Here is a 50,310-nt window from a genome sequence, read left to right as displayed (position 1 = left end):
CAGGATCGGCATACAAGAAGCCATCGGGTTGGTCCCGTGGTTCTTGTAGAGCTCCATCGTCTCGCGGCCCATAGCCTCGCGGGACGCAGGGTCCTTCTTGTTCTTGTACTTCTTCTGCAGCGCCTGAAGTTCCGGCTGGATCATCTGCATCGCGCGCGATGCCTTGATCTGCTTGAAGAACAGCGGCATAAGCAGGATTCGCACAACGATCGTCAAACCAACGATCGATAGAATCCAAGCCCAACCCGAGCCGTCCGGGAGTCCAAGGAACACGAAGAGCTCGTGGCACAGATACATGATCCATGAAACGGCCCATTCAATGGGGTAAAGAAGATTCGGCATTAGGTCCACTCTCAGGGGCCAAGACTCGGTAGTCAGCGGACTACACGGTCATCTACTGGCGCTGTTGCTTCGTTGTTTTTTACCTTCTTAGGAGGAACGTCGTCCACGCCGCCCGGGTTCCATGGGTTACAGCGTAGTAGACGCCATCCAGCCAGAGCACTCCCCTTCAAGGCACCGTGAGTTTCCAGTGCCTCCACCGCATATCGGGAACAGCTCGGGTAGAACCTGCACCGTGGCCCTGAAAGCGGGGAGATGTACTTCTGATAGAGACGCACCAGTCCAACAAGCAGACGCTTTGGTAGTTGACGGAGGCTAGTCATCGTGTTGCCCTCTTGCCAGGACCTTGTCCACACAAGAGTTAAAGTCCTTCTCCAGGGAGCCAAAGTCGCTCGCCGCTGCTCGTGGAAGAGCGCGTACAACGAGCATTGAGCCTGCTGGTAGAGAGGTAAGTCGAGTCCGGGCAATCGCACGCAGCCTACGCTTCACGAGGTTCCGCGTGACAGCATTGCCAATTGCTTTAGATACAACAAAACCGACCAATGGTGCGTTCGTTGATCCCGCAGAACTAGCGAGGTGAACGACCATGGTCGATTTTCCTGTACGCACACCGGTGCGCACTGTCTGACCAAACTGGTCAGACCTGCGCATTCGGTGCGCCGTGTTTAGCACCGAGCTCAGGCTGAGAGCTCGGCACGACCCTTACGGCGGCGTGCTGCGAGAATCGCGCGACCAGCGCGGGTACGCATACGCAGACGGAAACCGTGGGTCTTCGCACGACGCCGGTTGTTCGGCTGGAAGGTCCGCTTGCTCACGAGGTACTCCAATATTGTTGAAACGCACCCTCTGATAGGGCACGCGATGTTGGTGGTGCATTCCAACTCAGTCGAGTACTTCTCCTGAAAGATCCGCACTGGATGGCCCTTTTTAGGGCAGGCGAATCTACTTGGAATTGCCTTAAAACGGTACGCCAGAAACAGGGTCGAGGTCAAATGATCGCAGCACTCAAACCCTGTGTTGATGGTCACCATCTCCACAGGGCGCTGGACTATACGTGTGTGTGAAGTCCGGATGACTCCGCGATCACCGCGGTCCTGGACTGACTGGTATCACTTTCGCGTTCGAAGTTACGCACAACCTTGCTGGCCGGGTGTGGATAACTATGCAACTTGTGGATACTGCGACTACGTTACCACTGGAAAACTACATGGTTGAAACTCAACACGACCAGTTGAATGGTGATTTTTCAACCGCTAGGCTTGCAGAATGCGTTTCCCACAGCCTGTGGAAAACTTTGTGGATGAACGCTAGAGTGAGAGACTCAGACACACGGATATCCGGATGTATTTCCACATCGACTACTCACGTTTATCCACAGACGCAGTAACTCAACAGGTTAGGACTACACACGGTGACGGCACCCAACGAGTCGATTGAAGTCATGTGGGAACGAGTACTAGAGGTACTCTCCAACGACTCAGCAGTGACACCCCGCGTCCTCGCTTACGTAAAGATGGCAAAGGTCCAGGGCATCATCAACGGAACTGTCGTCATTACCGTCCAAGATGACAACCAGCGCGACTTCCTCCAGTCTCGAGCAAGTGATGGCGTACTGGACGCGCTCACCCGAACCCTAGGCACTGAAGCACGGTTCGCGATCACCGTTGATCCGGACTTGGAAATCGAGCCGGAACCAGAGCCAGTAGCACCATCTGTGCACATCACTGAGCCCACTGCAGCGACAGAGGAATCGTCCGCCGCAGAACAATCCGTAAAGCAGCCGTCCACCCTGGATGACAACAGGCTCAACCCTAAGTACACCTTTGAGTCGTTCGTTATCGGGTCATCTAACCGGTTTGCGCACGCAGCAGCTGCAGCCGTCGCGGAGGCGCCCGCTAAGGCATACAACCCACTCTTCATCTACGGCGGCTCGGGTCTGGGAAAGACCCACCTCCTGCACGCGATCGGTAACTACGTTCTCAGCCTGTATCCCAACGCAAAGGTGAAGTACGTGAACTCTGAAGAGTTCACCAACGACTTCATCAACTCGATTCGTAACGAGGCAGCGGGAGCCTTCCAACGCCGCCACCGCGAAGTCGATTTCCTCCTCATTGACGACATCCAGTTCCTGCAGGGCAAGGAAGCAACGATGGAAGAGTTCTTCCACACGTTCAACACCCTGCACAACGCGAACAAGCAAGTTGTCATCACCTCTGACCTGCCTCCCAAGCAACTCAATGGATTCGAAGACCGCCTGCGATCACGCTTTGAGTGGGGTCTGATTACTGATGTTCAGCCGCCAGACCTCGAGACCCGTATCGCGATTCTGCGAAAGAAGGCGGCAAACGAGAAGCTTGCGGCTCCGGACGACGTACTTGAATACATCGCATCCAAGATCTCCTCGAACATCCGTGAGCTTGAGGGCGCGCTCATCCGCGTAACCGCTTTTGCAAACCTCAACCGCCAACCGGTTGACCTTGCACTCGCCGAGATCGTGCTCAAGGACCTCATTACGGATGACGAAGCCTCGCAAATCACCGCAAGTTCGGTGATCGCGCAGACTGCCGCCTACTTCGGACTCACCATCGAGGACCTGTGCGGTAGTTCGCGTTCCCGCGTGCTTGTGACTGCCCGACAGATCGCGATGTATCTGTGCCGTGAGCTCACGGACCTTTCATTGCCAAAGATCGGACAGCAGTTTGGTGGACGTGACCACACCACGGTCATGCACGCGAACAAGAAGATTACGGCTCAAATGGCGGAGCGTCGTTCGACCTACAACCAGGTCACTGAGTTGACGAGCCGAATCAAGCAGCAGCATCGTGGTTGAGCTGTGGCTCGCCCACGATTCACAGAGATTCGCGACACGCCAGAAAACGGCTCCTGACGAACAAATCAGCGCAAAACGCCGTGTCCACACCTGTGTATAACTCTGGGGAAAACCTTGGGACAACGGAACGACCTTTGTGCACAGGAACCCCCGAATATGTGGATAACTTTTCCAGTGATTGTCGAAATCCACGGCAGTGCAACGATATTCACAGTTCATCCCCGTCCACATGCACAGCCGTGACTGTGGAAAAATCAACGAATATTGCGACTATCCACAGAATCCACAACGGCTAATACGATGACTAACTATTACTCCTAAGGATTTCCACACACCTTCATGATGCTGAAGCTGTTCAACTCACGAACCAGCCAAGCCAGAACTTCCTCGAAGTACTCGGGGTGTGTATATCTTTGCGATTGCTTGTCTACACTTGACTTAGATTTCCTTTAGAACACGTGACCGAGCCATGCTCGAGAGGAGTACGAATGAAGTTCAGGGTTGAACGTGACGTCCTTGCAGAGGCAGTTACCTGGACCGCACGTACATTGCCAAACCGCCCGCCCGCTCCAGTACTTGCAGGTGTTCGCATCGAAGCTACTGCTGAAGGTGTGCTGAACCTCGCGACCTTCGACTACGAAGTCTCTGCTCGTTCGGAGATCCCAGCTGAGGTCCATGAGGCTGGAACAGTGCTCGTCTCGGGTCGTCTCCTTGCCGAGATCTCCCGCGCATTGCCTAACAAGCCCGTTGACTTCTCAGTTGACGGCAGCAAGGTGACAGTTGTCTGTGGCGCTTCTCGCTTTACGCTACTGACGATGCCGGTTGAGGAGTACCCGTCCCTTCCAAACATGCCAGAGCTTTCGGGCACCATCGCGGGCGATGTCCTAACCGAGGCAGTCAACCAAGTCACCGTGGCAGCATCACGTGATGACACACTTCCACTCCTCACCGGTGTTCGCGCCGAGATCGAGGGCGAGAAGATCACGCTCCTGTCCACCGACCGCTACCGCCTTGCCCTGCGCGAGCTCACCTGGAAGCCTGCTTCCCCGTCGATCTCCACCGTTGCACTGATCCGTGCTCGCACGCTGAACGATGTTGCAAAGTCGCTCGGCGCTGCCGGTGACGTCAACATTGCGCTTTCCAATGGCCCGGGAGTGGACCTTATCGGTTTCGAAGCCGGCGGACGCCACACCACCTCCCTTCTGGTGGACGGAGACTACCCACCGGTACGTCGCCTGTTCCCGGACGAGACTCCAATCCACGCGGTCGTAGCTCGCCAACCTTTGATCGATGCTGCAAAGCGCGTATCCCTGGTTGCGGAGCGCAACACTCCAATTCGCCTGAACTTCTCTGAGGGTCAGGTCGTACTGGACGCAGGTCAGGGTGACGACGCTCAAGCATCGGAGGCACTTGAAGCAGTGCTCGAGGGCGAAGAGATCTCCGTTGCATTCAACCCACAGTTCCTGCTGGATGGGCTCAACGCTATTGGAACGGACTTTGTTCGTCTGAGCTTCACTCACCCAAACAAGCCTGTGGAGTTCACCGGACAGGAGTCGCTGGACGGCGAGGACTCGAAGGTCTACCGCTACCTCCTCGTTCCAATCCGATTCGCTAACTGATATCTCGCTGGCGCACCAAGTGCCAGTAGATAACTCACAAACACCCTAGGGTTGCGATGTTTCACGTGAAACATCGCAACCCTTCCCCATTGAAAGGAGCTGAACAGGCGCGTGTATGTTTCCCATCTTTCACTCCTTGATTACCGTTCATATGAGCACGTGGACGTTGAGTTCCAGCCAGGTATCAACATCTTGGTGGGCCAGAACGGTCAGGGAAAGACCAACCTGGCCGAGGCCATCGGCTACATCGCCACGCTTGGATCACACCGCGTTGCTGCAGACATTGCGCTAATCCGAGCGGGCGCCCATCGCGCAATGATCCGCTCCAGGATTGTTCGTGGCGACCGCTCACAGACAGTCGAGATCGAAATCATCAACGGCAAGGCTAACCGGGCTAGGGTCAACCGCGGCACCCCGGGACGAGCTGCCGACGCTCTCGGAATTCTTAAAACGGTTCTCTTTGCTCCCGAGGATCTTGTCCTCGTCAAGGGTGATCCGGACGCGCGTCGTCGATTCCTTAACGAACTAACCATCTTCATTTCGCCGCGAATGTCCTCGGTGTTCTCGGACTACGATCGCGTTATCAAGCAGCGTTCCGCACTCCTCAAATCCGCGATCGCCGCCCGTAAGGCACACCGCGAACTGGACCTCTCCACGCTCGATATCTGGGACGCGAAACTTGCAAGCCTTGGTGCGCAGATCATGGCGTTCCGCCAGCGGCTTATCGTGGCACTCCGCCCCTACGTCCACAGCAGCTATGACGAGGTCTCGATGAGCCAGTCGGTCGCGCATATCGAATACGAGTCCTCGGTGGACGCGGTTCTGGCGGACGCACGGAAACTCGATGCGTTCCGCTCGGAGGAACTCCCCCGGCCTGATGTGCACCACACCGTGCAAAGCATCGAGGAGATCGAGGCGGAACTCCTAGAGTCACTCAAGATCGTTCGCCCTAGAGAGCTTGAGCGCGGGGTGTGCCTAGTGGGTCCCCACCGCGACGAGGTCGCGATGACGCTCAACAACCTTCCCGTGAAGGGTTATGCGAGCCATGGCGAGAGTTGGTCGTTTGCCCTTGCGCTGCGCCTCGCGTCCTACCGCCTCATGACGGACGGCCCCGACTCCCAGGACGCATCCGACTCTCTCTCCCAATACTGGTGGACAGACTCGGACGTGGACACCGAGCCTGTTTTGATCCTCGACGACGTATTTGCCGAACTAGATTCAAAGCGTCGCCGCCAATTGTCCAGAATTATTTCTGGTGCACGACAAGTGATTATTACTGCCGCTGTAATGGAGGACATTCCGGAGGATCTTGGTGGGAATATATTCCATGTTTCTTCCGGAACCGTAGTTCCAGAGAAGTCCCTGGATAATTCGGATACCTCCGAATCAATTAACGACGATTCCCTCGCGTCCTCGCTACCATCTTCTGTTTCGGTTAACAGTGGTATTGCGGATGGAGCGAAGCCGGACCAAGATGGTGAAGACAGTACTTCACCACTCGATGCCGAGGACGCATGATGTCAGGCGAGCTCTTTGACGACGACGTAACGGGGGTTCCCGTTGCGGAAGCGTTTGAGTTGGAGACTGCAAAGGAATACGCTCGCGCAGCGCTCAACCGGGCCAAGGCAAACGCGAGGGCCCGCGGCTTCTACCCCGGAAAGCAGGCACCATCGCGGTTTACGGAGCCACAGGTGTCGGGGGCTCGCGCCGGTGGACGAGACCCTAAGCCGCTCTCTGCGACCCTTGGCGCGCTCCTTGTGCAGCGAGGCTGGAACCAGGACGTTGCAGTGGGCGGAGTGATCGGGCGCTGGCCCGAAATTGTGGGTAAAGATATTTCTCAGCACTGCACGGCAGAATCGTTCGAAAATAGCATTCTTGTAGTGCGCGCACATTCCACAGCATGGGCCACACAATTAAAGTTTCTGTCCCCTGAGATTATGCGAACCATTTCCGCCGAGGTAGGCGATGGCGTGGTCCAGGAAATTCGCGTGCTTGGCCCGGACTCCCCCAAGTTCACGCGGGGCAAGTATTCAGTTAAGGGACGCGGGGCTCGCGATACCTGGGGGTAATTCCACGCAGCTCGTACCCCAGAGCCTCAGAGCTTAACCTGCCGCCACCCGCAGGAGGACCGGTTGACGGTCTGAGCGTAACGCACCTCGATCGTCGAAAATCAGGGTTTGAGGGGCGCCGAAGGCGGCCCGCACCAGATCGCAGCGAGGCGATTACGGCGGCTGCCGAACGAGCAATGGCAAACGGGGGTGAAGATCCCGGAGAAACGGCGAGATTTCGCCAAAAATAGATGGCACTTCACAGGTGTCAAAGCCCGGATTTGTGCCCTATTTTTGATAGAATGGCTGGGTAACTCTGGTCGAAACTCACGGCCAGATATCGAGCGGCAATACAGGCCACGCCCGCGGCACTCAGTTCAGGGGAGCTGAACCCACATGTGCCGATGAGCAGGTCCGTTCCGCAGGATGACTAGGAGCACCACTTCTCGTGGCAGAACTCAATAACGAAGCGCAAGAACCACAGGCCGCAAAGCCAGCTATGCAGCAGGGCGGCGACTATGGGGCAAGCGCAATCACGGTCCTCGAGGGCCTTGAAGCAGTCCGTAAGCGTCCAGGAATGTACATCGGTTCCACCGGTGAGCGTGGCTTGCACCACCTCGTGTATGAGGTAGTCGACAACTCTGTTGACGAGGCACTCGCCGGATACTGCGATCACATTGAAGTGACCATCCTCGAAGATGGGGCTGTCAGCGTTTCCGACAATGGTCGCGGAATCCCCGTAGACATCCACCCCACCGAAGGAAAGCCGACCGTCGAAGTCGTCATGACGATCCTGCACGCCGGTGGAAAATTCGGTGGCGGCGGATATGCGGTCTCCGGTGGTCTTCACGGTGTGGGTATTTCCGTGGTGAATGCGCTGTCGGCACGTGTTGAGACCGTGGTTAGGCGTCAGGGCTACACCTGGTACCAGTCATTCGCGAACGGTGGAATCCCACAGGGCACGCTGCGCAAGGGCGAGGCCACTGAGGAAACGGGAACTACCCAGACCTTCTGGCCAGACCCAACAATCTTCGAAACCACAGAGTTCGACTACGAGACCCTGCGTGCACGATTCCAGCAAATGGCGTTCCTGAACAAGGGACTCCAGATCACGCTCACTGACTTGCGTCCAACCTCTACCGACGAGACCGGTGAGGAAGTTGCAGGAGACGACACCCCGTCCCCAACCAACCCACGCCGAACGGTGACGTACAAGTACGACAACGGTTTGTTCGACTACGTGGCGCACCTCAACTCAACCAAGAAGTACGAGGTCGTCAACCCTGAGATCATCGACTTCGAATCGGAAGATACCGAGAAGAAGATCTCCGTTGAGATCGCCATGCAGTGGACCTCGGCCTACTCCGAGTCCGTGCACACGTACGCAAACACGATCTCCACGACCGAGGGTGGAACGCACGAGGAAGGCTTCCGCGCGGCACTAACATCGCTGGTCAACCGCTATGCGCGCGCCAAAGGCATCCTCCGCGAGAAGGAAGACAACCTCACCGGTGACGACATCCGTGAGGGTCTGACCGCTGTTGTTTCCATCAAGCTCGGCGAGCCGCAGTTCGAGGGCCAGACCAAGACCAAGCTGGGTAACACTGAGGCCAAGACATTCGTCCAGGGAGTCGTCAACGACAAGCTGGGTGACTGGCTTGACGCTCACCCGAACGAGGCCAAGGAGATCATCAAGAAGGCTCTCCAGGCTTCCGCCGCTCGCCTCGCAGCACGCAAGGCACGTGAGGCTACCCGCCGAAAGGGACTCCTAGAGTCCGGCGGTATGCCAGGAAAGCTGCGTGACTGCCAGTCCAACAAGCCCGAAGAGTGCGAGATCTACATCGTGGAGGGTGACTCCGCAGGTGGATCCGCAGTTCGTGGACGCGACCCACACACCCAGGCGATCCTGCCGCTGCGTGGAAAGATCCTCAACGTTGAGCGTGCCCGCCTCGACCGTGCGCTCTCCAACCTCGAGGTTCAGGCGCTCATCACGGCATTCGGCACGGGTATTGGCGAGGACTTTGACGCCAACAAGCTGCGCTACCACAAGATCGTGCTCATGGCCGATGCAGACGTCGACGGCCAGCACATCACCACGCTGCTACTCACGCTCCTGTTCCGCTACATGCGCCCACTCATCGAGCACGGCCACGTGTACCTCGCCCTTCCACCGCTCTACCGCATCAAGTGGACCAACGCAGAACACGACTATGTGTTCTCGGACCGTGAGCGTGACGAGACAGTTACCGCAGGTACCGCCGCGGGTCGCCGACTCCCCAAGGAGAACGGCATCCAGCGTTACAAGGGTCTTGGTGAGATGGACTACACCGAGCTGTGGGACACCACCATGGACCCTACACACCGCACACTGCGCCAAGTCACGCTCGACGATGCGGCCGCAGCAGACGAAATCTTCTCCGTGCTCATGGGCGAAGACGTCGAATCGCGCCGAAACTTTATCCAACGCAACGCCAAGGACGTGAGGTTCCTCGACATCTAGCGCTCCACCGTCCACAGACGGACCGTGAAGCGGTTCGGCGCCACGCGCCAAGCCAGCCACCACGGAAGCGACACCCCGCAACGTAACGCGAGGGAATCGTCGTGAAGCACAAGACATCAAGGAATTTCAGACTTAACCAGGCGCTTGCGCCGGAGAATTAGGAGAGGAAAATCGTGGCAGACGATCAAACTCCAGCAGACTACGAAATCAACGAGGAAGCACCTCGGCACGAGGAACTCGTTGTGCACCACGGCAACGTGGAGCAAGTTGACCTCCAAACGGAGATGCAGCGCTCGTACCTCGACTACGCAATGTCAGTCATTGTGGGACGCGCGCTTCCGGACATCCGTGACGGCCTGAAGCCCGTACACCGCCGCGTGATCTACGCGATGTACGACGGCGGATACCGCCCAGACCGCGCGTACTCGAAGTGCTCGCGTGTGGTCGGTGACGTCATGGGTAAGTTCCACCCGCACGGTGACACCGCCATCTACGACACCCTGGTTCGCCTGGTCCAGGACTGGACCCTGCGCTACCCGCTCGCCGCCGGACAGGGAAACTTTGGTTCCCCAGGTAACGACCCCGCAGCAGCACCCAGGTACACGGAAACCCGCATGGCGCCGCTTGCGCTCGAGATGGTCCGTGACATTGACAAGAACACCGTTGACTTCCAGGACAACTACGACGGACGCACCCAGGAGCCATCGGTTCTTCCTGCACGCTTCCCAAACTTGCTGGTCAACGGCTCGGCCGGTATCGCAGTGGGTATGGCGACCAACATTCCACCGCACAACCTGCGCGAGGTTGCGAACGGTGTGCAGTGGTACCTAGACAACCCGGATGCTTCTCGTGAGGAGCTCCGCGAGGCGCTCATCGAGCGCATCAAGGGCCCGGACTTCCCTACCGGCGCAACCATCCTGGGCCGCAAGGGCATCGAGGACGCATACCGCACCGGCCGTGGCTCGATCACGCAGCGTGCAGTGGTCAACATCGAGGAAATCCAGAACCGCATCTGCCTCGTGGTGACCGAGCTCCCGTACCAGGTCAACCCTGACGCACTCGCGCTCAAGATCGCGGACTACGTCAAGGACGGCAAGATCTCCGGGATCGCGGATATCCGCGATGAGACCTCGGGCCGTACCGGTCAGCGCCTGGTCATCGTGCTCAAGCGTGATGCGGTGGCCAAGGTCGTCCTGAACAACCTGTACAAGCACACACAGCTGCAGGAAAACTTCTCCGCTAACATGCTTGCTCTCATCGACGGCGTGCCACGCACCCTGTCGATCGACGCGTTCATCTTCCACTGGGTCAACCACCAGATGGACGTCATCTCGAGGCGTACGGCCTACCTCCTGAAGGAAGCCGAAGACCGCATCCACATCCTGCGCGGATACCTGCGCGCTCTGGACAACCTCGACGAGGTCATTGCCCTGATCCGCCGCTCCCCAACAGTGGATGAAGCCCGCGAAGGCCTCATGAACCTCCTGGGAATCGACGAAATCCAGGCAACCGCGATCCTGAATCTCCAGCTCCGCCGACTGGCAGCACTGGAACGCCAGAAGATCATGGACGACCACGCAGAACTCGAAGCGCAGATCAACGACTTCAACGACATCCTGGCCAAGCCAGAGCGTCAGCGCGCGATTGTCAGCGACGAACTCACCGAAATCGTGGACAAGTTCGGCGACGACCGCCGCACCACGATCCTTCCTTACGGCGGCGAGGTCTCCATGGAGGACCTTATTGCAGAGGAAGAGGTCGTAGTCACGATCACTCGCGGTGGATACGTCAAGCGCACCCGTTCTGACAGCTACCGTGCGCAAAAGCGTGGCGGCAAGGGAGTAAAGGGAGCGGCGCTGCGCGAGGACGACCTCGTGGACCACTTCTTTGTCACGACCACCCACCAGTGGCTGCTGTTCTTCACCAACTTTGGCCGTGTCTACCGCGCCAAGGCGTACGAGCTCCCTGAGGGCGGTCGCGACGCCAAGGGCCAGCACGTTGCAAACCTCCTGGCCTTCCAGCCGGGAGAGCGCATCGCGCAGGTACTTGATCTCAAGAACTACGACGACCACGAGTACCTGGTTCTCGCCACCCGCCGCGGTTTGGTCAAGAAGACCCGCCTGTCCGAGTACGACACCAACCGCACCGCCGGTCTGATCGCAATCAATCTGCGTGAGGATGACGAGGGCCGTGCTGATGAGCTCGTGTCAGCGGTTGCGGTCAACCACGATGACGACCTCATCCTGGTGTCCCGCAAGGGCCAGTCGATCCGCTTCCGTGCAGACGATGACACCCTGCGCCCAATGGGACGCGCGACCTCCGGTGTGACGGGCATGAAGTTCCGCGACAACGACGAACTGCTCTCCGCAGACGTGGTCCGCGAGAACTCCGACATGTTCGTGGTCACCGAGGGCGGCTTTGCCAAGCGCACCGACATCTCCGAGTACCGAGTCCAGGGCCGAAACGGCTACGGAATCAAGGTTGCGAACCTGGTTGAGGAACGCGGAGATCTCGTTGGCGCACTGATCACTGAGGCAGAAGATGAAGTTCTTGTGATCATGAAGAAGGGAAAGATCGTGCGTTCTGCGGTTTCGGAGGTTAACCGTACCGGCCGAAACACCCAGGGTGTAACGTTTGCTAAGCCGGACAAGAACGACAGCATCATCGCGGTTGCCCGCAACGTTGAGCGCAATCTCGGCGATTCCGAGCTCGAAGACGGCGAGTCTGACGAGGTCTCTGAAGAGACCTCAGAGGCACAGATCGTTGGCGAAACCGTGAACGACGAGGCCACCCCAAGCGAGCACGAAACAGCCGAAACTACAGCTGAAGAAGAGAACGCATGAGCACATCGAATAGCAAGTCGGTAGCAGGAGGCCAGGTCACGACCCCTCCCGCCCCAACGGCCGGCGGTGCCCCAGCAAGCTTCACTCCGAAGTCATCGGGATCGGCTCCGGCCGCTTCCGGCGCGCTGCCTGTAGGGGCTGGTAAGCCCGCAGGGCAGGGGGAATCCCCTCGCACGGCTGGCTCGGTACGCCCGGAGCTTGTGGGACCACGCCGCATCAGGCTGTCGGTGTCACGCATCGATCCATGGTCCGCCATGAAGATGTCGTTCCTACTCTCGATCGCCCTGGGAATCATGATGGTCGTGGCGGCTATCGTGTTCTGGAAGGTCCTGGACGGCATGCATGTGTTCACAGAGGTGGATGCCATGGTCAAGGAAATCCTCGGCGAGAAGACAACCGTCAACATCCTGCAGTACGTTGAGTTGTCTCGAGTGGTGTCGTTGGCCACAATTCTGGCCATCGTGGACGTCGTTCTCCTCACCGCCATTGGCACCATCGGAGCGTTCCTATACAACGTTGTTGCTGCTCTTGTGGGTGGAATCCACCTCACGCTGACCGACGACTAGGCACGAGTTTCTCGCATCATTTAGCGGTTTGCGGCGGGGGATCCTGTTCGATTTTGGATTCCCCGCTCAAATCGTGTAACTTTAAGTGTCGTTGAGGGAACGGAAACGAATCCCACGACTACGGGCCTATAGCTCAGGCGGTTAGAGCGCTTCGCTGATAACGAAGAGGTCAGAGGTTCAAGTCCTCTTAGGCCCACTACCGAACCCAACCAAAGGGGAAAGTGAAATGAAGAAGTTTTTTATTGTTCTTCTGACTGCAGTCGCAGGTTACGCCGTTTGGCGCAAGGTAACCGGTGACGACGGACAGCGCGATCTTTGGTCTGAGGTTACGGATCCGATCAACTGATCGGAAGCCACTGGGGCTATGGCGCAATTGGTAGCGCACCTGCTTTGCAAGCAGGGGGTTAGGGGTTCGAGTCCCCTTAGCTCCACAGAATGAAGAGAGGCACCGCTTATGCGGTGCCTCTCTTTTTGTGTCTGCACTGTGGTTGTGGGGCCCGTGGTTGTGTGGCCGCCTTGCGGCTCGGCGTGCGTGGAGCTTGTGGGTATGTTGGGCCTCGGGCCTGCAGCCCCTGGGTGTGGGCCCCGTAGTTTCTTACATGGTCTTTGATTTTCGACGATCAAGCGGACACCCAGCCCCCATCCACCCTGACGTCAGGTCAGGCATGTTGGGTTTGTTGCATCGACCGGTTCGGGCCTACCAGGATTCCGACGAGGAGTTGCACGCACGCCAGAATCCCCAGGAGTGTGAAGGATGCAGTCCAGGCGCCCGTTCGCTCGGCGAGGAAGCCTGCTGCTACGGGTCCAATAGCCGCAAACAAGTAACCGTAGGACTGTGCCATGCCGGAGAGTTTGGTGGTGTCCTGGGGTGTGTGCGAGCGGAAGTTGATGAGGGAGAGGGCCACCACGAATGAGGAGCCAGAGCCGAAACCGCCAATGATCGCCCACAGGATGCTGAGTGAGGGCGCTATAAGTAGCCCGCAGATTGTCACGATCATCGGGATGCTTGCGGTGATGGCTGCCACGGTTTGGCTGTGGGGCCGTCTCATGAGTGCGGGGATGAGTAGCCCGCCGCCGACACCCACGATTTGGTACACAAACAGGTTCATGCCGGCCTGTGCGGGGGTAGATCCTTCAGTGATGAGGAAGGTGGGCAGCCAGGTGGCAAGCACATAGAAGGTTGTGCTCTGCAGCCCCATGAAGGCGGTCACTAGCCATGCTGTGGGCTGCTTCCACAAAGGGACTTCAGTAGCGGGCTTGTCACCCATGTGTGCGCTCTGACCTGCTGCTGAACTTGCTGAACTGTTGTCCAGTGTGATGGAGGTAAAGCGCTGGGCAGGAGCTGATGAGCGGGCCCGCGGGAACCAGAGGAAGGCCACCACTGTGGCAGGAATCGCCCAGAAGGCCAGTGAGAACCGCCATCCAGAGGTACTTGCCACGGGAACAGCCAGGGCCGCAGCAGAGGAAGCAGCGATGTTCACTGAGGCGGAGTAGATGCCCATCGCAAGGGCACCACGGGCTGGGTAATCGCGCTTAACAATCGTGGGAGTGAGGACGTTTCCTATGGCGATTGCGCAGCCCACGATGCTCGCACCGACCCAGAGCCCGGCGCTTCCGCCGTAGGACCGGATGACAATTCCTACGGCAAGGAGAACCAAAGAGGCGAGCACCGTGCGTTCCATGCCGAATCGCCTGGCAGGGTGATGGACCAGAGGGGAGATCAACGCGAAAGCGAGAAGTGGGATCGTACCCAAGAATCCGAGGACTCCCTCGTCTAGGAAAAGATCAGATCCTATTTGTGGCAAGAGTGGCCCTACCGAGGTGAGGGCCGGACGCAGGTTGATTGCTACGAGGAAGATCAGTGCCAGGACTATTGGGGCTGGAAGCTTAACTCTTCTTCGTTCTGCGCCACCAGATTCACTCATGTCTGCTCTCATCCCCTTCACATGCAACCCTTCCCCACCCTAGTGCGTTGGCAAGTGTCCTCGCGCTGGCAGAACCATGCATGGAAATCTTTAGGGGTGACCGAATGGAGTCTCCAAGGGTCCTTGGACTCACGGATGCCCGATCCCCTGTCGTACTCTGATCGAAGGGACTGAGGAAGAGGGCGTGTAATGCGGCAGGTGCCGGTCTACTTTTATTCATCCAAATCAGGGATGGTCAAGCTGTTTGCGCAGAACCTGGCGCGGCCGGTTTTCGATCTGGGAGACCGGGATATTCGCTCGACTGTGCCCGACGGGCCGTGGGTGCTCCTGACACCTTCGTACAAGACCGGAAACGCGGACAATGACACGCTCCCCGAACCGGTGAAGCGCTTCCTGAGGAACCCTGAGGTGCGACGCAAGATGGTCGGGGTCATGGGCTCCGGGAACCGAAACTTTGGCACTCACTACCAGGCGGCGGCGCGAGAAATCGCCAAAAAATCGGGTAGACCGATGCTCTTTGAGTTTGAACTCCAAGGCACTCAGTGGGATGTTGAGGATGCCCGCAAGATCCTTGAGGAGCTGGACCTGGAGATTTACCGGGGCCATGGCGGGGACGCTGCAAACGCTAGGCCACAGGAAACGAGAACCAACCCGGTGGAGCCTTCGGCGCCCACCGAGGAATAGGTCACGCTACCCGCAAGAGGGTTAAATTCGCGACTAGAATGAGTCCGGTGTCGGGCTGATAATTCATGCACTGGCATGAATACATTCAACTGATTGTCGCGGGGAATCCTTACATGGCTGAAATCGAAGACCTGAGTAGCAGCTCCGGTCGGGCAACCGACAGGGCAACCAACCAAGCGTCCAACCACGCTGCCCAGGTCACGCCCGACCCCACGAACGGGGCCAGCGTGGCCCCACCCGAGGAACCCGCCGCCGAGAACACGCTCAAGCGCGGCCTGAGCGCCCGACACATGTCGATGATCGCCATCGGTGGGGCGATCGGCACGGGCCTGTTTGTAGCATCAGGCAACACGATCTCCCAGGCCGGTCCGGGTGGTGCCCTGCTCGCCTATGGCGTCATCGGGTTCATGGTGTTCCTGCTCATGCAGTCGCTCGGCGAGATGGCCACATACCTCCCGGTTCCGGGCGCGTTTGCAGAGTACGCCAACCGCTTTATCAGCCCTTCGTTCGGCTTTGCCACCGGCTGGAACTACTGGTTCAACTGGGCGATCACGGTGGCCGCGGAGCTCGTGGCCGCAGCGATTGTTATGTCCTATTGGGCGCCGGGAGTACCTGCGTGGATCTGGTCCGCAGCCTTCCTGACCCTCCTGATCCTCCTCAATCTGTTTGGTTCCAAGGCCTTTGGTGAGTCCGAGTTCTGGTTCGCCATGGTTAAGGTCATCGCGGTCGTGGTGTTCTTGGCGCTCGGCGTGCTGATGATCTTTGGCATTATGGGCGGCAACTCCCCCGGCTTCACCAACTGGACCGTGGACGACGCGCCATTCCCGGGTGGCATGACGGCCGTGGTCGCGGTCTTCATGATCGCCGGATTCTCGTTCCAGGGAACCGAGCTCGTGGGTGTGGCCGCCGGTGAGTCCAAGAACCCGGAACGGGACGTCCCGCGTTCGATCCGCTCGATCTTCATCCGCATCATGCTGTTCTACATTGGTGCGATTACCGTGATTGCGTTCCTGATCCCGTACACCGATTCGCGACTGCTCGACACCGACATCACCGACATCGCAGTCTCCCCCTTCACGATCGTGTTCGAAAACGCGGGCGTGCTCGGCGCCGCTACACTCATGAACGCGGTCATCCTGACCTCTATCCTGTCCGCCGGTAACTCGGGACTGTACGCGTCCACCCGCATGCTTTACGCCATGGCGATGGACGGCAAGGCACCCAAGATCTTCCGCTCGGTCAACCGCCACGGCGTCCCGATCCCCGCGCTCGCGATGACCGCCGCGATCGGCGGTTTCGCATTCCTGACCTCGCTTATTGGCAATGGTGGCGCGTACGTGTGGCTGGTTAACGTGTCCGGCCTGTCTGGCTTCATCGTGTGGATGGGTATCGCCTGGTCGCACTACAACTTCCGCCGCGCATTCGTGGCGCAGGGCCATGACCTGTCCGAACTCAAGTTCAAGGCCCGCTGGTTCCCATTGGGCCCGATCGTCGCGCTCCTCATGTGCGCCGTGGTCATCATCGGCCAGAACTACAACGCCCTGTTTGGCGGCGGAAAGCTCATTGAGATTCTGTCCTCATACATCGGAATCCCGGCGTTCCTAGCCATCTGGATCGGCCACAAGGTGGTCACCAAGTCCCGCGGCATTCGCCCTGAGGACGCCGACCTGTCCCGTCCCATGGTTGAGGCCTGACGGGCTCATAAAACCTGATTTTCGACGATCGGCCTGCGTTGCAGCACCATCCCACCCGCCCAGCGGCCTAGGTGAGATGCGGCTGGGACGCAGGTCGATCGTCGTTAATGGGGGTCTGACCATGGGAGCCGAGATCCTAGGTACAACGGTGACTTCCTAGCTGGAGGCTAGGAACTCACAGCCACAGCTAGGATCTCGGCGTGGGGTGCTGGGGCGGTGGGCATGGTGGGCTTGCGGACGGCTGCCGGAGTACCCTTGGTGGTTGGAAAGCCGCAGCGAAACAGGAGTAAACGTGGGCGCAAAGCAACAGGATTCCGGGGACGAGAGTATCCGCAGGCGGACATTTGGTGCGGCGGAATCCGTGGCGGATTTTGAGGCGAGACTCGCCGATGTGCGCGCCCTAATCGGGGCTGCGGCGGCCCGTGCGGGCCGGGATGCGAGCCAGGTGCGACTGCTGCCCGTATCCAAGACGGTCCCACAGGAGCGGCTGCGCAACGCGCACGCCGCGGGCATCACGCACATGGCCGAAAACAAGGTCCAGGAGGCCCAGCGCAAGAGCCGCGAAATGGCTGATCTGGACCTGACGTGGGCGATCATCGGACATCTGCAGACCAACAAGGCTAAGGACGTGGCGGAGTTTGCCACGGAGTTTCAGGCCCTGGATTCGCTGAAACTCGCGGAGGCACTGGAGCGCCGGCTTGAGGGATTTGACCGCTCATTGGACGTGTTGGTGCAGGTCAACACGTCAAGGGAGTCGAGCAAGACGGGTCTGGCGCCGGAGGATGTAGAGGACTTCATCAAGGCACTCCCCCAGTTTTCCCGGCTCAATGTCAGGGGATTCATGACCATGGCGCCGTTCAGCGCCGACCCAGCGCGCGTGCGCCAGAGTTTTGCAGAGCTCCGTGGCCTGAGGGATCGTGCGCGCGAGTACGCGCCCGAGGGGATGGATCTGTCTGAGCTGTCGATGGGCATGTCCGGGGACTTTGAATTGGCCATCGAGGAGGGCGCCACAGTGGTTCGGGTGGGCCAGGCAATCTTCGGATCAAGGTCGTATCCGGCGTAGTGCGCGGAAAACCTTAAGCGCGAACGGCCGGCCCTTTCGGGCCGGCCATTGTTGGTCCGCGAACTCCCAAGGAGTGCAGACCTCCTCCGGACCAATACCAGCCTATGAACTCGATAAGAGATCGCAGCGATTGAAGTAGGCGTGACTAGTTGGTGAAACTAGTTTGCGCGGCAGGCGGCATCGATCTTCTCACCGGCGATGGGTAGCGCCGCAACCTGCTCTTGCAACTCCGGAATGACCTCTTGTGCCTCGGCGATGGCGTCCGCGTCACCTGCGGCAACCTTCTTATAGTCGATCTTGTCGGAGATGTTGGAGGTTTCCTTGACCTCGTCGATGAAGAGCTTGAGCGGCTCCTTGATTTCGTCAGTGGTAAGAGAACCCAGTGCCATGTTGAGTCTGTCGATCACTGGCCCGTAAACCTCACCCGGTGTGGCTTCACCGTTCTGGACCTTGGACATCCCATCGGAGAGCATCGTCATGACCGAGTTCAGCTCCTCATTGAGCGAAGTGCAGTCCGCAGTCACTCCTGCAGCGGTCTCCTCGGAGGTTTCGTCTGTGGTGGGATCTGGAGTCTCCGTTTCAGCGTCAGTGGTGGAAGTGGTGGTGCTATTGGTTTCCTCGGGGGCCTTGGCATCGCCTGAGCATGCGCTAAGGCTGAAAGCGAGGGCTAGGACGCTGGCGGCGGACGTGATTCGGACGAGCGACTTGCGCATGGTTAAGACCTTCTGGTGCGAAATGGAAAGGCACGCGCTGGCGTGCCTTTCCTTCCACCCCACCAGAGCGGGAGCGCTCTGCACACCTTTTTGTTGGGTCTTCACCCGGGGATAAGTACCCTGTATTTCATCCAAAATCGCCTGACCAGTACAGACATCACAACCTTTGCGGGTAACGAAATCGAATCGACGGCCTGTGGAACTCTAGTTGGCTGGTCAGTGGCTTGGAGCTAGGCTCGAGTTGGCGGGAATTAGGCCTTGGCGGTGAATCGGGCCTGGACGGAGGCGCTCACTGTGATGTCCTGCGGACGCACGGTGACCGAATCCATCTTGGCCGAGCGCATCATCCCGTAACTCGCCGACTCCGCAGTGGCGGAGTTGAGCAGGCCCACGTCCGCGATCTCGATGAACTCCACGGAGGAGAACTGCGCTGCGCGGGCATATTCGAGGGCCTTTGCCTTGGCATTGCGCACGGCGAGCGCGCGGACCCGTGACGTCACGGTGTCGTGCTCGTGGTCGGAGAGGCCCCAGGACACCTCGGGAAGCTCAACGCTGTCGAGGTTGCTCTGCTGCTCCATCCACTCCGAGACGGCCTCAAAATTGGTAAACACGGCGATGAACGTGGTCTGGGCGTAGTGGACGGGGCTTCCCTGGCTGCCGTCCTCCTTCCAGGGGCGAGAGGTCCACGTGGTGGTTGCGCCCATGGACCAGGACTCGACAGGGGTGTTCTCTGTTTCGGCGAGTGCGCTGAGAGAGGCGTGAATGATGGCCGTGGACGCCGACATTCGGGCCTTGGCTGCAGCCGGGTCGAGGTCCTGAGCCTGGACGTTTGCGGTGACGGTTGCGCGGGTGGGTGCGAGGCTCTCTGAGGCCTCCCCTTGAACGGTGATCTGCATGGTCACAATGTATGCCGGGTGCGTGGGATGCGCGAGGAGGAAATGCTTGGCGGCGTGGCCAGTGCGGCTCTGTGGCTTGGCCGCCGTAGGTAGTGCTCCCAAGTAGATCATCCACATGGTGGCATTGCCATGTGGACAACCAGCGTGCGCGCGAATCAACAGATGGGCCTCACAGTGTGGATATCGTGCGTCGACCGGTGGGGTTTGGTTACGTCTGGTCTGCCACCTTGAGTCAGGTCGTTCTACCTGACTTCCTGAGGTTGGTAGTTGGGTGACGTGGTGCCAGCTTGTGGGACTCAGCCAGCGCAGATCTTGTCAATCTGCGTGTACGCGTCCTTAAGTTGATCCTGCGCGTTGGAAAGGTCCGCGTTGAACTGCTCCATCGCAACTACGGCTGATTCATCGGCCGCGTAGACGGCCGCAGGGTCGAAATCGTTGAACACCCCGGCATACTGTCCAAGGGAATCGGTGAACGTGGCAAATGGCTCGGCTAGGTCCGAACTCTTAATCTGCGGTTTCACGCCATTGAATGCCTCTGCGGTCATTCCGAGCGCCTCACGCGCGGTATCCGCGAGCTTGGATGCAACCTCAGGGTCATCGAACCCCGTGGGGTCGAACCCCAAGCCCGAGACGATGGCGTCCAATTTGGATCCGACGGAAGTGGCGGTTTCCACGATGAGTGTGCACTCCTCGGTGGTCTGCTCACTGAGGCCCGGCGGGTCCCCGGGGGCTGAGCTCTGAGATCCGCCAAGACCATTGTCCGAAGGTACACCGGAACATCCTGCAAGAGTGCAGGTCAGCGCAAGAACAACGAGCATGCGTGCGCGCATGATTCTCCTCTCGCGCGGTCCGTGGGTCCCGGTTGCTTGGCCTCCGTAGTCAGGGACAGTGACTACGGACCGACTCCAGGGTGCTAGTCCGAGTTTCCAGGGTGGCTCCGGTAATAGTGACCCAGATTCGCACCACCCCGCAACACCACCCCGCAACACCACCTCTCCCTCCTCCCCTCCCTCCCACTCCCCCATCGAGAGTGTTCCTGAGCCCACTCTCGTCATCGAGAGTGGGCTCAGGAACACTCTCGATGGAAAAAGAGGGGTGGGGTTGGCAACGGGTGGGGTAGGCCGGTGGGGAGTAATTGGGCAGGCAAAGCCAGGCAGGGGCAGCCAGTCACCAGGAATAGTTGAACCATCAACGGAGTTGTACCGATCGGACCCACTCTCACCTCGATCTTTCTAAGGCGGACACACCATGGCGGACTACGGCCAGGACATTCTCTTTGGTTCGTTCATCACCCCGGTCAACGCGAACCCGCAGCACGCCGTGAACATGGCCGTGGCCTCGGAAAATGCAGGGCTGGACCTGGCAACGTTCCAGGACCACCCCTACCAGCCGTCGTTCCTGGATACGTGGACTTTGCTGAGCTACGTTGCGGCGCAGACCTCCCGCATCAAACTCTCCGGCAACGTCATCAACCTTCCGCTGCGCCCCGCCCCGGTGCTGGCGCGCGCAGCGGCCTCGCTCGACCTCCTCTCCGGCGGGCGTTTCGAGCTGGGCCTGGGCGCCGGCGGCTTCTGGGACCCGATCGTAGCCATGGGTGGCAAGCGCCTCACCCCGGGACAGTCCGTGGAGGCTCTGTCCGAGGGCATCGACGTGATCCGCGAGCTCTGGAACACGGACACCCGCGAGCGCCTCGTATTTGATGGCGAGCACTACCAACTCAACGGCGCCAAGCGCGGCCCTGCGCCGGCGCACAAGATCGAAATCTGGGTGGGTGCCCTCAAGCCCCGCATGCTGCGCCTGGTGGGGCGCAAGGCTGACGGCTGGCTCCCCTCACTTGGCTACCTGTCCTCGCACGAGGAACTGCGTGGCATGTCCGAGGTCATCGACGCCGCCGCCATCAAGGCCGGCCGCGACCCCAAGGATGTTCGCCGCATGACGAACGTGGGCGGGCAGTTCCTGAATGAGCGCACGGACAAGTTCCTGCAGGGAAACAAGGAACAGTGGGCTGAGGAACTCGCGCTCCTCACCCGCGAATACGGAACCTCGACCTTCATCATCTCCGCTGATCAGGCTGAGTTGGTTGAGTACTTTGGTACCGAGATCGCACCAGCCGTGCGTGAGCGCGTGGCCTCTGACCGCCGCGATCGCTCCGTCCTCTAACCAATACCGCCACCCAGCCCCGGCAAGGCACCCGGCGCCCTACCCCGCGCTTCCCCACCTCCCCCACAAAGGTTTGTTTTATGGACTACGGTCACTACCCCATCCTGGGTATTTCGGTTCCTTCGGATCACCACGCGCAGGCGCTCGCGGCCGCCCAGGCGGCGGACCGCCTCGGTTACGGCCGCGTGCCCGTGTCAAGCACCCCCTCGGCCGCCCAAATTCTCGACGATTCATCTGCTACCAGCACCGATGCAGCCTCGCTGGACCCGTGGACCGTCACGGCGTGGATCGCTGGTGGTACCAAGAACGTCAAGGTTCGCGCCGACTTCCGCACGCTCGATCAAGGCCAGGCCATGGTGTTGGCGCGTGCCGCGGCCTCGCTCGACCTCCTCGCGGACGGCCGCGCTGAGCTGGCCATTACCACGCACGAGGACGACGTGGTGGACCGGCTGACCGAGGCCACCGCGATCATCAAGGCCACGTGGGATGCCGCGTCTCGCGTTCCACTGTCCTTTGTGGGCGACTTCAACCGCGTCTCGGAGGCCCCTCGCGGCCCCGCTCCCGCGCACGCGTTGTCCATCTGGATGGGCGGCGTGAGTGAACCCGAGCTCGTTGCTGCGGGAGAACTCGCCGATGGATGGATCGTCAACGCTCAGGATCTGCTCGCAGCCGACGGCACGCTTGACACCCACGCACTCGCTCAGCACTTGAGCACGGTTGATCGCGCAGCTGTGGCGATGGGACGTGACCCGAGGGAAATACGCAGGAATATCGTCGTGAATCCGGGCGTGATTGAGGCGCTAGCGGAGCGCGAAGCGCGCCGCGCCGCTCAGGCGATGGCGGCGCTGGTGGGCGCCGGAATCGCGGAGATTTCGCTTGCGACCACGGATATCGAACTCATCGAGTTCGTGGCCGATCAGGTCTGGCCACTCTCGCTGGAACTTGTGGCGGCGCAGCGCGACGCCGACGGAACCGTGGTGGGCGTGGCCAAGAACATTGTGGCGCGTGCGCAGCGGACGTCGGGTGTGGACTACGATTCCGTGCCCGCACAGCTGCGCGATCGCATGGTCGAGCCCGGCGACCCGCACTACGGGAACTTCACGTCCACGTACATGCGCGGTGGCTCCCCAGCGCTCGTCCTGCGGCCGCGCACGGCCGAGGACGTGGCCGCGGCGGTCACCTGGGCCAAGACCCAGCCCGTGGAAATGTCCATCCGGTCCGCCGGCCACGGCATCTCCGGCAAGTCCACCAACCGCGGTGGAATCATCATTGACCTGCGGGAATTGCGTGAGATCGAGATTATCGACGAGTCGGCTGGGCTGGTTCGAGTGGGTCCCGGAGCGCAGTGGGCTGAGGTGGCGGCCGAGCTCAATCCGTACGGTCTTGCCATTAGTTCGGGTGACTCCGGAAGCGTGGGCGTGGGTGGGCTCGCCACTGTTGGCGGAATCGGGTTCTTCTCGCGCGACCACGGTTTGACGATCGACTACATTCGCGCGCTTGAGATCGTTACCGCTGATGGGCGCATTGTGCGGGCGTCTGAGACGGAGAACCCTGAGCTGTTTTGGGGCATGCGCGGCGCGGGCCCGAACTTTGGCATCGTGACCTCTTTTGAGTTCCAGGCCCGCAGGGTTGGGCTCATCGGGTTTGCCCAGCTGCAGTTTGCCGTGGACGACCTGACCGCGTTCCTAGTGGACTTCGGGCAGGTCGTGGAGGATTCCGAGCGGGACGTCACCATGTTCCTCGTAATGGGTAAGCCGCAGCCGGGTCAGCCTTTGATCGCGCAGGTCTACGGGGCTGTGAACTCGAGCGATGCCGAGGTGATTGTGGATCGCCTGCAGCCGTTTGCGAACCTCGCCCCGATGGTTGGACAGACTGTGTACTTGACCACGTACTCCGGTGCGATCGGTGCCCCACACGTGGGTCCGCAGCAGGGCCAGGGCAACCCCGTGTCGCGCGCTGGGGCCGCGCGGCACATTTCGCGGGAACTGGCGCGGGAGATCGAGGTCCTCATCCGCTCCGGACAGACGTACTTCTTCCAGATCCGCACCGCAGGTGGGGCCGCAAGCGACGTGGACGAGGAAGCAACCGCGTTCTCCCCACGCGACGCCCAGTTCCACCTGCTCGCCATGGGTTCCTCGATGCCTCGCTTGGAGCGGGCATGGGAGCCGTTGGCCGAGCACCTGTCGGGGTACTACCTCAACATGGACACGGACCTACATCCCGAGCGTGTGAGGGCTGCGTTTACGCAGGCCACGTGGGATCGCCTGGTTGCGCTCAAGCAGGAATGGGACCCGCAGAACGTGTTCCGCGATAACTTCAACATCGCACCCGACGCACAGGTCTAGGTGCGGTGATGCTGGGGCGAAACCAGAATCGTCGAGAATCTGGGCGTGTAGTGCGACATCCGGCGCAAAAGGCTGTGTAACCATGAGATATGGCGCTCAATCTTGAAGAAATCTACGTTGACCTTCACCAGAATCCAGAGTTGTCGTTCCAGGAGTTTCGTACCGCCGGCATAGTTGCCGGGCACCTGGAGGACCTCGGGTACGAGGTGCACACCGAAATCGGACAGACCGGAGTCGTTGGCGTGCTGTTCAACGGCGACGGACCCACCGTGCTCCTGCGCGCGGACATGGACGGCCTGCCAGTCCTTGAGGAAACGGGCTTGGACTATGCCTCCGAGGCACGCGGGACTGACCGCGCAGGCAACGATGTACCCGTCATGCACGCGTGCGGCCACGACGTCCACGTCACTGCACTACTCGGAGCCGCCGAGGAACTGGCGGAGACCACAAACGAATGGTCGGGGACGGTCATCGCGCTGTTCCAACCCGCCGAGGAAGAGGGCGGTGGAGCGCAGGCGATGGTCGATGACGGCCTCTACGACATCGTCCCCACCCCGGACGTGGTGCTCGGTCAGCACGTTGGGCCACTGCCAGCGGGTCTTGTGGGACTGCACGCGGGCGTGACCATGGCGGCGGCCGACTCGATCGGCATCACGATGCACGGCGTGGGCGGGCACGGATCGCGCCCAGAAACCACCGTGGATCCAGTGCTCATGACCGCAATGCTCGCGGTGAGGCTGCAGCAGATCGTGTCCAGGGAGGTTGGACCGCTCGAGCAAGCGGTGGTCACCGTGGGACAGATCCACGGCGGCACCCAGAACAACATCATCCCTGCCAAGGCGAGCCTCGGGCTGAGCGTACGGACGTTCAACCGCGACGTGCGGTCCCGCGTGATCGGCGCGATCGAACGTATTGCCAACGCGGAAGCCGAAGCTGCGGGAGCCGTACGGGCCCCTGAAATCGAGTACCAGGAGTCCTTCCCTCTCACCGTGAACGACCCGGAAGCAACGGAACGCGCGCGAACCGCACTCACGGAGGTCCTCGGGGCAGACAACGTCATCGATTCCGGCGTGGTGTCTGGGTCAGAGGATGTGGGAGTGCTCGCCGACGCAGTGGGTGCGCCCCTCGTGTACTGGTTCATCGGCGGAAGCGACCACTCACTGTTTGTGGGTGCAGACTTCACACAGGGCTTCCCCACCGACATTGCCTCCAACCACTCCCCTCTGTTTGCGCCGGTCATTGAGCCAACTCTCAGCGCGGGCGTGCGGGCGCTCGTAACGGCGGCACGGGAATGGCTTGCTTAAGGGCTCACAGGTTCAGGGGATTCTCGGCCTAGTGGAAGTCCACGTCTCTGAGCCCTACCCCTCTAGTTCTCTGCGCCTCACTGCACGTCGCCTCACCTCTATGACCTCAGTGCACCTCACGAATCGGATCTCATGCACCTCGTTCTCCTCTTAATGTCCCTGGGTTTCCTTGGTTTTGGTATTTGGGGGTTCCTGAAGGACCGCACAGCGTTCCGCTACCCAATCTTTGCCATCGTGGGGATCTTGGGGATCATTGTTTGGATCTCGGTAAGGTTCAATCTTCCCTTCCCGGTCCTCCTTGTGCTGGGCCTGGGAGCGCTCGCGGTCGCGATGTCCTTCCCGGTGTTGGTGGTGTTTTTGCTGGCCAACGGGCTTGTGATGTTCCGTCGTGAGGCACGCACGCTGGGTAACCTGCTGTCCCTGCTGGCGGGTGTGGGGTTGTTCTTCCTAGCGTGGTCAATGACCAAGATCTTCAACCAGTACGAGGTCAATGGCTTTCTGGCCTGGACGTGGTTCTTTGTGGCGACCACAGTTGCCTACATTTCGGTGGCGTTCCTGCTGTATCTGCTGATGTCCTGGCTGTATTCGGCCGTGCCCACGCGGGTCGTCCCCACCTACGGGATCGTGCTGGGCTCGCGACTCATCAGGGGCGAGGTCCCTCCCCTGCTCCGGGCGCGCCTTGACAAGGCACTGGAACTCTACAGGGGCTGGTCAGCTAAGGGAAAGGTACTGACTCTGATTCCTTCGGGCGGTCAGGGCCCAGACGAGTCGCGGCCCGAGGGCGTTGCCATGGGCGAGTACCTCGAGAACCAGGGGGTTCCTCCCGAGCACATCATCGTGGAGGATCGGGCCGTCAATACCCTTGAGAACTTGCGGTTCTCTCGCGATCTCATGGCAGACCCCAACTCCCCCACGATCGTGGTGACCAACAACTACCACGTGTTCCGCGCCGCAATGCTGTGCCGAAAGCTGGGAATCAAGGCCCACGTGCACGGTTCTCGGACCGCGTTGTACTACCTGCCCTCCGCCGTTATGCGCGAGTTCATCGCCATCATGGCCCAGTACAAGTGGCTCAATGTCGCCGTGATCGGCGCGCTCTTTGTCATGTGCGCAAGCGCTTATGTGGCCTGGCTTAACGCCTGAAATCTTGCGTTCGCGCTGATCAGGTATTGATTTTCGACGATCTTGGTTGCCTTTGCGCCTTCACATTTGGTCGGCTTCAATGTGCGGCTGGTGTGGTTGAGCTCGGGTGCGAATAGGGTGGGGGAATGGACCAACCACAGGATGTACTAGGGCTCTTTGCGCAGGCGTGGGCAGATCGGGACGCAGGTGCGCTGGCGGATCTCTTTGTGGAGGACGCCGAGTTTGTGAACGTGGTTGGGCTCTGGTGGCACAACCGTGCGGACATTCGGACGGCGCACGCCTACGGATTCGACGTGATCTTTGGGGAGTCACGCCTCAGCTTTGTTCAGGAGCGCTCGCGGATGATCGGCCATTCCGCCGCCGTGGTCCATGGGAAATGGATGATCACGGGGCAGGTGACCGCATCCGGCGAGGCAGCCGGCACAAGGTATGGGATCTTCACGTTCGTGCTCGAGCGCGGGGAAGGTGGCTGGAAGGTCGTGGCCGCCCACAACACGGACGTTATCAATGGTGCCGAGTCCATTGCTGTGATTGATGGAAGCTCCGTGCCGAGCGACTACCGTTAGCTCCTGGGAGGTGAGCGCTCGTGGCTGCTAGGGGGTGCGTGCAGGCGTTGACAAGGTGAGCACAACTAGCGCAAACCGGACTGTAACTTTCCTCGGAAAATAACATGTGGCGAACAATGATGGGGACAAGACCCCAAAACCGCTAAAAATCGCCGTAAATTCACGATTTCCATTGCTTTATATGTGGTGCACAAACTATTGTGTGACTGGAATGATCGGGTGAAGTCCCAATCCTCTTTATTTCGAGGCGGCTCAAGCGGTAGCGAGCAGCACTCGAGCCGCCACTACGAATCAAGGAGCGCACAGATGCGTCCCAACACAATTGCTCGCCGTGGAGCCGCCGCGGTTGCCGCTGGCGCTCTCGTCGCCGCAGGATCAGCAATTCCAGCCGCAGCTGAAAGTGACACCACCCTTGAGAAGGACGGTATCGCAATCACAAAGACCGCGGACCGTGCAACGGTGTCCAAGGTCGGTGACGTTGTCACCTACACCGTGACTGTTGAGCGTCCCGCTGGCAGCGAGGTTTCCGCGTTCCTCATCGAAGACGACATGTACGAAGTTGCTGACAACGTCAAGGCATTCGACCTCGACACTGTTACGTCAACGGGGGACTCCGAGATCGTAGCCACGGATTACACCGATGACTTCCTGAGCGTTGTTGGTCTGTTCGGTGAAAGCGACATCGTCACCATCAAGTACTCCGTGATTTACGCAGGTACTGGCAATGACTCGCTGGATAACGAGGTCTATGCCCTGGCTATCAACGTTGACCTCGACGCTCTTGACCTGGGTGAAGAAGAGCCTGCACCAGAAGAAACGCCTGGGACGGAACCAACTGAAGAGCCAACTGAAGAGCCAACCGAGCCTGCAGTTGACCCATCGGGCGAGCTAACTGAGGGTTCGACCGACGATGCAACCAACGAGCCAGAGGTGCCAGTTGAGTCCCCAGAGCCGGGAACCGAGGATGGTATTGACGTAACCACGCCTCCTGCAGAGACCACTGAAGGGGATGCAGGCGACCAGGTTGACGAGCCAGCTCCCTCCGAGACCGAGGATGCCACTCTGTTCCCCGGCGACGTAGATGCGATCGTGGGTAACGGTGCCGATGGTTCCGTAATTACTGCAACCAACGCATCCCTCGTTGTTGCAGAAACCGGTGCAGATACCTTCTCCGAAGAGAACGTTGAGGAGATCTCAGAGGAAGAGCTCATCAGTGAAATCGAGAACGCGCTTCTTGAAGCCTTGATGGATGGTGAAACTGAATGGCTTGAAGGCATCGAAGGGATCTCGATGGGTGAAGGCTTTGCTACCGCACAGGTCCTGGTCAAGAAGGCGCCTGTAACCTCCACGCCAGGTGGAGATGACGAGCTGGCTGCGACCGGTCTGTCGAATGGCCTGAAGAGCGCCGGAATCTTCGGTGCAGCCCTTGCGGGCCTCGGCGTGGTCCTGACGGGCGTGGCTCGCGCAGCGCGCCGCAACTCGGTACAGGGCTGAACAGCCTGAGCTGAATACAGCGTAAAGCGGCTGGGCCCGATTCCCCCACGGGAGTCGGGCCCAGCCGCTTTTGCGTGCGTTGAGTCGTGCTGTGCCGGGCTAGGCGGTGCGGCGCATCCTGCGGTACTCGGCCAGAACGGCAACCAAGCACACCGTGCACAAAGCGGTGACCAGGCTGAGCGAGACCGCGTAGGACATGACTGGGAGCAGCATGGCCAGGATGGTTGGGAGCAAGAATCCCACGTAGGTCAGCGAGTAGTAGATGCCGGTCAGTCCCGCTAGGTCGGACGGGGTGGCAATGCGCTGGACCTGGGCGAGCCCCGAGACCAGCGTGATGCCGTAGCCGGCGCCAAGAACCGCATCCACAAGAATCACAAAGACGGGGCTGGCAAGGATTACCGCTACAACCGCAAGCACAAGGCCTGTGACCAGCACAAACATTCCCACAGCGATGGCGCGTCCGCCGGTTGCCTGGTTGATGCGCGGGTAGAACGGCTGAACCGCGGCACCCACACCGAGGGTCAGGATGGTCAGGCCCGCCGCATAGATGGTGGTGTAGTCGCCCATTTGGGCTGCCACGCTCGACGGCATGATCGCGTAGGCCACCGCCGCAGCTCCAAACACCCAGGGGGCGGCGGGCATGATGAGGCGAGTGAACGTCCGGTGTCCCGCGGAGGGGACGCGCAGGTCCTGCCACCAGGAGGACGTGGTGCGGTTCTCTGGAGGAAGGGACTCAGGAGTCACTGCGAGCCAGAACAGCGCGACAACGCTGAGCGTGCCGTGGAGAACGTAGGGGAGTAGTGAGGGCATTGGAGCCCACTGGGCCAAGACTCCGGTGGCCACCGCCCCGATTCCAAAACCGAGGGTGAGCGTGAGCGATGGCCTGCGAGCACCGGCGGAAGCACCCGCGTGCACGTCATAGGGTGCTCCGGAGAGCTCCTTCATCCAGCTCGTTCCCACCGACATCGCGATTCCCACGCCGATGCCCGCAAGCATGCGCCCAACGCACAGCTCCCAGAACACCTGGAACCCCAGTGCCAGCAGCAGGCTTCCCGCCATGGCGAGGAACATGCCCGCAAACATGACGGGCTTACGCCCGTACTTGTCGGACAGTGCGGAGGCCACCAAAAGGCCAGGAATCAGGCCGGCCACGTAGGTGCCGAGCAGGAAGTTAGCCTGCCACACCTCGTAGTTTCCGAGGTCCTCATACAGGTGCAGGAGGGGAGTGAAATGGTTGCCACCCCACGCCAGAATGAACATCGCCGGAACGAGGCGCATCCAGTAGCGGGTCTGCTTGGGGTGCTTGGCGTTCTTGAGCGCGGCAAGCGCGGTCGAAGTCCCGGCGCCTGCGGCGCCGCCCGTCGCACCATCCACCGAGGTGAGGGGCGCTGGGGCGTGAGCAGAATCGTCGAGAATCAGGGGAGTGGCAGGGGAATTGTTGGGCTGTTGGGACGGCATTAAGCGAGGGTTTCCGTGGGGATGTGGGCGGCGAAGACGTGCGCGCGGGCCATGGCGGAGAAACCGTCGAAGTCCGAGGTGAGGAGGTAGTCCGCGAGTTGTTCGTGCTCCTTGTGGAACTTCTCAATGAGGTGAGGGTTGCGGATAACCGTTTGGTAGAGGATGCGGGCAAGGCGTGGGCCGAGGTCATCGAGGATCGTCATGACCACCTGGTTTCCGCCGCTCTGGATGATGCGGGAGTGGAATCGGTAATCGTCGGCGGCGAACGCGAGGACATCCTGGCTGGTCACGGATGCCTGCTGGCGATCCAAGAGAACTCGCAGGTCAGAGGCCAGTGATGGGTCGGACTCGCCCTGTGAGGCGGAGAGCTGCCGGGTGGCGTCGGACTCGAGCATGGAACGGACGGAGATGAGGTCCGCGATTTCCTTGTCGTCTGCGAGCGTGACTGTGGCGCCCTTCTTGGGGATCATGCGGACGAGGCCCCAGCGCTCGAGCTGGAGCATTGCCTCGCGGCCCGGGGTGCGTGAGGCGCCGGCCTCGCGGGCGATCTCGGCCTCGATGAGGAATGCGCCGGGCTCGTAACCGGGGGTGCGCTCGACGATGCGTCGTGCCACGTCAGAGGCGATTTTCTGCGCAACCGGCTGCGGTTCGGGGCGTTCCCACGGGAGGAAAACGGACTGGCTCATGTGACCAGCCTACACCTCATGCATGCATTAATGCATGCATGAGGTGTCTTGTTCTGATGAGCGATACGGGACAATAGGCAGAGGGCCGCGGGAAATGCTTGTTCGCGCGGTTGTTAGAACGATGAGCGCAAACTGAGCGCAGAGTGCAGCCGGAATCAGGGAGAGCATGAGCATCAACGAGTTCGACACCACCGGTCACAAGTGCGTAAAGATGCTGCTCAAGATACGTGCGCGGATGGCCGAGCTTCCTGCGGGGGAGCAGCTCGTGGTCATTTCCGACGACCCGACCTCCATCTACGACCTACCCGCCTGGTGCCACCTCATGCGCCATGAGTATGTGGGCTACGAATCCGACGGCTCGATCTACCGGCACACCCTCGCCGTCACTGCGGACTCGGCTCGAGTCACCGCGGGAAAGGTGTGGGCGCCGCCGGCGTGATCTGCCTTGTGCGGAAACTGATAACCGACGATTCTGGTGACCTCCCAGCCCCACCGCACCACCGCTGGTGTGAGCGCGGAGCTGGTAGGCGGCCAAGCCCCCGGTGAATCAAAAGGTTTCTGAGTAAAGCGAGATTGGACCAACGGCCCTTACGGGCCGCAGGCCCGCCACGTACCGTCAGTGGTAGAGGACAAAGCGGTTCTCAGGATTTGTACTTCGACATGCGAGGAGGCACAAAATGACACGGGTAAACGTGGTGACTGGTGGGGCGTCGGGAATTGGAAAGGCAACCGCGGAGATGCTGCGCGAACGCGGCGAGACGGTCTACACCGCCGACATTCACAACGCGGACATCGTGGCGGACCTGACCACCACCGAGGGTCGGGAGTTCTATGCCGCCGAAGTAGCTCGGCTGACCGGCGGCAAGCTGGACGCCGTGTACGCCATTGCCGGCCTGGCCACCCCGGTCCCAGCGACCGTGGGCGTGAACTACTTTGGCATGATCGCATCCGTGGAATCGGTGCGTGACCTGCTGCTTCAGTCCGATTCGCCGCGTGTGGTGATCACCTCGTCGGTGGCGAGCTACATGGGTCACGACGATGCCCTTTTGGACGCGATCTTGTCAGGCGATGAGGACAAGGCACTGGCTATGGCCGCGGAACTTGCCGCAGACCCTGCACGCGCCAACGCGATCTATGGCACGTCCAAGCACGCGGTCACCCGTTGGATCAGGGCAAACGCAGTCAAGCCCGAGTGGGCTGGAGCGGGCATCGCGATCAACGGCGTGGGCCCAGGCGTCATTCGCACACCGATGACCGAGGACATGCTCGCTGATCCGGACATGCTGAAATACCTGGAATCGACGATTCCGTCGCCATTCAACGGGCCTGCGGCCGAACCGGAGTGGATCGCCTCGGCGCTCGTGTTCCTCGGGTCCCCGGAGAACATGTTCATCACCGGTCAGGTGCTATTTGCCGACGGTGGCGCGGAAGCCGGAATTAGGCCTGAGCTGGTTTAGCTCCTGGCTCGTTTCCTAGTGCTGAGATCCTAGTTACAGCGGTGAGTTCCTAGATTGCATCTAGGAACTCACCGCCTGCGTTAGGATCTCGGCATTTTTGTGGTGCGTGCGTTGGGTACGTGGTTCTTGGAATGCGGATTGGAAAAATGATTCTCGACGATTGTGGTTACGGATTTACTCCGGCATTCGTTGGGATGAAAGCCGTATTAATGGTGTGCCACTGCTATCAGTACCAGTTAGCGGCAGCATCGTTCGAGACCTGCAACGAGGGTTCTTTACTGACCCGCTAGATGAATATGGGGGTGTCTTACTCACCGCATTGCTCGGGGAATTCACCAAAAACTCGCATTCGAGGATCTAGACGATGAGGAGCTTCAAAATCACCTAGCCGTTGGCAGTCCCGCGGATACTCTGTGGAAGGCAATTACCAAGATATCTCCAACCAGAAACTGAGAAATGGGCCAAACCCGCACGTCGAAACTACTGGCCGCGAAGCGGCCTCACTTGATCTCAATTCAAGACTCTGTTGTAGAGAAGGCATTTGGTAAATCAGGTTCCGCTGACCCTGGACCGATATGCGTGATCTCTTCAAAGAGAATCCAGAGCTTGTAAAGAAGCTTAAAGAAGTTTCCAAAGCAGCAGGGAAGGATGTCTCTGCAATCCGTGCACTCGACGTCATTCTTTGGATGGAACTGCCTGCAGTGAACCGTGAGGAAGACATTTAGTTCGAATTTTGATTCACTTTCGGTAGATTCGGCGCTAGCGCATGTTGCGTTGGCGCCGATACCGTCACTACAGCGGATGCTGGGGTGGGGCTGGAAGGTGACCATGATCGTCGAGAATCAATTGGTCTTGTCTCTGTAACGTCTCTGTAGGTCTCACCGTATACAGTGACGCAAACAGTGAGGTTCAGGGTCTTCTGGCCATATGCAGGATCGGGTAGGGGAAGCCGAAGCCGTCCACGTCATTGCGGTGCGTGATTGCGAATCCGTGGCGCTCGTGGAACTTGCGGGCGTCGGGGTTTTGCTCGTTGACCTCGAGTTTTAGGTCTGGATACCGGTCGAGTGCCTCGCCAAGCAGCGCCCTTCCGACGCCTTGGCCGCGTGAGTCGGCGTGCACGAAGAGCATCCCTAGGCTGCTGGGCGTTGTTGCCGAGTAGCCCACGAGATGGCCGTCCACATGGGCGCCGGTCAGCTCGAGGTTTGGGAAGTATCCAGGGAGCGAATCCTCAAAATAGGCGTAGTGCTCTGGCGCCAGAAAATGGTGGGTCGCGGTGACAGCGGACCCCCAAATCTCGATTAGGCGCGTGTACGTCTCCGCACCCAGTGCGCTAATGAGTGTCAAGGCCATGCTTCAACGGTAGGCGAGGGGTGGTGGGGTTTGCATGTTCACTCACTAGTGCACCGGCCTGTCGCGCTGCCAAGGCACTCCATGCGACACCCGTATGAGTGGAGTACCGGTCCTCTCACTGAGCCTGGAAAGCTTTAGGTGATTCCACTTGACCCAGCAACATCGATAGAGTGCGAGTCATGAACACTAGCTCCCCTGTTCTCAGGGAGATTTACGACCGGATAAAGCACGAACCTCACTCGGCGGTTGAGTTGGTTCCAAGCGGAATCCTCATGTCGAGGTGGCATGGTGACGTGCTCAGCCCAACTCCTAGCCCCAAGGGGACAACCTTCGCGGACCGACAAGTGCGGAGTCAGAGTTAAGGCGAAGCGGGATTCCTAGAGTTGCTGTTTAATGCTCAGTGACTCTTCGGCCCGGCGTCAGTTTAAGAACCCTTCGTTCCCTCTCCTGAACATCAGGTGTACTTGCAAGAGAGAAATGGGTTTGGAATGAACAATAGGGTAGGGCTCTAGAAGAATGCACCTATGAAAGAGCTCAGCACGAAGGAACTGATTCCTCTATCGTTCGATCCGAACTTGGGCGATGACTTCGCCGTACTCGGTCTCCCCGATGGGCTCGAAACCGACAGCACGGAAGAATGGCTCCGGTCCGGTTTCGCCGGTCTCGTACATGACATTCACGTAATCGAATCCTCGGCGATGGGCCTCATCAAGAAGATGATGTATCGCGAACCGCCCAATTCCTCGGGCCTGATCTTCGGCTTCAACGTTGATCCGCCAAAGCACCGAGCGAAACTCCTCGCGCACCGCTCCCGGATCGAAGCTCGCGCTAATGAACGCGACTACTCGATCATTTTCGAGTACGACACGCTGCCAAAAGGTTCTGGGGTCGGCCACAGCGCTCGCGAGCCCGTAACTAACGGGGGCTAGGAACTCTTCTTGCCCTTCTTTGAGGAGCATCTTGTTGACTGCGACTATCGTTGTGGGAGAAAGCTCCTCGATCTGTAGGTTCGTCATCGTTCCTCCAAGCCAGGATCATCTATAGGCACGGGCCTTTGCTGATCAATCCAATCAGCCTCGTTCACGGAGGTCGGAACGGATTCAAGGTGATCGAACGCATCGTCCGTGTCATCTAGGTCTATCGGAGTTAGTTGATCCAAGCGATCAGTTTCCGGTCGGTCGTACTGATCGACTCTTTTCTGTGTCATCAGGGTCCCCTTCTTTCGTTTCGTAACTGTTCATTTTCGTCTTGCAGGTCGAGCACCATGGCGATACCGGCGAGGTTTAGCCCATCTCGAAGCAGCACGATCACCCTGTCAATACGATCAAGGTCTTTTTTGCTGTACCTGCGTGTACCACCGGCGGTCCGGGCTGGATCAACAAGCCCACGGTTTTCGTACATGCGAAGCGTCTGGACACCGATACCCAGAAGTTCCGCCGCAACAGATATCCCGTATACCGGCTGACTGTACTGATTTTCGTTCTCATCGTTCACTGCTCTCCACCCACTTGCATCGATTTATTCACCATGCTATAAAAAATCTACATCGGTTGCCATAGATTTTATGGTAACCGCAAGAACAGGCGAAAGGAGAGAACCATGTATCTACGCACCGACCCGTTCCGTGATTTCGACCGTCTTGCTCAGCGGGTATTTGGTGGGCCGGGAACGTCCGAGCAGCCCACTGTGATGCCGATGGATGCGTGGCGCAAGGACGATACCTTCTACGTCGAGTTCGACCTGCCTGGTGTCCCGGAGGAGAACATCGAGCTTGATGTGGAACGTAACGTCGTCACGATCAAAGCAGAACGACCAGCATTGGATGACGGCGTCGAGCGCCTGGCGTCAGAGCGGCCGCGAGGGTTCTTCACCCGGCAACTCGTGCTCGGAGATAACCTCGACACGGAACGTATCGAGGCGAACCTTGATGGTGGCGTGTTGAGGCTCGTCATCCCAGTCGCTGAGTCTGCCAAGCCCCGCAAGATCGAGGTAGGCAAGGGCGGATCGCGAAAGGCAATTGAGTCGTAGCGTCGAAAGACCACGGATCGACGACAGCAAAGCTCGAGGTCGCGCAACTTCCCTGCTCTTGCTTGAGTGACCTTGCACTCAAGCAAGAGCAGGCATGGAGTTGTGGTGTCGGAAAGACTCATGCCTGGAATACACGGTAGCGATGCAAAGCAAACGAGTAGAACGGAGGAAAGACACATGGCATTGCCCGTACTTCGATCAAATGACGCTGTAGGCCGTTGGAACCCGTTTTGGGAGTTTGCGAGTCTGTAGTCGCAAATGGGGCAGCTGGTGAACTCTCCCTTCGGGCAGTTCAATGAGACCGTCATCGGATGGTCGCCACTGGCTGACCTCTCCGAAACAGAGGACACCTACTCAATCGACATCGACCTTCCAGGGGTCAATCAGGAAGACATCGACATTCAACTCCACGGCAGCCTCTTCACAGTCTCAGGTGAACTGAAGCAGAAGGAACGCAAAGGCTTGCTGCGCCATCGCACACGTCGCGTTGGCCAATTCCACTATCAGGTCCAGCTCCCTGACAAGGTGGATGGTGACAAGGTGGAAGCCGAACTGAACGACGGCGTGCTGAGTGTCACCATTCCCAAGAGCGAAACATCAAAACCGAAACGCATCACCATCAAGGGCTCATAAGCCTTTTAGGTAATTCCCCGCCTCTGGACCGCTCTGGGGCGGGGTTTTGCCTATTTTCATGTCTTGCTCGATCGAGATCGAGTACCGCGACAGTAAAAGCCCACCTAGCAATACACTGACTCCAACGAGCCGTAGCGCCCATCATTGTTGACGCATTGCCTTAACCGAGTTTCCCCTGATAACCGTCTGTTATTCGCACCCAAACTGGGTAAGCAAGGGGGCTGAATTAGTAATAGATGCCGGCTAGGTCTATCTCGTGGGGGTTATGGTCAGTACCCCCTTCCAAACTCACGCTGCAATTCTGTGCCTAGCTTTGTGGATGGCTTGGATGAGGAGAGCTACTGGTGACCGTGCTCGGGTTTTCTTTTGCACAGGCGCTCACGCAACGTGCTTGATCTCGATAGGTTTCACACCTCGGCGGACCAGGTCGAACTGAGGAGCGAGGATAGGCTGGGTGCCAGCCACACTCGTCGGAAATCAGGGGGAACACGTGAGTGACGAACAAGTCGTCATGTTCACCACCATTGCAGGGCTAGTGATCTTTGGGATCACGCTGATTCTGGTGGGGCGGATGGGTGCGAGCGGCAGCCTGCAGCGCAACAACGCGGTTGGTTTGCGCACCGAGTGGAGCATGACCAGCGACGAGGCGTGGCGGATCACGCATCAGGTCAGCGCACCCGGCACGATCGGTGCCGGAATGGTTGCGCTCGCGGCGATTCCGGTGGGCCTGGCGGCTGATTGGCTGACCTCGTGGAGCGGCGAGCTGGTGTGGCTTGGCGCGCTGACGGTGGGGTACGGGCTTGCCGCTGTGTTGCTGGTACGCGGCTATCGCGCGGCCAGGCGGGCGGTGGCTGCGCTCGAGGCCTGAGATGGCTCGCTGTTAGTACGAATGTGTCTAGTTCCTGACCCGCTCGCATCCCGCTCCCCGTCTCTCATTCTTGCCGAGATCTATGGTGGGGGTTCGCTTCTCGACACCGCAAACCTGCCCCGACCCGGCCCTGGCCCCGATACCGCAAACCGGCACCGAACTGAACCGCGGTGTCTCATTAGGCGAAACGCAAAGAACTCGCTCTAGTTAAGCGCGTGACGTTTCTGTTAGTCTCACAATCACACCAAGACAATCTCAGTGTTCGGTCATGTTTACCCGCTCAAACCGGACGCGAGAGCAACGTAAGTCGGCGGCGCGAGGGCGCGAATCGTCGAAAATCAGTACGCAAACAACACGACACGCAACGTGCAGAAGCGCGCCGAAGGTGCGCGATGGGGGAACCGCAATGAAGCTCAAGACTCTTCGTGCGATCGCGCTCACCGGCGCAATCGCACTCACCGCAGCCTGTTCGCCAGGAACCGACGGCGCAAAGGGCGCCGAAGGCGGCGACAAGCCGGCCGAATCGGCGCCGGCGGACAGCGAAACTGGCGCTGACAACGGCGGCGAAGACAACGCTAATGAAGGCGCTGCCTCGGGCCGCGAGGCCCCTGAGGAGTGCGCGTCCCTGACGCTCGCCACGGGCGAGACCTACAACGGTAAGGATCTGGCGTATTGCGTCACCGCGGCGTTCACCAGCTACGGCTCGGGAATGATGGATATGTCCGGGGACGAACTCCAGGGCACGGTGCAGTACACGTACACCCCGGACTACTCGTTCTCGGTTGAGGGCGAGGCCAACGGCTCTGCGGTCAAACTCGTTTACAACGACGAAGGTATCTGGGCTGACCACGGCAACGGTTGGATCAAGGGTGACACTGAGTCGGATGACTACGAGGTGCAGATGCTCGGAATGGTCGCCGAGGTGTACAAGGCCTACGCAAATCCGGCCGTTACGGCTGCAATGATTGCTGGAGCCGACACGTGGACCGCGGACGCCAAGACCGAGGTGCGCACCACTCCGGCGGGCGACAAGATCGAGACGATTAGGATCGCGAACTCTGAGCCATTCACCTGGAACGAGATCGAAGTCAAGGAGTTCGTTCTCTGGTACGGCGAGGGCTGGGTTCCGGTGAGCTCCGAGGCGACTTCAGGTCTACCAGGGTTCCCTGCGGCAACTGTGGGCCAGGAATTCTATGAGCTCGGCTCGGACATTACGATTGAGTCGCCTCAGTAGTTCCCCCGTAGCTTCCCGGTCGGCCTATTGATAAACGATAGGTTTCGAGCGATACTCGATGCATGAAGGCTGCTCTTGCTGCACTGTTCGTGTCGCTCTTTCTCCTGCTCCTTGGCTCGCTGCTGGGTCAGTTCATGGTGCCCTGGTTTGCCGCCGATGTGGCCGATGGCGCGCCTAAGGTGGCACACCTGGTGTGGCCATACTCGATCGCAGGGATTGCCGGGATCCTGTGTTTCCAAGTTGCCGTGGTGGCGGTGTGGAAACTCGCGAGTATGGCCGTTGCTGGCACGGTGTTCACCGAGGCAGCGCTGCGGCCCGCCACCGTGTTCATCTGGGCATGCGTGGTGGCCACAGCGCTGTGCGTGAGCGTGTGGATCCACCTCCTCGTGGTGGTCGGGACGGGTGGGCCCGGCGCGTTGATCTTCCTGACGGGTGCGGTCCTAGTGAGTGCCACGGGCGCCCTGCTCATGATCGTGCTCCGCGGGCTCTTGCGGGCAGCCACCTCGGATCGCCTCGAGTTGGAGTCTGTGGTGTGAGGAGTTGGGGCGGCGGCGAGATCGGGCTGGGGACTGCGAGATGCCCGGTCCGCTGGGATATCTCGCAATCCCCGGGCTAACTCGAGGGTTTAGTGCCGGCGGGCGGGCGTTTGAGCTCCGACCGGTGGGCAAGGATGGGCTGGGCGGGCGCGAATGCCCGGTACTCGCTGACCTGGTGCGCGAAGCGCAACCCGATACCTGACGATCTTGGCCATCACTTGATGTTTGGCTGGGTGCCAGCCAAGATCGTCGAGAATTCTCTATGCGGCAAGAAGAACCTGAGCGGCCCTGCGCGCTTGGATCGCGACATCCGGCCGTCCTGAAATTCCGGCAGTCACCATGGCGCCCTCGGCGAGAAGGAAGATCGCATCGGCAGTTTCTTGGGAAGCGCCAGCCTGGCCTGCGAGGTCGGTGATGAGACTCTTAAGGCGATTCTTGTGGTCGCGTACAGCCTGGGTGACTCCCGGAGAAACTGCCCCGAGTTCACCGAAAGCATTTATCCAGGCGCAGCCCCTGTGGCCTTCCCTGCTGAGCCATGATTCGAGCCAGTCAAATACTGCGAGCAGTTGATCTGACGGATCCTCCTCATGTCCGATGTGTTGCTCCAGTGATGCAATCCAGCGTTTGTCCCGGTGCTGCAGCATCGCAACTGCGATCTGGTCTTTCCCTTGGAAAAGAGAATAGATCCGCTTTAAGGGCAGGCCAGAAGCCTCGCGGAGTGCGTCCATGCCAACCGTCTGATACCCGCGCTCATAGAAGAGTTGTTCCGCTGCGTCGAGCAGTTGGATTCGATCATTGTTGCTATCCACGGTTAGTTAGCCTGTTCCACGTAGTTGCATTGAGAACGAACGTTCTCTAGAGTATCAAATCGAATAGAGAACGATCGTTCTCTGCGATGGGAGTACACCTCAAATGCTCGATTTGAAACTTGTTCTGGAAACGAAAGCGCCGCCAAGGATTGCTGGGGCAGACCTTTTTTCAGCTACATTGACCGCAACTGCTGCGCTTGTGTCACTGGTGGGGATCGGGGTGCTCTCAGGACATGTGCTCCTTATTCCACCCATGGCGGCGAGCGTTGCGCTTATCGCAGGAGCGCCGACTCTGCCGCTCGCCCAGCCAAGGAACGTCATTGGTGGACAGTTGATTTCTGCCTGTGTTGGAGTTGCTGTTGGCAGCATCAGTCACTCACCATGGGCGGCAGCAGTTGCTGGAGGTCTGGCGCTTGGCGCGATGCTCCTCACTCGTACCTCTCACTCGCCTGCGGCTGCTACGGCGGTCATCGGCGCTACGACGACAACTGGGCTCTTGTCGTTCGTCATGTGCGCCGGAATTGCTGCAATGATCCTCGTAGTGTTCGGGTTGATCCGTGGAAGCAGAGGGAGCGCTCCATATCCCACCTACTGGTGGTGAAGGGCCGCCAACATGGTGAAGTGACCGCAGTGACGATCTTGGTGTTCTGGTGAGGTGAGGCCGGAGACTGTAATGGGTCCGGTGCCTATGATGGGTCGAGGAGCAGCAACAGGCAGGAGCACCCATGGCGCAGCACACGGATCTTGGGCTGACGGACATCAGCGCCTCGCGCGGTGAAGACCTGTGCGTTGCGCGAGTGCCGATCTTCCAGGATTTGCCGCGCTCGCAGCAGGAAGACATCGCGCGAGTGGCCTGCCCGGCGCACTTTGCCGCTGGGGAACTCGTGTCTGGACCGGCGCAGAGCGCCCCGACTCTCCTCGTGGTTCACACTGGCGCCGCTAAGGTCTCGCGTACCGACGCGGACGGACACGAACAGGTGCTTCGCGTGCTGCGGCCTGGACAGTTCACGGGCGAGACCTCGCTGATCAGTGGGCAGCCCGCCGACCACCTCATCACCGCGCTCGAACCCACGCGCATGTGCACTTTCCGGTACGCAGACTTCCGCGAGGTCATCGAACGACACCCCAGCATCGCGCTCAAAATGCTGCAATCCGTCACCGAACGGCTCACGCAAACTGAGCGGAGGCTGGCCTCGGCAATCTCGAGTGACGTGAGCGCGCGCCTCGCGGGCTACCTCCTTTCGCTGCCAAGTACACCCGGCCCCAACGGCCCCGAGGTCAGACTGCCCATGGCCAAGAAAGACGTGGCATCGCTGCTCGACACCACGCCCGAATCGCTGAGCAGGCAGCTACGCAGCCTGCGCGACTCGGGGGTCGTGGTGCCTGGCTCGGGCCGAAACCTCGTTATCCGGGACGTCGACGTCCTGCTCGAGCTCTCGCCCGCCGGAAGCGACACGGAGCGGTAGGCGCCATTGGGTGTGCGAAGCACACCCCGATTCCCGACGATCATGGTGGGCTCCCAGCGATGGGCTGGGTGGTGAGCATGATCGTCGAAAATAAGGTTGCAAGCCAAGGGCGAGCGCAGGGCGGGCCGATGCCCACTGCGAGGATGAGACCGCAGGTGGCGGTGATGTTGGCGGACTTGATCTGGGTCAAGGCGACGGCGGCCGCGGGTTCGTAATGTCGAAGGCGTAGGGAAAACCAGCCGGTTCTCCCAACGCTACGACTCCGAAGGGAACCAAGATCATGACTACCCAGACCCCCACCACCCGCACCACGACCCTGCGCGCAGAGGGCTTCTCCTGCCCATCGTGCGTGGCAAAGATCGAGTCCAAGCTGGACACCCTGCCCGGCGTGCAGTCGAGCGAGGTCAAGTTCTCGTCCGGCAGGATCATCGTGCAACACGACCCAGAGTTGGTCTCCGTGCGCGAACTTGCCGAGACGGTGACCAAGCTCGGATACCCGGCCAAGCCGTCAGCGGTCTGAGGACGTAACCTCGATCGTCGTGAACTGGGGTTGGGTGGGGCAGCCGTAGCCGGTGCCAGGCGGGTGCCGGCCCTTCCAGTCGGCCCACCCGCCCGGTGCCAGCCGGCCCTTCCAGCCGCCCCACTCACCCGCTCGCAAACTGACCCACCCACCCACATCACCGCCCCGCCCAAGAACTAGGAGAGGACAATGAACACCTTAAGGACCTGGGGTCCTATCGGATTAGCGGGATTGCTTATCGCGATCTCGTTCGCGGCGGACACGCCGTGGCTGATGATCGTGGCCGCGGCCATTACGGGGTGGCCGATCGCGGTGTCGGCGTTCGAGGCACTCAAGGTCAAGATGGTTTCGATTGACCTGCTCGTGGTGGTGGCCGCTGTGGGCGCGATGATCATTGCGAACTATTGGGAGGCCGCAGCGGTGACCTTCCTGTTTGCGCTGGGCAAGGCGCTTGAGAGGGCGACGCTGTCTCGGACGCGCGCCGCACTGTCTGAACTCGTTGCGGCCGCGCCGGATCAGGCCACCGTCTTGCGGGATGGTGAGCCGGTCATGGTAGAGACGTGGGAGCTGGAGCCCGGTGACGTCGTGCTAGTGCGCAACGGTGAGCAAATCCCCGTGGACGGCCGCGTTATTACTGGTCAGGGCGGTGTTGATGAAGCCACGATCACGGGCGAGTCCATGCCCGCGGAGAAGCATGACGGCAGCCAGGTCTTTGCTGGAACGTGGTTGCGTTCCGGATTGCTGCGCGTGGAGGCCGAGCGGATTGGTGCTGATTCCACGCTCGCCACGATCATCCACCGGGTCGAGGAGGCCCAGGATGACAAGGCAAAGACTCAGACGTTCATGGAGAAATTCTCCAAGTACTACACCCCGGGGATCATCGTGGGGGCTCTGCTTGCGGGGCTCATCACTCGTGACCTAGAACTTGCCTTGACCCTCCTAGTGATCGGTTGCCCGGGTGCTCTGGTCATCTCAATCCCCGTGTCGATCGTGGCGGGAATCGGGCGCAGCGCCAAGGATGGCATCCTCATCAAGGGTGGCGAGTATCTCGAGTCCGCCGCCCGTGTGGACACCTTGGTTGTGGACAAGACGGGTACTCTGACCTCGGGAAACCCTGTGTTGACTGACGTCTTGCCGCTAGCTGCGGGATGGGATGAGCGCGAGATCGTCCGGTTTGCAGCCAGCGCCGAGACCGGTTCCGAGCACCCTCTGGCCGAGGCGATCATCGCCGGGGCCGCCGACCGGGGTGTCGATATCATCCACGTGGATCACGCAGACCCCGTGACCGGAAAGGGCATTCGCGCCGTGGTTTCGGGGCAAATGGTCGCGGTAGGTACGGCCGACCTAATGGACGATTCCCCGGACCCTGCGCCATTGCTCGCACTCAACGAGCGCGGCCGGACCGCCATGTTTGTGGGCGTCGATGGGCGCACAGTGGGTGTGGTCGGCGTGGCCGACACCGTGCGCCCGGAGGCCAAGCGTGCGGTTGCGGCGCTGGCCGCGCGCGGCATCGAGGTTGTTATGGCCACCGGAGATGCCAAGCGAGTCGCCGCGAACGTCGGCGCCGAACTTGGCATCACGCAGGTCCGCGCCGAACTCCTTCCCGAGGACAAACTCGAGTTGGTCCGCGAGCTCCAGTCCCAGGGGCGTACCGTGGCCATGCTCGGCGACGGCGTCAACGACACCCCGGCCCTCGCGCTCGCGGACGTCGGCGTTGCGATGGGGGCTGCGGGCTCGCCCGCCGCGATCGAAACCGCCGACATCGCCCTCATGGCAGATCGTCTCGACCGCCTCCCACACGCACTGGACCTCGCCCGGCGAACCGTCCGCACAATGCGCGTGAACATCACGATTGCGCTGGTCACGGTGGCTTTGTTGGTCGCCGGAGTGTTCGCAGGCGGCGTCACGATGGCCTTGGGAATGCTCGTTCACGAGGCCTCGGTCCTCGTGGTCATCGCCATCGCCATGCTGCTCCTGCGCCCTACCTACCGCGAGGAGCCGCTAGTCCGCCCGGCCGAAAGCCGGGTCGAAACAGCGGATCCAGATCCCGCGCTCGCGTAGCAAAGGATGCGTTGGATGGTTGGCTCAGGTGGGGCACCGGCATTCGCCGGTGCCCCACGTTTCACTGCCCCGATTCCCGACGATCTTGGTCCCCTCCCAGCACCGCCGCATGTTTCACGTGGAACAGGGGGTGCGTGGGTTTTCTGGTGCAGTCGCTATATGATCGAACGGATGATTATTGATCCGTTCGATGCCCGGAACTCGGGAACTGATGAGAATGGAAGAGACGTGACATCCAGGTTCACGGACGCCGAAGTGAAGCGTTCCGCAGTGGCGTGGTGGGAACTTCGACGTCTTTGGTCTAGAAACACGGCCGAGATCACGGTCAGAGTCCCTTTGGAAATCCAGGAACGTGCCGATGATGTGCAGATGGATCTAGACGAACTATCAACCCTGGACGCTTTGGCAACTGCGATCTACAGCGAATGCCAAGACGCCGAAGAAGCGTGGTATTTCATCGACTACTTCAGGGTCGGGTTTGCAGACAATACGCATCCAATTAACTACAAGGGCCTCAGCGCAGCGATTAGAAGGAGCGGATTCTTTGCTGATCCGCGAGTAAGCAAAGCGTGGCTAGAGGTGGAACAGCTTGCGAGTTCAACTGACTGGACACCACCCGCATGCCCAAGGGTTTGATCGGCTGGTAATGGACCGAATTGCTATACCCATGACATCGAACGAGTGAATGAACCCCGGCCGAGAAGGCTAAGCATCGAGGCGCTTGCCGGATACCATTGCGTCAGCCACGGAGTACCCGAGAGAGTCATAGAACTGAAGAACAGCAGTGTTATCGCCACGCACCATGAGTTGGGTCTTCACACAACCCAACGCCTTGAGGCTTGCCTCGGCCTCAGAAACCAGGGCTTTCCCTATACCCTTGCTCTGCCATGATGCTGACACGGCAACGTAGTACAGCCAGCCACGGTGCCCGTCGTATCCGCTCATGACTGTGCCGATGACGGTGTCCTGATCATCCACTGCAACGATGAAGTGCCTTGGCTAGTTCTTATGGGCCTGAGCAATGTCATCGTGAGGATCGTTCCAAGGTCGGGTCAGACCAACCTCCTGCCACAGCGCAATGACAGCCTCGACATCCTCGGGCGCATATTCACGCAGTGCGTATGTCATGCATAAACCGTGCCCACTGGTCTGTGACGGGGAAAGTGAACACGCCCAACCCGTTAGACTTCCTCGGTTAGCTCAGCGATCACTGCCATAGCCTCCGCGAATTGCCCCTCGTCATGCCACACCGGCAACCTAAGGAAACTGCGGTGGCCTGCATGAGGTGAAAACGATGGTCCCGGAGTGAGTCGGATCCCGCGGGCAAGGGCCCTCTGTGACAACGAGATCGCATCCTCTCCTGTGTCCACCCACAGTCCTGACCCACCCGCTGGTAGCCACCATGACCAGTTGGGGAGTAGGGCGCTCAACGTCGTGCTCATCGTCCTGAACTGAGCAGACAGATGTTCTCGCCGGGCGTCACGCTGCGCTTCCATGCTGGGCAGCAGGAGAAGCGCGGCCATCTGATCGAGAACCGAGTTAGACAGATCAATACCTCGCCGAAGATCAGTTAGCCGGGAAATGATGGCCTTAGGCCCGCGAATCCAGCCCACCCGGATGCCACCCCAAAACAATTTGGAAAACGTCCCCACTACCAGCAACCTTGCCGGGTCCATGTGCCGTTCGAGGCCATGCAGACGCTGCGACCGGGTCCAAGCCAAGTCCGCAGATGACTGATCGTCAACCACTAGCGCGCGGGAATCGTCGAAAATACGTGCGACTTGTGCGCGGCGCACAGATGACGTATGAATGCCCGTGGGATTGTGCAGCGCTGGCTGCAGATACACCAGATCAGCTGCCTTGGCGGCGCTGGCCAACAACCCTATGTCGATACCTGACGGTCCGAACGGGACACCGCGCGTGTGCGCGCCTGTTCCAGCAAAGGCCTCAAGCGCCCCTCGATATGTTGGATCCTCGACCACCACGAGACTGCCCGGCTCAGTCAGAGCCGTGGCAATCAGCCACACCGCCTGTTGAGATCCGGCAGTGATCAAAATGTTTTCCGACGATGTTGCTAGTCCCTGCTCCGTGACCAGTGCCGCTATCTCCGCGCGTAAGGCGGGCAAGCCCGCCGGATAGTATCCGGCTTCATCGAGGTAGTGTTCATGGAGTTGGCGGCTCATTTCCGGCATGATTCGAGAGAGAAACTCGGTTCCGGGTAGAGCTCCGGAAGATAGGTCGGCCACGATGCGGGGACTGTGCTCGTCAAAGGACGTGAGCCTCCCATCCCCGCCCTGCCCGATAGTTTTGAGGGCACGTACATAGGTTCCAGAACCCTGGCGGGCAGTCAGATGTCCGGAAGAGATCAGCGAACCATACGTACTGGAAACAGTTCCTCGGGCGATTCCTAATGCGTCTGCTAACTCGCGCTGACCGGGCATTTTCTGCCCTGCAGGCAGCCGCGCGCCCTCAATGAGTGCGGCCAACGACAATCGCAACGCCTCCGCGGGAGTTGCGGCTTCCGCCTGCCAATTTCCCAACAGTCGAGCTATCCGATCCGACCGTGACTGTGCCATCTGAATCCCCAATTGGTCCACTTTTCCCTAACTGGACCATACAGGGGTGATGGTGGGCGCGCAGACTTGCAGTAAGCACTTCCTAAAACGGAACTCGAAGAGGAGGAACGATGGCGATCGTCGCACTGATCGGAACCATGGACACCAAGGGCGAGGAATATGCGTGGCTCCAAGAAAAGCTTGAAGCTCACGGTGTCCTTACCACTCGTATCGATGTAGGCCCTATGTCCACAGCAGAAGCCGACTACACGCCTGACGCGGTGGCAGAAGCAGCCGGAGCTGATCTAAACCAACTCATTGCGGCCAACGACCGCGGCGCGGCCATGCAAACCATGGCAGAAGGAGCGGCCCGCGTCGTGACCTCGCTCTACGAGCAGGGCCAACTCAATGGCGCGCTCGCAGTGGGAGGGTCAGGCGGCTCTTCGGTGGCCGCCTTCGCAATGCAGGCGCTGCCCGTTGGTGTCCCAAAACTCCTGGTTTCAACAATGGCATCGGGAGATGTCGCACCCTACGTGGGCGAGTCAGACATCACCCTGATGTACTCGGTTGTAGACGTAGCTGGAATCAACTCTGTGTCCGAGCAAGTGTTCGGTAATGCAGTGGCAGCGACCGCAGCGATGGCCACCGCGCACGAAGCCCGAAGCACCGCGCCGGCTGGAGATCACAAGCCACTCATCGGGCTCTCAATGTTTGGGCTCACCACGCCGGCCGTAGACGAAGCCCGTAAGGAACTGCTTGAACTCGGCTACGAACCCCTCGTGTTCCACGCCACCGGCTCTGGCGGACGGGCCATGGAAAAACTCGCTGGAGACGGGGCGCTCGCAGGCACCCTTGACCTAACAACCACTGAACTAGCTGACGACCTAGTAGGCGGAGTCCTCAGCGCAGGACCGCACCGCCTCGAAGCCGCAGGCAAGGCTGGCATTCCCCAGGTGGTTTCACTCGGGGCACTCGACATGGTCAACTTTGGACCGCGAGAGCTGGTCCCCGGCATGTTCGACGACCGCACCTTTGTTGTCCACAACGCCACAGTCACACTCATGCGTACAACCCCGGAAGAGAACTCAGAACTCGGAAAACGCATCGCAGCCAAACTCGCTGCGGCCACGGGACCCACCACTCTCATCATCCCGCTGCACGGCCTTAGTGGAATCGACATCGAAGGTGCACCATTCCATGATGTCGATGCCGACCAGGCATTGTTCACCGCGGTCAAGGACGGCCTAAAAGGCTCCGCTGTGGAAATCATTGAAGTTGACTCCGACATCAACGCACCAGGCCTCGGCCGCGACGCAGCCCAACGACTCCACGCGATGATCAGCGAACAGTAACCACAATCGTCGAAAATCAATGAACTCTGCGGCGCAACCGCACACCCAGATAAGGACTAAGGAGAACACAATGGATCGGACAATAGCCCTAGAAAGGCTGAAAGCAACAGTCGCAGCGGGGCACCCCATCATCGGAGGTGGTGCTGGAACTGGCATCTCAGCAAAGTCCGCTGAAGCAGGCGGAATCGACCTCATCATCATCTACAACTCCGGTCGATACCGCATGGCAGGGCGCGGCTCGCTCGCAGGTCTACTCGCCTACGGTGACGCCAACGCAATCGTCATGGACATGGCGAACGAAGTCCTGCCTATCGTCAAAGACACTCCGGTACTTGCGGGAGTCAACGGAACTGACCCATTCCGCGTCATGGGCAGATTCTTGGACGACATCAAGGCTGCAGGTTTTGCAGGCGTTCAGAACTTCCCAACCGTGGGTCTCATTGACGGTACCTTCCGTGCCAACCTCGAAGAAACCGGGATGGGATTCGACCTTGAAGTAGACATGGTCCGACTCGCCCACGAACGCGATCTGCTGACCAGCCCATACGTGTTCGACGTGGACCAAGCCCGCGCCATGGCAGAAGCCGGAGCGGACATCCTTGTGCCACACATGGGGCTGACGACCAAGGGCACTATCGGAGCCTCTACGGCCCTCACTCTCGAACAATCCGTGGAACGCGTCCAAGCAATGCGTGACGCTGCCGTCGAGGTGAACCCGGACATCCTCGTGCTCTGCCACGGTGGACCAATCGCAGAACCGGAAGACGCCCAGTTCGTGCTGGACCACACCGAGGGTGTAGTCGGATTCTTCGGAGCCAGTTCGATTGAACGTCTCCCTACCGAGGTGGGCATTCGCCAGCAGACCGAGAAGTTCAAGAACATCACGTTTTAGTGCGTGACAACGCTGAAACATAAGCAACAGAGCGAGGTTCAATGAAGACCTCGCAGAACGGAACACATCATGACCGTATTTACCAAGCAAGAAGAACTACAGACAGAAACCTTTGAATGGGGCTCAATCAAGTGGGGTGTCACACCAGACACTTTCCCCGGAGCGCCACTCACCGCGGGAGAAGTCGTCATCAACCCTACAAAGGGTCACGCCATCCACACCCACCCCGATTCAGACGAGGTGCTGTACATCATCGAAGGTTCGGGAGTCCAAACCGTTGGTGACTCTGGCGAGTTCGAAGTTTCCGCGGGCGATACCATCTACATCCCACGCGGAACCGAGCACTCCACGTTCAATACGGGCTGGCGGCAAATGCGTATCCTCGCGATCTACACCCCTGGCGGCTCGGAGCAGGGACTACGAGAGGCACCAGACTATGTGGCTGTCCCTGCAGGTCAGGCTCCAGTTTGGGAACGCGCATAGCAGCTGCGCTTAGCTGCTCCCGGTACGAAAAGTTGGGTGCTGTTCACACGCGTGAACGGCACCCAACTGTGCTTTTAGGCAGGAACCGGTAAGGGGTAGGTTTGCAGGAAAATGCAAGTTTGTGAAAGTGGTATCTTGCGGCCTTAAGCCCGGCTCAGCTCGACTCGGCCCGGCCGGGCGGTGGGCTTGCTTGGTTGCGCTAGTTCGGGTCGTTGTCGCGAGCGTCAATACGTCCGCCGAACTCGACTTCGGTGTCCTCGTCAGACTTGAACGAGTCGATGTCGTCGAGGTGGCCAGCGGCGCCCTTGGTGAGCAAATCCCAGGTGAGGGACACGGCCAAGCCCAAGAAAATGCCGAGCGGAAGTCCCGCGAGCCACGAATGGTCAGTCGCGAAAGCACCAACAACACCAAGCACGGCGCCAATCAGCGTCCAGATGGCGTATCGGATGTACCAGGGCTTCTTCACGGCTTTACCTTTCACACGATGCGTGCAGCCTCGTGCACGCCACAGCCAGCATAGGCCAAACCCGTGGGACGCCGCGTCCTCGCTAGGTCACAGCCTCTCCACCGCATTCACTCTTCCGCGAGATTGCACTTGGGGGCTCGAGATTGCCCGGCCGCCGGGCAATCTCGAACCCCCAAGTGCAATCTCGGCACGTGGAGGAGGTCGTAACAAGGGAGGGGCGTAACAAGGAGGGGTACGCGGAGCGAACGGGCCGCAAGAGGGCGCAAAGCGCCCGAAACGTTCACGGATCCTCCGTTAGTTCTGGGAGAAAAACGCCCACTGGGCAGGCGATAGTTAGATACCCGAACAGTCACAACGAGTTGGCTGGGTGCGGCGCGATGGGCTGTTCGGGTGAGGCGAGTTGTGTAGGTGCGGAGCGGTGACATTGCGGTCGCTCTGCCGGCCCGACTCGTTCAGCCGGCCCGACTCGTTCAGCCCACGCACATAGTTCGAAGTACCAAACGCCCACCATCGAACTCCCGCGACACAGCGCCAAAGCCCCCTCACCCCAACCAAGGACCTCAATGCCCTTTACCGTGAGCCACATCGCCGCGATCCTCCCGTACAAGGCGCCGGGGATCCCGCCACTCCCGTTCGCGGCGCTCGCGGTGGGCAGTATGGCGCCTGACCTCGTGTTCTATATCCCGCCGCTCATGCAGCTGGGCGTGCGCACGCACTTCATGCC

At 59.9% G+C, this 50,310-nt stretch carries 53 protein-coding genes and 2 tRNA genes; 37 read left to right on the top strand and 18 right to left on the bottom strand.

The features are described 5' to 3' along the window. The 4 genes from yidC to rpmH form a co-directional block, all read right to left on the bottom strand. Positions 1-342 (bottom strand): membrane protein insertase YidC (yidC, locus tag HGSM_RS03455; RefSeq protein WP_040594275.1); only part of this gene is annotated, 342 nt, incomplete at its 3' end. Between the two features lie 32 nt (positions 343-374). Next, a complete protein-coding gene (gene yidD / locus HGSM_RS14030; protein ID WP_081581291.1) occupies positions 375-662 on the bottom strand; it encodes a membrane protein insertion efficiency factor YidD in 288 nt (95 codons plus the stop codon). Beyond that, positions 655-1,011 carry a ribonuclease P protein component gene (gene rnpA / locus HGSM_RS14025; protein ID WP_081581290.1) on the bottom strand — a complete coding sequence of 119 codons (357 nt, stop codon included), beginning with the start codon at positions 1,009-1,011 and terminating at the stop codon, positions 655-657. The genes yidD and rnpA overlap by 8 nt, the downstream gene beginning before the upstream one ends. 5 nt (positions 1,012-1,016) lie before the next feature. Then, positions 1,017-1,154 (bottom strand): 50S ribosomal protein L34, encoded by a 138-nt coding sequence (gene rpmH / locus HGSM_RS14020; RefSeq protein ID WP_010849920.1) that lies wholly within the window; start codon positions 1,152-1,154, stop codon positions 1,017-1,019. A 626-nt stretch (positions 1,155-1,780) separates the two neighbouring features. On the opposite strand from rpmH, the gene dnaA reads away from it, so the two are divergent. The 10 genes from dnaA (at position 1,781) to HGSM_RS03410 (ending at position 13,176) form a co-directional block, all read left to right on the top strand. Continuing rightward, positions 1,781-3,169: a chromosomal replication initiator protein DnaA gene (dnaA, locus tag HGSM_RS03450; RefSeq protein ID WP_040594592.1), complete on the top strand. Its 1,389-nt coding sequence runs from the start codon at positions 1,781-1,783 to the stop codon at positions 3,167-3,169. 488 nt (positions 3,170-3,657) lie between these two features. Beyond that, positions 3,658-4,788 carry a DNA polymerase III subunit beta gene (gene dnaN / locus HGSM_RS03445; RefSeq protein WP_019147347.1) on the top strand — a complete coding sequence of 377 codons (1,131 nt, stop codon included), beginning with the start codon at positions 3,658-3,660 and terminating at the stop codon, positions 4,786-4,788. 111 nt (positions 4,789-4,899) lie between these two features. Then, positions 4,900-6,306 (top strand): DNA replication/repair protein RecF, encoded by a 1,407-nt coding sequence (gene recF, locus HGSM_RS03440; protein WP_081581289.1) that lies wholly within the window; start codon positions 4,900-4,902, stop codon positions 6,304-6,306. After that, positions 6,306-6,857, top strand: coding sequence for a DUF721 domain-containing protein (locus tag HGSM_RS03435; protein WP_081581330.1), 552 nt, complete (start codon positions 6,306-6,308; stop codon positions 6,855-6,857). The genes recF and HGSM_RS03435 overlap by 1 nt, the downstream gene beginning before the upstream one ends. 478 nt (positions 6,858-7,335) lie before the next feature. Continuing rightward, a complete protein-coding gene (gene gyrB, locus HGSM_RS03430; RefSeq protein WP_051009654.1) occupies positions 7,336-9,336 on the top strand; it encodes a DNA topoisomerase (ATP-hydrolyzing) subunit B in 2,001 nt (666 codons plus the stop codon). Positions 9,337-9,542: 206 nt separating this feature from the next. After that, a complete protein-coding gene (gyrA, locus tag HGSM_RS03425; RefSeq protein WP_051009652.1) occupies positions 9,543-12,179 on the top strand; it encodes a DNA gyrase subunit A in 2,637 nt (878 codons plus the stop codon). Beyond that, on the top strand, positions 12,176-12,745 hold the full coding sequence (locus HGSM_RS03420; RefSeq protein WP_019147342.1) for a DUF3566 domain-containing protein: 570 nt from the start codon (positions 12,176-12,178) through the stop codon (positions 12,743-12,745). The genes gyrA and HGSM_RS03420 overlap by 4 nt, the downstream gene beginning before the upstream one ends. A 122-nt stretch (positions 12,746-12,867) precedes the next feature. Then, positions 12,868-12,941, top strand: a tRNA-Ile gene (locus HGSM_RS03415). Between the two features lie 30 nt (positions 12,942-12,971). Continuing rightward, complete coding sequence (locus HGSM_RS14770; RefSeq protein ID WP_019147341.1) at positions 12,972-13,091, top strand: DLW-39 family protein; 120 nt, start codon at positions 12,972-12,974, stop codon at positions 13,089-13,091. Between the two features lie 12 nt (positions 13,092-13,103). Beyond that, positions 13,104-13,176, top strand: a tRNA-Ala gene (locus tag HGSM_RS03410). A gap of 228 nt (positions 13,177-13,404) precedes the next feature. On the opposite strand, the gene HGSM_RS03405 is transcribed toward HGSM_RS03410, so the two are convergent. Continuing rightward, positions 13,405-14,670 (bottom strand): CynX/NimT family MFS transporter, encoded by a 1,266-nt coding sequence (locus HGSM_RS03405; RefSeq protein WP_040594272.1) that lies wholly within the window; start codon positions 14,668-14,670, stop codon positions 13,405-13,407. A gap of 189 nt (positions 14,671-14,859) precedes the next feature. Between HGSM_RS03405 and nrdI the strand changes: the two genes are divergently transcribed. From nrdI to HGSM_RS03390, 3 genes are all read left to right on the top strand, one after another. Continuing rightward, complete coding sequence (gene nrdI, locus HGSM_RS03400; RefSeq protein ID WP_019147339.1) at positions 14,860-15,354, top strand: class Ib ribonucleoside-diphosphate reductase assembly flavoprotein NrdI; 495 nt, start codon at positions 14,860-14,862, stop codon at positions 15,352-15,354. 113 nt (positions 15,355-15,467) lie between these two features. Next, positions 15,468-17,048, top strand: a complete 1,581-nt coding sequence (locus HGSM_RS03395) for an amino acid permease (RefSeq protein WP_019147338.1) — start codon at positions 15,468-15,470, stop codon at positions 17,046-17,048. A gap of 292 nt (positions 17,049-17,340) precedes the next feature. Next, positions 17,341-18,111 carry a YggS family pyridoxal phosphate-dependent enzyme gene (locus HGSM_RS03390; RefSeq protein WP_019147337.1) on the top strand — a complete coding sequence of 257 codons (771 nt, stop codon included), beginning with the start codon at positions 17,341-17,343 and terminating at the stop codon, positions 18,109-18,111. 158 nt (positions 18,112-18,269) lie between these two features. Here HGSM_RS03390 and HGSM_RS03385 read toward each other — a convergent pair whose 3' ends face one another. From HGSM_RS03385 to HGSM_RS03375, 3 genes are all read right to left on the bottom strand, one after another. Then, positions 18,270-18,824: a hypothetical protein gene (locus tag HGSM_RS03385; RefSeq protein WP_019147336.1), complete on the bottom strand. Its 555-nt coding sequence runs from the start codon at positions 18,822-18,824 to the stop codon at positions 18,270-18,272. A gap of 251 nt (positions 18,825-19,075) precedes the next feature. Next, complete coding sequence (locus HGSM_RS03380; RefSeq protein ID WP_195891333.1) at positions 19,076-19,720, bottom strand: SIMPL domain-containing protein; 645 nt, start codon at positions 19,718-19,720, stop codon at positions 19,076-19,078. 296 nt (positions 19,721-20,016) lie between these two features. Next, positions 20,017-20,550 carry a hypothetical protein gene (locus HGSM_RS03375; protein WP_019147334.1) on the bottom strand — a complete coding sequence of 178 codons (534 nt, stop codon included), beginning with the start codon at positions 20,548-20,550 and terminating at the stop codon, positions 20,017-20,019. Between the two features lie 418 nt (positions 20,551-20,968). On the opposite strand from HGSM_RS03375, the gene HGSM_RS03370 reads away from it, so the two are divergent. The 6 genes from HGSM_RS03370 to HGSM_RS03345 all read left to right on the top strand — a co-directional run bounded on the left by HGSM_RS03370 (position 20,969) and on the right by HGSM_RS03345 (position 28,732). After that, positions 20,969-21,880, top strand: a complete 912-nt coding sequence (locus tag HGSM_RS03370) for an LLM class flavin-dependent oxidoreductase (protein WP_019147333.1) — start codon at positions 20,969-20,971, stop codon at positions 21,878-21,880. A gap of 80 nt (positions 21,881-21,960) precedes the next feature. After that, on the top strand, positions 21,961-24,225 hold the full coding sequence (locus HGSM_RS03365) for an LLM class flavin-dependent oxidoreductase (RefSeq protein WP_019147332.1): 2,265 nt from the start codon (positions 21,961-21,963) through the stop codon (positions 24,223-24,225). Positions 24,226-24,314: 89 nt separating this feature from the next. Beyond that, positions 24,315-25,529, top strand: coding sequence for an amidohydrolase (locus HGSM_RS03360; RefSeq protein WP_019147331.1), 1,215 nt, complete (start codon positions 24,315-24,317; stop codon positions 25,527-25,529). Positions 25,530-25,661: 132 nt separating this feature from the next. Further along, entirely contained in the window at positions 25,662-26,672 is a 1,011-nt protein-coding gene (locus HGSM_RS03355; RefSeq protein ID WP_019147330.1) for a YdcF family protein, read from the top strand. 125 nt (positions 26,673-26,797) lie between these two features. Further along, complete coding sequence (locus HGSM_RS03350; RefSeq protein ID WP_019147329.1) at positions 26,798-27,238, top strand: SgcJ/EcaC family oxidoreductase; 441 nt, start codon at positions 26,798-26,800, stop codon at positions 27,236-27,238. Positions 27,239-27,544: 306 nt separating this feature from the next. Then, positions 27,545-28,732 carry a DUF7927 domain-containing protein gene (locus HGSM_RS03345; RefSeq protein WP_019147328.1) on the top strand — a complete coding sequence of 396 codons (1,188 nt, stop codon included), beginning with the start codon at positions 27,545-27,547 and terminating at the stop codon, positions 28,730-28,732. A 99-nt stretch (positions 28,733-28,831) separates the two neighbouring features. On the opposite strand, the gene HGSM_RS03340 is transcribed toward HGSM_RS03345, so the two are convergent. After that, positions 28,832-30,190: an MFS transporter gene (locus tag HGSM_RS03340; RefSeq protein WP_019147327.1), complete on the bottom strand. Its 1,359-nt coding sequence runs from the start codon at positions 30,188-30,190 to the stop codon at positions 28,832-28,834. Then, positions 30,190-30,876, bottom strand: a complete 687-nt coding sequence (locus HGSM_RS03335; RefSeq protein ID WP_019147326.1) for a GntR family transcriptional regulator — start codon at positions 30,874-30,876, stop codon at positions 30,190-30,192. Before HGSM_RS03335 ends, HGSM_RS03340 begins: the two co-directional genes overlap by 1 nt. 166 nt (positions 30,877-31,042) lie before the next feature. Here HGSM_RS03335 and HGSM_RS03330 point away from each other — a divergent pair, with 166 nt between their 5' ends. The 4 genes from HGSM_RS03330 (at position 31,043) to HGSM_RS14330 (ending at position 33,058) form a co-directional block, all read left to right on the top strand. Next, positions 31,043-31,315, top strand: coding sequence for a sulfurtransferase TusA family protein (locus HGSM_RS03330; protein ID WP_019147325.1), 273 nt, complete (start codon positions 31,043-31,045; stop codon positions 31,313-31,315). A gap of 238 nt (positions 31,316-31,553) precedes the next feature. Beyond that, positions 31,554-32,333 carry an SDR family oxidoreductase gene (locus HGSM_RS03325; RefSeq protein WP_019147324.1) on the top strand — a complete coding sequence of 260 codons (780 nt, stop codon included), beginning with the start codon at positions 31,554-31,556 and terminating at the stop codon, positions 32,331-32,333. A gap of 456 nt (positions 32,334-32,789) precedes the next feature. Next, complete coding sequence (locus HGSM_RS15055; protein ID WP_407635103.1) at positions 32,790-32,945, top strand: DUF6308 family protein; 156 nt, start codon at positions 32,790-32,792, stop codon at positions 32,943-32,945. After that, entirely contained in the window at positions 32,909-33,058 is a 150-nt protein-coding gene (locus HGSM_RS14330) for a hypothetical protein (protein WP_019147323.1), read from the top strand. The genes HGSM_RS15055 and HGSM_RS14330 overlap by 37 nt, the downstream gene beginning before the upstream one ends. A gap of 184 nt (positions 33,059-33,242) precedes the next feature. Here HGSM_RS14330 and HGSM_RS03320 read toward each other — a convergent pair whose 3' ends face one another. The 3 genes from HGSM_RS03320 to HGSM_RS03305 all read right to left on the bottom strand — a co-directional run bounded on the left by HGSM_RS03320 (position 33,243) and on the right by HGSM_RS03305 (position 35,177). Next, complete coding sequence (locus tag HGSM_RS03320) at positions 33,243-33,683, bottom strand: GNAT family N-acetyltransferase (protein WP_019147322.1); 441 nt, start codon at positions 33,681-33,683, stop codon at positions 33,243-33,245. A gap of 557 nt (positions 33,684-34,240) precedes the next feature. After that, a complete protein-coding gene (locus HGSM_RS03315) occupies positions 34,241-34,699 on the bottom strand; it encodes a GNAT family N-acetyltransferase (RefSeq protein ID WP_019147321.1) in 459 nt (152 codons plus the stop codon). Positions 34,700-34,889: 190 nt separating this feature from the next. Next, complete coding sequence (locus HGSM_RS03305) at positions 34,890-35,177, bottom strand: MerR family transcriptional regulator (RefSeq protein ID WP_019147319.1); 288 nt, start codon at positions 35,175-35,177, stop codon at positions 34,890-34,892. 105 nt (positions 35,178-35,282) lie between these two features. Between HGSM_RS03305 and HGSM_RS03300 the strand changes: the two genes are divergently transcribed. The 5 genes from HGSM_RS03300 to HGSM_RS03280 all read left to right on the top strand — a co-directional run bounded on the left by HGSM_RS03300 (position 35,283) and on the right by HGSM_RS03280 (position 38,982). After that, positions 35,283-35,711 carry an Hsp20/alpha crystallin family protein gene (locus HGSM_RS03300; RefSeq protein WP_019147318.1) on the top strand — a complete coding sequence of 143 codons (429 nt, stop codon included), beginning with the start codon at positions 35,283-35,285 and terminating at the stop codon, positions 35,709-35,711. A 258-nt stretch (positions 35,712-35,969) separates the two neighbouring features. Then, positions 35,970-36,344, top strand: coding sequence for an Hsp20/alpha crystallin family protein (locus HGSM_RS03295; RefSeq protein ID WP_019147317.1), 375 nt, complete (start codon positions 35,970-35,972; stop codon positions 36,342-36,344). Between the two features lie 490 nt (positions 36,345-36,834). Beyond that, positions 36,835-37,212, top strand: a complete 378-nt coding sequence (locus HGSM_RS13575; RefSeq protein WP_154646228.1) for an SdpI family protein — start codon at positions 36,835-36,837, stop codon at positions 37,210-37,212. Positions 37,213-37,618: 406 nt separating this feature from the next. Next, a complete protein-coding gene (locus tag HGSM_RS03285) occupies positions 37,619-38,446 on the top strand; it encodes a hypothetical protein (RefSeq protein ID WP_019147315.1) in 828 nt (275 codons plus the stop codon). Positions 38,447-38,508: 62 nt separating this feature from the next. After that, on the top strand, positions 38,509-38,982 hold the full coding sequence (locus tag HGSM_RS03280; protein WP_019147314.1) for a DUF2975 domain-containing protein: 474 nt from the start codon (positions 38,509-38,511) through the stop codon (positions 38,980-38,982). Between the two features lie 260 nt (positions 38,983-39,242). On the opposite strand, the gene HGSM_RS03275 is transcribed toward HGSM_RS03280, so the two are convergent. Then, a complete protein-coding gene (locus HGSM_RS03275) occupies positions 39,243-39,791 on the bottom strand; it encodes a TetR/AcrR family transcriptional regulator (RefSeq protein ID WP_019147313.1) in 549 nt (182 codons plus the stop codon). 103 nt (positions 39,792-39,894) lie between these two features. On the opposite strand from HGSM_RS03275, the gene HGSM_RS03270 reads away from it, so the two are divergent. The 5 genes from HGSM_RS03270 to HGSM_RS03250 all read left to right on the top strand — a co-directional run bounded on the left by HGSM_RS03270 (position 39,895) and on the right by HGSM_RS03250 (position 44,474). Continuing rightward, positions 39,895-40,392 carry an HPP family protein gene (locus HGSM_RS03270; protein WP_040594271.1) on the top strand — a complete coding sequence of 166 codons (498 nt, stop codon included), beginning with the start codon at positions 39,895-39,897 and terminating at the stop codon, positions 40,390-40,392. Between the two features lie 124 nt (positions 40,393-40,516). Further along, on the top strand, positions 40,517-41,257 hold the full coding sequence (locus tag HGSM_RS03265) for a Crp/Fnr family transcriptional regulator (RefSeq protein WP_019147311.1): 741 nt from the start codon (positions 40,517-40,519) through the stop codon (positions 41,255-41,257). 280 nt (positions 41,258-41,537) lie between these two features. Next, entirely contained in the window at positions 41,538-41,777 is a 240-nt protein-coding gene (locus HGSM_RS03260) for a heavy-metal-associated domain-containing protein (RefSeq protein WP_019147309.1), read from the top strand. A gap of 189 nt (positions 41,778-41,966) precedes the next feature. After that, positions 41,967-43,838, top strand: coding sequence for a heavy metal translocating P-type ATPase (locus HGSM_RS03255; protein WP_040594269.1), 1,872 nt, complete (start codon positions 41,967-41,969; stop codon positions 43,836-43,838). Between the two features lie 159 nt (positions 43,839-43,997). Continuing rightward, complete coding sequence (locus tag HGSM_RS03250; RefSeq protein WP_019147307.1) at positions 43,998-44,474, top strand: hypothetical protein; 477 nt, start codon at positions 43,998-44,000, stop codon at positions 44,472-44,474. Positions 44,475-44,543: 69 nt separating this feature from the next. On the opposite strand, the gene HGSM_RS14765 is transcribed toward HGSM_RS03250, so the two are convergent. The 3 genes from HGSM_RS14765 to HGSM_RS03240 are packed head-to-tail and all read right to left on the bottom strand — an operon-like array spanning position 44,544 to position 46,378. Then, positions 44,544-44,825 (bottom strand): GNAT family N-acetyltransferase, encoded by a 282-nt coding sequence (locus HGSM_RS14765; RefSeq protein ID WP_268257794.1) that lies wholly within the window; start codon positions 44,823-44,825, stop codon positions 44,544-44,546. Positions 44,826-44,837: 12 nt separating this feature from the next. Continuing rightward, positions 44,838-44,966 carry a GNAT family N-acetyltransferase gene (locus HGSM_RS14930; RefSeq protein ID WP_268257791.1) on the bottom strand — a complete coding sequence of 43 codons (129 nt, stop codon included), beginning with the start codon at positions 44,964-44,966 and terminating at the stop codon, positions 44,838-44,840. 53 nt (positions 44,967-45,019) lie between these two features. Further along, entirely contained in the window at positions 45,020-46,378 is a 1,359-nt protein-coding gene (locus HGSM_RS03240; protein WP_195891332.1) for an aminotransferase-like domain-containing protein, read from the bottom strand. A 146-nt stretch (positions 46,379-46,524) separates the two neighbouring features. Between HGSM_RS03240 and HGSM_RS03235 the strand changes: the two genes are divergently transcribed. From HGSM_RS03235 to HGSM_RS03225, 3 genes are all read left to right on the top strand, one after another. Next, the gene (locus HGSM_RS03235) at positions 46,525-47,745 is read left to right on the top strand and encodes a Tm-1-like ATP-binding domain-containing protein (RefSeq protein ID WP_019147304.1); all 1,221 of its coding nucleotides are present in this window, start codon (positions 46,525-46,527) and stop codon (positions 47,743-47,745) included. 70 nt (positions 47,746-47,815) lie between these two features. Continuing rightward, positions 47,816-48,637 (top strand): phosphoenolpyruvate hydrolase family protein, encoded by an 822-nt coding sequence (locus HGSM_RS03230; RefSeq protein ID WP_019147303.1) that lies wholly within the window; start codon positions 47,816-47,818, stop codon positions 48,635-48,637. 69 nt (positions 48,638-48,706) lie between these two features. Next, positions 48,707-49,120 carry a cupin domain-containing protein gene (locus HGSM_RS03225; RefSeq protein ID WP_019147302.1) on the top strand — a complete coding sequence of 138 codons (414 nt, stop codon included), beginning with the start codon at positions 48,707-48,709 and terminating at the stop codon, positions 49,118-49,120. A 199-nt stretch (positions 49,121-49,319) separates the two neighbouring features. Here HGSM_RS03225 and HGSM_RS03220 read toward each other — a convergent pair whose 3' ends face one another. Continuing rightward, entirely contained in the window at positions 49,320-49,586 is a 267-nt protein-coding gene (locus HGSM_RS03220; protein ID WP_019147301.1) for a hypothetical protein, read from the bottom strand. 563 nt (positions 49,587-50,149) lie between these two features. On the opposite strand from HGSM_RS03220, the gene HGSM_RS15050 reads away from it, so the two are divergent. Continuing rightward, the coding region (locus tag HGSM_RS15050; protein WP_019147300.1) for a DUF4184 family protein at positions 50,150-50,310 on the top strand (161 nt) is incomplete at its 3' end.

Origin of the sequence: Timonella senegalensis JC301, from assembly GCF_000312125.1 — a bacterium.
In the GTDB taxonomy this organism is placed as follows: domain Bacteria; phylum Actinomycetota; class Actinomycetes; order Actinomycetales; family Cellulomonadaceae; genus Timonella; species Timonella senegalensis.
Note: the sequence above shows the minus strand (reverse complement) of the source record. Positions and strands in the feature narration are given on the sequence as shown.

Bases quoted from the DNA above. Each gene is read 5' to 3' on its own strand.
- yidD (WP_081581291.1), bottom strand. From the start codon at position 662: ATGACTAGCCTCCGTCAACTACCAAAGCGTCTGCTTGTTGGACTGGTG.
- dnaA (WP_040594592.1), top strand. From the start codon at position 1,781: ATGTGGGAACGAGTACTAGAGGTACTCTCCAACGACTCAGCAGTGACA.
- dnaN (WP_019147347.1), top strand. From the start codon at position 3,658: ATGAAGTTCAGGGTTGAACGTGACGTCCTTGCAGAGGCAGTTACCTGG.
- HGSM_RS03435 (WP_081581330.1), top strand. From the start codon at position 6,306: ATGTCAGGCGAGCTCTTTGACGACGACGTAACGGGGGTTCCCGTTGCG.
- gyrB (WP_051009654.1), top strand. From the start codon at position 7,336: ATGCAGCAGGGCGGCGACTATGGGGCAAGCGCAATCACGGTCCTCGAG.
- HGSM_RS03420 (WP_019147342.1), top strand. From the start codon at position 12,176: ATGAGCACATCGAATAGCAAGTCGGTAGCAGGAGGCCAGGTCACGACC.
- HGSM_RS14770 (WP_019147341.1), top strand. From the start codon at position 12,972: ATGAAGAAGTTTTTTATTGTTCTTCTGACTGCAGTCGCAGGTTACGCC.
- HGSM_RS03405 (WP_040594272.1), bottom strand. From the start codon at position 14,670: ATGAGTGAATCTGGTGGCGCAGAACGAAGAAGAGTTAAGCTTCCAGCC.
- nrdI (WP_019147339.1), top strand. From the start codon at position 14,860: ATGCGGCAGGTGCCGGTCTACTTTTATTCATCCAAATCAGGGATGGTC.
- HGSM_RS03395 (WP_019147338.1), top strand. From the start codon at position 15,468: ATGGCTGAAATCGAAGACCTGAGTAGCAGCTCCGGTCGGGCAACCGAC.
- HGSM_RS03385 (WP_019147336.1), bottom strand. From the start codon at position 18,824: ATGCGCAAGTCGCTCGTCCGAATCACGTCCGCCGCCAGCGTCCTAGCC.
- HGSM_RS03380 (WP_195891333.1), bottom strand. From the start codon at position 19,720: ATGCAGATCACCGTTCAAGGGGAGGCCTCAGAGAGCCTCGCACCCACC.
- HGSM_RS03375 (WP_019147334.1), bottom strand. From the start codon at position 20,550: ATGCGCGCACGCATGCTCGTTGTTCTTGCGCTGACCTGCACTCTTGCA.
- HGSM_RS03370 (WP_019147333.1), top strand. From the start codon at position 20,969: ATGGCGGACTACGGCCAGGACATTCTCTTTGGTTCGTTCATCACCCCG.
- HGSM_RS03365 (WP_019147332.1), top strand. From the start codon at position 21,961: ATGGACTACGGTCACTACCCCATCCTGGGTATTTCGGTTCCTTCGGAT.
- HGSM_RS03360 (WP_019147331.1), top strand. From the start codon at position 24,315: ATGGCGCTCAATCTTGAAGAAATCTACGTTGACCTTCACCAGAATCCA.
- HGSM_RS03355 (WP_019147330.1), top strand. From the start codon at position 25,662: ATGCACCTCGTTCTCCTCTTAATGTCCCTGGGTTTCCTTGGTTTTGGT.
- HGSM_RS03350 (WP_019147329.1), top strand. From the start codon at position 26,798: ATGGACCAACCACAGGATGTACTAGGGCTCTTTGCGCAGGCGTGGGCA.
- HGSM_RS03345 (WP_019147328.1), top strand. From the start codon at position 27,545: ATGCGTCCCAACACAATTGCTCGCCGTGGAGCCGCCGCGGTTGCCGCT.
- HGSM_RS03340 (WP_019147327.1), bottom strand. From the start codon at position 30,190: ATGCCGTCCCAACAGCCCAACAATTCCCCTGCCACTCCCCTGATTCTC.
- HGSM_RS03335 (WP_019147326.1), bottom strand. From the start codon at position 30,876: ATGAGCCAGTCCGTTTTCCTCCCGTGGGAACGCCCCGAACCGCAGCCG.
- HGSM_RS03330 (WP_019147325.1), top strand. From the start codon at position 31,043: ATGAGCATCAACGAGTTCGACACCACCGGTCACAAGTGCGTAAAGATG.
- HGSM_RS03325 (WP_019147324.1), top strand. From the start codon at position 31,554: ATGACACGGGTAAACGTGGTGACTGGTGGGGCGTCGGGAATTGGAAAG.
- HGSM_RS15055 (WP_407635103.1), top strand. From the start codon at position 32,790: ATGGGCCAAACCCGCACGTCGAAACTACTGGCCGCGAAGCGGCCTCAC.
- HGSM_RS14330 (WP_019147323.1), top strand. From the start codon at position 32,909: ATGCGTGATCTCTTCAAAGAGAATCCAGAGCTTGTAAAGAAGCTTAAA.
- HGSM_RS03320 (WP_019147322.1), bottom strand. From the start codon at position 33,683: ATGGCCTTGACACTCATTAGCGCACTGGGTGCGGAGACGTACACGCGC.
- HGSM_RS03315 (WP_019147321.1), bottom strand. From the start codon at position 34,699: ATGACGAACCTACAGATCGAGGAGCTTTCTCCCACAACGATAGTCGCA.
- HGSM_RS03300 (WP_019147318.1), top strand. From the start codon at position 35,283: ATGTATCTACGCACCGACCCGTTCCGTGATTTCGACCGTCTTGCTCAG.
- HGSM_RS03295 (WP_019147317.1), top strand. From the start codon at position 35,970: ATGGGGCAGCTGGTGAACTCTCCCTTCGGGCAGTTCAATGAGACCGTC.
- HGSM_RS03285 (WP_019147315.1), top strand. From the start codon at position 37,619: ATGAAGCTCAAGACTCTTCGTGCGATCGCGCTCACCGGCGCAATCGCA.
- HGSM_RS03280 (WP_019147314.1), top strand. From the start codon at position 38,509: ATGAAGGCTGCTCTTGCTGCACTGTTCGTGTCGCTCTTTCTCCTGCTC.
- HGSM_RS03270 (WP_040594271.1), top strand. From the start codon at position 39,895: ATGCTCGATTTGAAACTTGTTCTGGAAACGAAAGCGCCGCCAAGGATT.
- HGSM_RS03265 (WP_019147311.1), top strand. From the start codon at position 40,517: ATGGCGCAGCACACGGATCTTGGGCTGACGGACATCAGCGCCTCGCGC.
- HGSM_RS03260 (WP_019147309.1), top strand. From the start codon at position 41,538: ATGACTACCCAGACCCCCACCACCCGCACCACGACCCTGCGCGCAGAG.
- HGSM_RS03255 (WP_040594269.1), top strand. From the start codon at position 41,967: ATGAACACCTTAAGGACCTGGGGTCCTATCGGATTAGCGGGATTGCTT.
- HGSM_RS03250 (WP_019147307.1), top strand. From the start codon at position 43,998: ATGATCGAACGGATGATTATTGATCCGTTCGATGCCCGGAACTCGGGA.
- HGSM_RS14930 (WP_268257791.1), bottom strand. From the start codon at position 44,966: ATGACATACGCACTGCGTGAATATGCGCCCGAGGATGTCGAGGCTGTC.
- HGSM_RS03235 (WP_019147304.1), top strand. From the start codon at position 46,525: ATGGCGATCGTCGCACTGATCGGAACCATGGACACCAAGGGCGAGGAA.
- HGSM_RS03230 (WP_019147303.1), top strand. From the start codon at position 47,816: ATGGATCGGACAATAGCCCTAGAAAGGCTGAAAGCAACAGTCGCAGCG.
- HGSM_RS03225 (WP_019147302.1), top strand. From the start codon at position 48,707: ATGACCGTATTTACCAAGCAAGAAGAACTACAGACAGAAACCTTTGAA.